This window comes from Polaromonas sp. CF318, from assembly GCF_000282655.1.
Classification (GTDB): Bacteria; Pseudomonadota; Gammaproteobacteria; order Burkholderiales; family Burkholderiaceae_C; genus Polaromonas.
This window is the reverse complement of record NZ_AKIV01000046.1, coordinates 54,521-110,027: the sequence shown is the minus strand read 5'-3', so window position 1 is coordinate 110,027 and position 55,507 is coordinate 54,521. Positions and strand designations below refer to the sequence as shown.

55 protein-coding genes and 3 tRNA genes (2 of these 58 cut by a window edge) are annotated in these 55,507 nt (G+C 65.5%); 38 read left to right on the top strand and 20 right to left on the bottom strand.

Annotation, left to right across the window (positions count from 1 at the left end; all coding sequences use genetic code 11):
• Positions 1 to 199 carry the 5' end (the start) of a glycine zipper 2TM domain-containing protein gene (locus PMI15_RS07500; protein WP_007866064.1) on the bottom strand. Its footprint begins 497 nt before the window's first position, so 199 of the gene's 696 nt are visible here — the first part of the coding sequence; it begins with the start codon at positions 197 to 199; the stop codon falls past the left edge of the window.
• A gap of 245 nt (positions 200 to 444) precedes the next feature.
• Positions 445 to 789: an ArsC family reductase gene (locus PMI15_RS07495; RefSeq protein ID WP_007866061.1), complete on the bottom strand. Its 345-nt coding sequence runs from the start codon at positions 787 to 789 to the stop codon at positions 445 to 447.
• A 126-nt stretch (positions 790 to 915) separates the two neighbouring features.
• Between PMI15_RS07495 and pip the strand changes: the two genes are divergently transcribed.
• The 22 genes from pip to PMI15_RS07385 all read left to right on the top strand — a co-directional run bounded on the left by pip (position 916) and on the right by PMI15_RS07385 (position 23,513).
• Entirely contained in the window at positions 916 to 1,905 is a 990-nt protein-coding gene (gene pip, locus PMI15_RS07490; RefSeq protein ID WP_007866059.1) for a prolyl aminopeptidase, read from the top strand.
• A 48-nt stretch (positions 1,906 to 1,953) separates the two neighbouring features.
• Positions 1,954 to 3,264 (top strand): bifunctional tetrahydrofolate synthase/dihydrofolate synthase, encoded by a 1,311-nt coding sequence (gene folC / locus PMI15_RS07485; protein WP_007866055.1) that lies wholly within the window; start codon positions 1,954 to 1,956, stop codon positions 3,262 to 3,264.
• Between the two features lie 69 nt (positions 3,265 to 3,333).
• Positions 3,334 to 4,125, top strand: a complete 792-nt coding sequence (locus tag PMI15_RS07480) for an SPOR domain-containing protein (RefSeq protein ID WP_007866052.1) — start codon at positions 3,334 to 3,336, stop codon at positions 4,123 to 4,125.
• A gap of 6 nt (positions 4,126 to 4,131) precedes the next feature.
• The gene (locus PMI15_RS07475) at positions 4,132 to 4,617 is read left to right on the top strand and encodes a CvpA family protein (RefSeq protein ID WP_036837899.1); all 486 of its coding nucleotides are present in this window, start codon (positions 4,132 to 4,134) and stop codon (positions 4,615 to 4,617) included.
• Between the two features lie 34 nt (positions 4,618 to 4,651).
• Entirely contained in the window at positions 4,652 to 6,181 is a 1,530-nt protein-coding gene (purF, locus tag PMI15_RS07470) for an amidophosphoribosyltransferase (protein ID WP_007866048.1), read from the top strand.
• A gap of 2 nt (positions 6,182 to 6,183) precedes the next feature.
• The gene (locus PMI15_RS07465; RefSeq protein ID WP_007866047.1) at positions 6,184 to 7,401 is read left to right on the top strand and encodes an O-succinylhomoserine sulfhydrylase; all 1,218 of its coding nucleotides are present in this window, start codon (positions 6,184 to 6,186) and stop codon (positions 7,399 to 7,401) included.
• A gap of 8 nt (positions 7,402 to 7,409) precedes the next feature.
• Positions 7,410 to 8,804 carry a glutamate--tRNA ligase gene (gene gltX / locus PMI15_RS07460; protein WP_081499572.1) on the top strand — a complete coding sequence of 465 codons (1,395 nt, stop codon included), beginning with the start codon at positions 7,410 to 7,412 and terminating at the stop codon, positions 8,802 to 8,804.
• A 78-nt stretch (positions 8,805 to 8,882) separates the two neighbouring features.
• A tRNA-Ala gene (locus PMI15_RS07455) sits at positions 8,883 to 8,958 on the top strand.
• A gap of 77 nt (positions 8,959 to 9,035) precedes the next feature.
• Positions 9,036 to 9,111: transfer RNA gene (locus tag PMI15_RS07450), tRNA-Glu, on the top strand.
• A 103-nt stretch (positions 9,112 to 9,214) separates the two neighbouring features.
• Positions 9,215 to 9,291: transfer RNA gene (locus PMI15_RS07445), tRNA-Asp, on the top strand.
• 241 nt (positions 9,292 to 9,532) lie between these two features.
• Positions 9,533 to 10,090, top strand: coding sequence for a sigma-70 family RNA polymerase sigma factor (locus tag PMI15_RS07440; protein WP_007866043.1), 558 nt, complete (start codon positions 9,533 to 9,535; stop codon positions 10,088 to 10,090).
• A gap of 93 nt (positions 10,091 to 10,183) precedes the next feature.
• Positions 10,184 to 11,263, top strand: a complete 1,080-nt coding sequence (locus tag PMI15_RS07435; protein WP_007866041.1) for a FecR domain-containing protein — start codon at positions 10,184 to 10,186, stop codon at positions 11,261 to 11,263.
• Between the two features lie 123 nt (positions 11,264 to 11,386).
• The gene (locus PMI15_RS07430; protein ID WP_007866039.1) at positions 11,387 to 13,774 is read left to right on the top strand and encodes a TonB-dependent siderophore receptor; all 2,388 of its coding nucleotides are present in this window, start codon (positions 11,387 to 11,389) and stop codon (positions 13,772 to 13,774) included.
• A 105-nt stretch (positions 13,775 to 13,879) separates the two neighbouring features.
• Positions 13,880 to 15,193 carry a lysine N(6)-hydroxylase/L-ornithine N(5)-oxygenase family protein gene (locus PMI15_RS07425; protein WP_007866036.1) on the top strand — a complete coding sequence of 438 codons (1,314 nt, stop codon included), beginning with the start codon at positions 13,880 to 13,882 and terminating at the stop codon, positions 15,191 to 15,193.
• Between the two features lie 17 nt (positions 15,194 to 15,210).
• On the top strand, positions 15,211 to 16,449 hold the full coding sequence (locus PMI15_RS07420) for an MFS transporter (RefSeq protein ID WP_007866033.1): 1,239 nt from the start codon (positions 15,211 to 15,213) through the stop codon (positions 16,447 to 16,449).
• Complete coding sequence (locus PMI15_RS07415) at positions 16,439 to 17,062, top strand: GNAT family N-acetyltransferase (RefSeq protein WP_007866030.1); 624 nt, start codon at positions 16,439 to 16,441, stop codon at positions 17,060 to 17,062. The genes PMI15_RS07420 and PMI15_RS07415 overlap by 11 nt, the downstream gene beginning before the upstream one ends.
• Positions 17,059 to 18,942: an IucA/IucC family siderophore biosynthesis protein gene (locus PMI15_RS07410; RefSeq protein ID WP_007866026.1), complete on the top strand. Its 1,884-nt coding sequence runs from the start codon at positions 17,059 to 17,061 to the stop codon at positions 18,940 to 18,942. Before PMI15_RS07415 ends, PMI15_RS07410 begins: the two co-directional genes overlap by 4 nt.
• A complete protein-coding gene (locus PMI15_RS07405; protein WP_007866024.1) occupies positions 18,939 to 19,763 on the top strand; it encodes a siderophore ferric iron reductase in 825 nt (274 codons plus the stop codon). Before PMI15_RS07410 ends, PMI15_RS07405 begins: the two co-directional genes overlap by 4 nt.
• Before the next feature lie 72 nt (positions 19,764 to 19,835).
• Positions 19,836 to 20,990, top strand: a complete 1,155-nt coding sequence (locus tag PMI15_RS07400; RefSeq protein WP_007866019.1) for an aromatic ring-hydroxylating dioxygenase subunit alpha — start codon at positions 19,836 to 19,838, stop codon at positions 20,988 to 20,990.
• Between the two features lie 46 nt (positions 20,991 to 21,036).
• Positions 21,037 to 21,696 carry a DUF1345 domain-containing protein gene (locus PMI15_RS07395; protein WP_007866017.1) on the top strand — a complete coding sequence of 220 codons (660 nt, stop codon included), beginning with the start codon at positions 21,037 to 21,039 and terminating at the stop codon, positions 21,694 to 21,696.
• A gap of 265 nt (positions 21,697 to 21,961) precedes the next feature.
• Positions 21,962 to 23,101, top strand: coding sequence for a S41 family peptidase (locus tag PMI15_RS07390; RefSeq protein ID WP_007866005.1), 1,140 nt, complete (start codon positions 21,962 to 21,964; stop codon positions 23,099 to 23,101).
• An 82-nt stretch (positions 23,102 to 23,183) separates the two neighbouring features.
• Positions 23,184 to 23,513 (top strand): hypothetical protein, encoded by a 330-nt coding sequence (locus PMI15_RS07385; protein ID WP_157214563.1) that lies wholly within the window; start codon positions 23,184 to 23,186, stop codon positions 23,511 to 23,513.
• A 322-nt stretch (positions 23,514 to 23,835) separates the two neighbouring features.
• Here PMI15_RS07385 and PMI15_RS07380 read toward each other — a convergent pair whose 3' ends face one another.
• From PMI15_RS07380 to PMI15_RS07350, 8 genes are all read right to left on the bottom strand, one after another.
• Entirely contained in the window at positions 23,836 to 24,210 is a 375-nt protein-coding gene (locus tag PMI15_RS07380) for a VOC family protein (RefSeq protein ID WP_007865997.1), read from the bottom strand.
• Between the two features lie 56 nt (positions 24,211 to 24,266).
• The gene (locus tag PMI15_RS07375; RefSeq protein WP_007865992.1) at positions 24,267 to 24,794 is read right to left on the bottom strand and encodes a hypothetical protein; all 528 of its coding nucleotides are present in this window, start codon (positions 24,792 to 24,794) and stop codon (positions 24,267 to 24,269) included.
• A gap of 15 nt (positions 24,795 to 24,809) precedes the next feature.
• A complete protein-coding gene (locus PMI15_RS07370; protein ID WP_007865988.1) occupies positions 24,810 to 25,217 on the bottom strand; it encodes a hypothetical protein in 408 nt (135 codons plus the stop codon).
• Positions 25,218 to 25,270: 53 nt separating this feature from the next.
• On the bottom strand, positions 25,271 to 26,500 hold the full coding sequence (locus tag PMI15_RS07365; protein WP_007865985.1) for a serine hydrolase: 1,230 nt from the start codon (positions 26,498 to 26,500) through the stop codon (positions 25,271 to 25,273).
• A gap of 81 nt (positions 26,501 to 26,581) precedes the next feature.
• On the bottom strand, positions 26,582 to 26,752 hold the full coding sequence (locus PMI15_RS25075) for a hypothetical protein (protein ID WP_007865982.1): 171 nt from the start codon (positions 26,750 to 26,752) through the stop codon (positions 26,582 to 26,584).
• A complete protein-coding gene (locus tag PMI15_RS07360) occupies positions 26,749 to 27,699 on the bottom strand; it encodes a DMT family transporter (RefSeq protein ID WP_007865979.1) in 951 nt (316 codons plus the stop codon). Before PMI15_RS07360 ends, PMI15_RS25075 begins: the two co-directional genes overlap by 4 nt.
• The gene (locus PMI15_RS07355) at positions 27,696 to 28,217 is read right to left on the bottom strand and encodes a methylated-DNA--[protein]-cysteine S-methyltransferase (protein WP_007865976.1); all 522 of its coding nucleotides are present in this window, start codon (positions 28,215 to 28,217) and stop codon (positions 27,696 to 27,698) included. Before PMI15_RS07355 ends, PMI15_RS07360 begins: the two co-directional genes overlap by 4 nt.
• Positions 28,218 to 28,422: 205 nt before the next feature.
• Positions 28,423 to 29,931, bottom strand: coding sequence for a DNA-3-methyladenine glycosylase 2 family protein (locus PMI15_RS07350; RefSeq protein ID WP_007865973.1), 1,509 nt, complete (start codon positions 29,929 to 29,931; stop codon positions 28,423 to 28,425).
• Positions 29,932 to 30,134: 203 nt separating this feature from the next.
• On the opposite strand from PMI15_RS07350, the gene PMI15_RS07345 reads away from it, so the two are divergent.
• The 3 genes from PMI15_RS07345 to PMI15_RS07335 all read left to right on the top strand — a co-directional run bounded on the left by PMI15_RS07345 (position 30,135) and on the right by PMI15_RS07335 (position 34,087).
• The gene (locus tag PMI15_RS07345; RefSeq protein ID WP_007865965.1) at positions 30,135 to 31,520 is read left to right on the top strand and encodes a phosphomannomutase/phosphoglucomutase; all 1,386 of its coding nucleotides are present in this window, start codon (positions 30,135 to 30,137) and stop codon (positions 31,518 to 31,520) included.
• A 210-nt stretch (positions 31,521 to 31,730) separates the two neighbouring features.
• Complete coding sequence (gene waaC / locus PMI15_RS07340) at positions 31,731 to 32,741, top strand: lipopolysaccharide heptosyltransferase I (protein ID WP_007865962.1); 1,011 nt, start codon at positions 31,731 to 31,733, stop codon at positions 32,739 to 32,741.
• On the top strand, positions 32,738 to 34,087 hold the full coding sequence (locus PMI15_RS07335; protein WP_007865959.1) for a 3-deoxy-D-manno-octulosonic acid transferase: 1,350 nt from the start codon (positions 32,738 to 32,740) through the stop codon (positions 34,085 to 34,087). The genes waaC and PMI15_RS07335 overlap by 4 nt, the downstream gene beginning before the upstream one ends.
• Before the next feature lie 131 nt (positions 34,088 to 34,218).
• Here the strand turns inward: PMI15_RS07335 and PMI15_RS07330 are convergent, their stop codons facing one another.
• From PMI15_RS07330 to PMI15_RS07290, 9 genes are all read right to left on the bottom strand, one after another.
• Positions 34,219 to 35,226: a cupin-like domain-containing protein gene (locus PMI15_RS07330; protein WP_157214562.1), complete on the bottom strand. Its 1,008-nt coding sequence runs from the start codon at positions 35,224 to 35,226 to the stop codon at positions 34,219 to 34,221.
• A gap of 61 nt (positions 35,227 to 35,287) precedes the next feature.
• Positions 35,288 to 36,646, bottom strand: a complete 1,359-nt coding sequence (locus PMI15_RS07325) for a TolC family outer membrane protein (RefSeq protein ID WP_007865954.1) — start codon at positions 36,644 to 36,646, stop codon at positions 35,288 to 35,290.
• A gap of 45 nt (positions 36,647 to 36,691) precedes the next feature.
• Positions 36,692 to 37,048, bottom strand: a complete 357-nt coding sequence (locus tag PMI15_RS07320) for a rhodanese-like domain-containing protein (RefSeq protein ID WP_007865951.1) — start codon at positions 37,046 to 37,048, stop codon at positions 36,692 to 36,694.
• A 56-nt stretch (positions 37,049 to 37,104) separates the two neighbouring features.
• On the bottom strand, positions 37,105 to 37,794 hold the full coding sequence (locus PMI15_RS07315) for a protein-L-isoaspartate O-methyltransferase (RefSeq protein WP_007865949.1): 690 nt from the start codon (positions 37,792 to 37,794) through the stop codon (positions 37,105 to 37,107).
• Positions 37,795 to 37,868: 74 nt separating this feature from the next.
• Positions 37,869 to 41,117 carry an efflux RND transporter permease subunit gene (locus PMI15_RS07310; protein WP_007865948.1) on the bottom strand — a complete coding sequence of 1,083 codons (3,249 nt, stop codon included), beginning with the start codon at positions 41,115 to 41,117 and terminating at the stop codon, positions 37,869 to 37,871.
• Positions 41,118 to 41,129: 12 nt separating this feature from the next.
• Positions 41,130 to 42,332: an efflux RND transporter periplasmic adaptor subunit gene (locus tag PMI15_RS07305; protein ID WP_007865946.1), complete on the bottom strand. Its 1,203-nt coding sequence runs from the start codon at positions 42,330 to 42,332 to the stop codon at positions 41,130 to 41,132.
• A complete protein-coding gene (locus PMI15_RS07300; RefSeq protein WP_007865944.1) occupies positions 42,329 to 43,027 on the bottom strand; it encodes a TetR/AcrR family transcriptional regulator in 699 nt (232 codons plus the stop codon). The genes PMI15_RS07305 and PMI15_RS07300 overlap by 4 nt, the downstream gene beginning before the upstream one ends.
• Positions 43,028 to 43,175: 148 nt before the next feature.
• Positions 43,176 to 43,955, bottom strand: a complete 780-nt coding sequence (locus PMI15_RS07295; protein ID WP_007865941.1) for a YdcF family protein — start codon at positions 43,953 to 43,955, stop codon at positions 43,176 to 43,178.
• 28 nt (positions 43,956 to 43,983) lie between these two features.
• Positions 43,984 to 45,180, bottom strand: coding sequence for an acyl-CoA dehydrogenase (locus PMI15_RS07290; protein WP_007865938.1), 1,197 nt, complete (start codon positions 45,178 to 45,180; stop codon positions 43,984 to 43,986).
• Positions 45,181 to 45,333: 153 nt separating this feature from the next.
• Here PMI15_RS07290 and PMI15_RS07285 point away from each other — a divergent pair, with 153 nt between their 5' ends.
• The 3 genes from PMI15_RS07285 to msrA all read left to right on the top strand — a co-directional run bounded on the left by PMI15_RS07285 (position 45,334) and on the right by msrA (position 47,258).
• The gene (locus PMI15_RS07285; RefSeq protein ID WP_007865935.1) at positions 45,334 to 46,227 is read left to right on the top strand and encodes a LysR family transcriptional regulator; all 894 of its coding nucleotides are present in this window, start codon (positions 45,334 to 45,336) and stop codon (positions 46,225 to 46,227) included.
• 135 nt (positions 46,228 to 46,362) lie between these two features.
• The gene (locus PMI15_RS07280) at positions 46,363 to 46,611 is read left to right on the top strand and encodes a hypothetical protein (protein WP_238541088.1); all 249 of its coding nucleotides are present in this window, start codon (positions 46,363 to 46,365) and stop codon (positions 46,609 to 46,611) included.
• A 104-nt stretch (positions 46,612 to 46,715) separates the two neighbouring features.
• On the top strand, positions 46,716 to 47,258 hold the full coding sequence (gene msrA, locus PMI15_RS07275) for a peptide-methionine (S)-S-oxide reductase MsrA (protein WP_007865929.1): 543 nt from the start codon (positions 46,716 to 46,718) through the stop codon (positions 47,256 to 47,258).
• Positions 47,259 to 47,449: 191 nt separating this feature from the next.
• Here msrA and PMI15_RS07270 read toward each other — a convergent pair whose 3' ends face one another.
• Positions 47,450 to 48,421 (bottom strand): succinylglutamate desuccinylase/aspartoacylase family protein, encoded by a 972-nt coding sequence (locus tag PMI15_RS07270; RefSeq protein ID WP_007865926.1) that lies wholly within the window; start codon positions 48,419 to 48,421, stop codon positions 47,450 to 47,452.
• Positions 48,422 to 48,594: 173 nt separating this feature from the next.
• On the opposite strand from PMI15_RS07270, the gene PMI15_RS23975 reads away from it, so the two are divergent.
• The 10 genes from PMI15_RS23975 to PMI15_RS07220 form a co-directional block, all read left to right on the top strand.
• Positions 48,595 to 48,975 carry a hypothetical protein gene (locus PMI15_RS23975; protein WP_157214561.1) on the top strand — a complete coding sequence of 127 codons (381 nt, stop codon included), beginning with the start codon at positions 48,595 to 48,597 and terminating at the stop codon, positions 48,973 to 48,975.
• A gap of 105 nt (positions 48,976 to 49,080) precedes the next feature.
• On the top strand, positions 49,081 to 49,350 hold the full coding sequence (locus PMI15_RS07260) for a hypothetical protein (RefSeq protein ID WP_007865921.1): 270 nt from the start codon (positions 49,081 to 49,083) through the stop codon (positions 49,348 to 49,350).
• 108 nt (positions 49,351 to 49,458) lie between these two features.
• A complete protein-coding gene (locus PMI15_RS07255) occupies positions 49,459 to 49,962 on the top strand; it encodes a Fur family transcriptional regulator (RefSeq protein WP_007865918.1) in 504 nt (167 codons plus the stop codon).
• Positions 49,959 to 50,615 (top strand): ABC transporter ATP-binding protein, encoded by a 657-nt coding sequence (locus tag PMI15_RS07250; RefSeq protein WP_007865914.1) that lies wholly within the window; start codon positions 49,959 to 49,961, stop codon positions 50,613 to 50,615. The genes PMI15_RS07255 and PMI15_RS07250 overlap by 4 nt, the downstream gene beginning before the upstream one ends.
• Positions 50,612 to 51,814 (top strand): ABC transporter permease, encoded by a 1,203-nt coding sequence (locus PMI15_RS07245; RefSeq protein WP_007865911.1) that lies wholly within the window; start codon positions 50,612 to 50,614, stop codon positions 51,812 to 51,814. Before PMI15_RS07250 ends, PMI15_RS07245 begins: the two co-directional genes overlap by 4 nt.
• A 5-nt stretch (positions 51,815 to 51,819) precedes the next feature.
• Entirely contained in the window at positions 51,820 to 52,113 is a 294-nt protein-coding gene (locus tag PMI15_RS07240; protein WP_007865909.1) for a hypothetical protein, read from the top strand.
• 52 nt (positions 52,114 to 52,165) lie between these two features.
• On the top strand, positions 52,166 to 52,732 hold the full coding sequence (locus tag PMI15_RS07235; RefSeq protein WP_007865900.1) for a DUF3299 domain-containing protein: 567 nt from the start codon (positions 52,166 to 52,168) through the stop codon (positions 52,730 to 52,732).
• Positions 52,713 to 53,138, top strand: coding sequence for a hypothetical protein (locus tag PMI15_RS07230; RefSeq protein WP_007865897.1), 426 nt, complete (start codon positions 52,713 to 52,715; stop codon positions 53,136 to 53,138). Before PMI15_RS07235 ends, PMI15_RS07230 begins: the two co-directional genes overlap by 20 nt.
• Positions 53,139 to 53,219: 81 nt before the next feature.
• The gene (locus tag PMI15_RS07225) at positions 53,220 to 55,316 is read left to right on the top strand and encodes a TonB-dependent receptor (protein WP_007865890.1); all 2,097 of its coding nucleotides are present in this window, start codon (positions 53,220 to 53,222) and stop codon (positions 55,314 to 55,316) included.
• 49 nt (positions 55,317 to 55,365) lie between these two features.
• Positions 55,366 to 55,507: the 5' portion of an AEC family transporter gene (locus tag PMI15_RS07220; RefSeq protein ID WP_007865888.1), read on the top strand. It continues 821 nt past the right edge of the window; the window shows 142 of its 963 coding nt (coding positions 1–142); it begins with the start codon at positions 55,366 to 55,368; its stop codon lies beyond the right edge, outside the window.

Genomic DNA, 55,507 nt, shown 5'->3' with positions numbered 1-55,507 from the left:
CGCCCATCAAGGCGCCTGCGCCGGAATTGGGGCTTTGCGTGACGACCGGCTGGTTGGTGCACACCTGGCGCGGCACGGCGACCTGCTGCACCACCGGCGTGCTGGAGATCACCCGCGCCAGAATGTCCATGGCGGAGGCGGGCACGGCGGCAAGGCCTGCGGCCGCGGTGATGGTGGAAAGGACGAGTGCTTTTTTCATGGTTTGAACCCCTTTTCAGCAAATCGCTGAAGTTGCGCGCCGGGTAGTGCTGCCCGTGGTGTGGGTGGCGGCTCCGGCGACTGGAACGATTTTAGTAAGTCAGAGCCGTTTTGGGGCCTGGAGTTCGGTAAATCGGCTGTAAAGCTCGCCGAAGCAGGTAAAACATGCTCCCGGCGTACCAAAAACGTGAAAAAACACCTATTTGTGAGGCGTGCAACGTACGGTCACCACTCAACGCACGCTTGCTAAATCCGCGCCGCCCACCCTGCGGCATCAAAGCCGACGGTGATGCCCTGGCCCCAGTCCACCACGGGCCGCTTGATGACGCTGGGGTTGGCCAGCATCAGGGCCTGGGCGCCGGCGCTGTCGGCCGCGCCGGCTTGCGTCGCCGCGTCCAGCTTGCGCCAGGTCGTGCCTTTGCGGTTCAGCAGGGTTTCCCAGCCGGCGGCCTGGGCCCAGCGCTTGAGCTGCTCGGGCGGCACGCCCTGTTTTTTGAAATCATGGAACTGGTATTCGACGCCGTTCTCGTCGAGCCAGGTCCTGGCTTTTTTGACGGTGTCGCAATTCGGGATGCCGTAAAGAATGATCATGCGAAGATTCTGGCAGATGTCGAAAAGAGGGCGCGCCAGCAGGCCAATTGCAGGGCTGGAATAATCAAACGGCGCCGGGTCCCCCCGGCCCGCCTTCTGTTCGTACCTACACTTCACGGAACATTCATGACCGCTGCTTCGGCCAAGCCCACCGCATCCGTTTCTCCTTCCCCGTCTCCCGTGCTGTACCCGCCCATAGAGCCCTTTCGCACCGGCGTCCTGGAAACCGGCGACGGCCATTCGATCTACTGGGAGCTGTGCGGCAACCCCAAGGGCAAGCCGGCGGTGTTCCTGCACGGCGGTCCGGGCGCGGGCTGCTCGCCCGAGCACCGGCGCCTGTTCGACCCCGAGCGTTACTGCGTGCTGCTGTTCGATCAGCGCGGCTGCGGCCGCTCGCGCCCGGCCGCCTCGCTGGACAACAACACGACCTGGCACCTGGTGGCAGACATCGAACGGCTGCGCAGCCTGCTGGGCGTGGAGCGCTGGCTGGTGTTCGGCGGCTCCTGGGGCAGTACGCTGGCGCTGGCTTATGCCGAGGCGCATCCGGCCCGGGTGTCGGAACTCATACTGCGCGGCATCTTCGCGCTGCGGCGCGCCGAGGTGCTGTGGTACTACCAGGAGGGCGCCTCGTGGCTGTTTCCCGACCTGTGGGAGGCTTTTCTCGCGCCCATCCCCGAGGCCGAGCGCGGCGACCTGATGGCCGCCTACCGCAAACGCCTGGTGGGCAGCGACAGGGCTGCGCAGTTGGCGGCCGCTCGCGCCTGGAGCCTCTGGGAGGGCCAGACCATCACGCTGCTGCCGGACCCGGCCTTCACCGCGCTGCACGGCGGCGACGACTTCGCGCTGGCTTTCGCGCGCATCGAAAACCATTATTTTGTGCACGCCGGCTGGCTGGAAGAAGGCCAGCTGATACGCGACGCGCACAAGCTGGAGGACATCCCCGGCGTGATCGTGCAGGGCCGCTACGACGTGGCCACGCCGGCGAAAACCGCATGGGATCTGCACCGTGCGTGGCCCGAGGCGGATTTCCAACTGGTGCCCGACGCGGGCCATGCTTTTAACGAGCCTGGAATCCTGCAACGCCTCGTCGCCGCGACGGACCGTTTTGCCCGCTGACTCCGCCCGGTGCAGGGGTTTTGACCCCTGCGCGACAATGCGGGTTGTATGCAAAACCTGAAAACACTCGACGACTGGCTGGCCTACTGCGAGCGCCTGCACCCCGTGGGCATAGACATGGGCCTGACGCGCATCAGCGCTGTCGCCAAACGCATGGGCCTGGCCTTTGACTGCCCCATCATCACGGTGGCCGGCACCAACGGCAAGGGCTCGACCTGCGCCATGCTCGAAGCCATCCTGCTGCAGGCCGGCTACCGCGCAGGCGTCTTTACCTCGCCGCACCTGGTGCATTTTGAAGAGCGTTGCCGCGTGCGCGGCGACATCGTGAGCGCTGCCGACCTGGTCACGCAGTTCGCGCGCGTCGAGGCGGCCCGTACACAGGGCGGCGAGCCGATCTCGCTGACCTATTTTGAGTTCACCACCCTGGCCATCCTGCAGCTGCTGGCCGACGCGAAGCTGGACGTCGTCATCCTCGAAGTCGGCCTGGGCGGGCGGCTGGACGCGGTCAACATGCTGGACGCCGACTGCGCGGTGATCACCAGCATAGACCTGGACCACATGGAATACCTGGGGCCGGACCGCGAAAGCATAGGCCGCGAAAAAGCCGGCATCATGCGCGCCGGCAAGCCGGTCATCGTGAGCGATCCCATGCCGCCGCAAAGCATTGTTGACCACGCCGCCAAAGTAGGCGCTGACTTGTGGCGCTTCGGCACGGATTTCAATTTTTCGGGCGACAAGCAGCAATGGGGCTGGGCCGGGCGCGGGCGCAGGTATGCCGGGCTGGCCTATCCGGCGCTGCGCGGCGCCAACCAGCTGGTCAATGCCTCGGGCGTGCTCGCGGCGCTGACCGCCTTGCGCGATCGCCTGCCGGTGACGGCCCAGGCGGTGCGCAACGGCCTGTCCATGGTCGAGCTGCCCGGGCGCTTCCAGATCGTGCCCGGTCAGCCCACGCTGGTGCTGGACGTCGCGCACAACCCGCATTCGGTGGCCGCGCTGGCCGAAAACCTCGACGCCATGGGTTTTTACCCCTGCACCCACGCGGTGTTCGGCGCCATGGCTGACAAGGACCTGGCCCCCATGCTGGCGCGGGTCGCGCCGCTGATCGACAAGTGGTATTTCACCGATTTGCCGACGTCGCGGGCCGCCACGGCGGCCGATTTGCAGGCCCGCTGGATGGCCGCCAATACCCGGCCCGATGCCATGGCCGGCAGCTATCCGTCCCCCGAAGCGGCGCTGCAGGCGGCAGTCAAGGCCGCGACCCCCGCTGATAGAATTGTCGTGTTCGGCTCGTTCTACACGGTGGGCGGCATTTTGAAGGACGGCGTGCCGCGTCTTTCGGCCCCGCACCTGGCCCCCTGAAGCGGTTTTTGGAGGGCTTTCAGCCCACGTTCACCGTTAACGTCACCCTTATCGGATTCAAGCCACACCATGCCGTTTTTCAACTTCCGCCGGGGCGGCGCCAACACTGCCCCCAATGCCGGGCCAGCCGCTCAACCGGAAAGCGTGGAAGTGATGCGCAAGCGCGCCAAGCACCGGCTGATCGGCTCGGCCGTGCTGGTGCTCATAGGCGTGGTGGGTTTCCCGCTGCTGTTCGACACCCAGCCCCGGCCCATCCCGGTCGACATCCCCATCGAAATCCCCGGCAAGGGCACGGTCAAGCCGCTGGCCGTGCCGGCTGCGCCGAGCGCCGCGGCCCCCGCGCCGGCGGCAACGCCTGCGCCCGCCCCTGCGCCGGCCGACAAAGTGGCCGCCGCAGCCAGCCTGGCGCCCAAGGAAGAAATCCTGCCGTCCAAGCCTGCCGCCGCCGCTTCCGCGCCGGCTGCCGTCAAGCCCGAAGCCAAACCCGAGGCGAAGCCGGCGCCCAAACCTGAGCCCAAACCGGCCGCCAAACCCGAACCCAAGCCCGTCGCCAATGCCGATGCCGCTCGCGCCAGCGCGCTGCTCAACGGCAGCACGCCGCCCGCCGCCAAGCCGGCCGCCGCCGAGGCCGAAGGCCGGCTGGTGGTGCAGGTGGGCGCTTTTGCCGACGTCGCCAAGGCGCGCGAGGCGCGCCTGAAACTCGAAAAAGCCGGGCTGAAAACCTATACGCAGGTCGCGGAGACCAAGGACGGCAAGCGCATACGGGTCCGCGTGGGGCCGTTTGCCACCAAGGCCGAGGCGGAAAAAGCCGCCGGAAAAATCAAGAGCCTTGATTTACCCGCCGCCATCCTGACCTTGTAATGATCCGTGGCGGCTGTTGACTGGATTTTGCTGGGGGTGCTGGTTTTTTCCATGCTGCTGGGCGCATGGCGCGGCTTGGTGTACGAGGTGTTGTCGGTGCTGGGCTGGGTGGTGTCGTTTTTTGTGGCGCAATGGTTTGCGCCCGACCTGGCCGCCCGATTGCCCGTGCAGTCGGCTGCCGACCCGGTGCGGTATGCGGCGGCCTTTGTGCTGATCTTCATCGCCGCGGTGTTCGCGGCGGGGCTGCTGGCGTTTTTGCTCAAGAAGCTGGTGGCCGCGGTCGGCCTGGCGCCGGTGGACCGTGTGCTGGGCGCCGCGTTCGGCGTGCTGCGCGGTGTGGTGTTGTTGCTGGCCGCGACCGTCGTGATCGACATGACGGCGCTGAAAACCAGCGGCTGGTGGCGGGAATCGAAAGGCGCGCCGGTGCTGGCGGCCACGCTCAAGGCCCTGAAACCGGTGTTGCCCGAACAGTTTGCGAAATATTTAACCTAACTTTGAAGAGTCAACTCATCATGATCGGAACACCATGTGCGGGATAGTCGGCGTCGTCAGCAAAGCCCCCGTCAACCAGCTCATCTATGACGGCCTGCTGCTGCTGCAGCACCGCGGCCAGGATGCGGCGGGCATCGTCACGCAGCAGGGGCGCAAGTTCTACATGCACAAGGCCAAGGGCATGGTGCGCGACGTGTTCCGCACGCGCAACATGCGCGCGCTGCCGGGCACGGTGGGCCTGGGCCAGGTGCGCTACCCCACGGCCGGCAACGCTTACAGCGAGGACGAGGCCCAGCCGTTTTACGTCAATGCGCCCTTCGGCCTGGTGCTGTCGCACAACGGCAACCTGACCAACGCGGCCGAGCTCAAGGCCGAGCTCTTCAACACCGACCACCGCCACATCAACACCGACAGCGACTCCGAAGTCCTGCTCAACGTGTTGGCGCATGAACTCGAAAAAACCACGCGCGGCCTGCCGCTCAAGCCCGTCGACGTGTTCGCCGCGGTGCGCGGCGTGCACAAGCGCGTCAAAGGCTCCTACGCCGTCGTCGCGCTGATCGCCGGCCACGGCCTGCTGGCCTTCCGCGACCCCTTCGGCATTCGCCCGCTGTGCATAGGCCGCGGCCAGAATGAAGGCGGCGACACCGTCATGGTGGCCAGCGAATCGGTGGCGCTGGAAGGCACCTCGCACCAGTTCGAGCGCGACATCGCGCCGGGCGAGGCCGTCTATGTGGACATGGAAGGCGTGGTGCATGCCGAGCAGTGCGCGCCCAATGCAAAACTCAATCCCTGCATTTTTGAATTCGTCTACCTGGCACGCCCCGACTCGGTGCTGGACGGCATCTCGGTCTACCAGGCCCGCCTGAACCTCGGCGAGACGCTGGCCAAGCGTGTGGTCTCCACCGTGCCGCCCAGCGAGATCGACGTGATCATCCCGATTCCCGAATCCAGCCGCCCCAGCGCCACGCAGCTGGCGCACCTGCTGGGCATTCCCTACCGCGAAGGCTTCGTCAAGAACCGCTACGTGGGCCGCACCTTCATCATGCCGGGGCAGGGCGTGCGCAAGAAGTCCGTGCGCCAGAAGCTCAACGTGATCGCCAGCGAGTTCAAGGGCCGCAATGTGCTGCTGGTCGACGATTCCATCGTGCGCGGCACCACCAGCCGCGAGATCGTGCAGATGGCGCGCGACGCCGGCGCGCGCAAGGTCTACCTGGCCAGCGCCGCGCCGCCTGTGCGTTTTCCCAATGTCTACGGCATCGACATGCCCACGCCGGGCGAACTCGTCGCCCACGGCCGCAGCATCGAGGAGATCCGTGAAGTCATAGGCTGCGACGCGCTGATCTACCAGGACGTGGACGGCATGAAACGCGCCATCGGCTCGCTCAACGCCAAGCTCGACGGCTTTGACGCCTCCTGCTTCGACGGCGTCTACATCACGGGCGACGTCACGGCCGAAACCATTGCCGCGATGAACTCGCAGCGCGCCGACACGGCCGAAAAAATCGGCGAAGACGGCGACGTGGACGCCTCCCGCCTGGCGCTGCCCAACCCGCAGGAAGCCTGAGCATGACCGGCAAAAGAAAACTGCCCGACAACCTGCACCGCGACACGCTGGCCGTGCGCGTGGCGCTGGAGCCCAGCCAGCACGGCGAAAACTCCGAGGCGCTGTACCTGACCAGCGGCTTTGTGCAGCCCGATGCCGAGACCTCGGCGCGGCGTTTTGCCGATCCGACGGAAGGCTATACCTACGGCCGCACCTCCAACCCCACGGTCACGAGTTTTGAGCGCCGCCTCGCCGCGCTCGAAGGCACGGAAGCGGCCATAGGCGCTTCGACCGGCATGGGCGCCATCCTCATGATGTGCATGGGCCTGCTCAAGGCCGGCGACCACGTGATCTGCTCGCGCTCCATGTTCGGCTCGACCATCGCCCTGATAGGCCGGGAGTTCGGCAAGTTCGGCGTGGAAACCACCTTCGTCTCGCAGACCGACATCAGCGAGTGGAAGGCCGCCCTGCGTCCCGGCACCAAGCTGCTGTTCGCCGAGACGCCGACCAATCCGCTGACCGAGGTCTGCGACATCCGCGCGCTGGCCGACCTGGCGCACAGCGTGGGCGCGCTGCTCGCGGTCGACAACTGCTTCTGCTCGCCCGCGCTGCAGCGCCCGGTGGAGTTCGGTGCCGACCTGATCATGCATTCCGGCACCAAGTACCTGGACGGCCAGGGCCGCGTGATGGCGGGCGCCCTGTGCGGCCCGTCCAAACTGATCGTCGACGTGTTCGGCCCTATCGTGCGTACCGCCGGCATGACGCTGGCGCCCTTTAACGCCTGGGTCGTGCTCAAGGGGCTGGAGACCCTGGGCATACGCATGCAGGCCCAGAGCGCCAACGCGCTGGCCGTCGCGCAGTGGCTGGAAACCCAGCCCGCCGTCAAGCGTGTCTACTACCCGGGCCTGGCCTCGCACCCGCAGCACGAACTGGCCATGCGCCAGCAGTCGGGGCTGGGCGGCGCGGTGCTGTCCTTCGACGTGCGCGGCGACACGCCCGAAGCGGCGCGCGCCAACGCCTTCCAGGTCATCAACAGCACGCAGGTGCTCAGCATCGCCACCAACCTGGGCGACACCAAGACCATCATCAGCCACTCGGCCACCACTTCGCACGGGCGCCTGAGCGAAGAGCAGCGCCAGGCCGCCGGCATAGGCCAGGGCCTGCTGCGCGTGGCCGTCGGGCTGGACCACGTGGACGACATCAAGGCCGACCTTTCCCGCGGCCTGGACCGCATCGCATGACAGCTCCCATGACGCAAAAGACCCGCACCCGCTTCGCACCTTCACCGACCGGCTTCATCCACCTCGGCAACATCCGCTCCGCGCTGTACCCGTGGGCTTTTGCCCGCGCCACCGGCGGCGACTTCATCCTGCGCATCGAAGACACCGATGTGGAGCGCTCCAGCCAGGAGGCCGTCGACGTGATCATCGAAGGCATGCGCTGGCTGGGCCTGAACCACGACGAGGGCCCCTTCTTCCAGATGCAGCGCATGGACCGCTACAAGGCCGTGCTCGCGCAGATGCGCGCGGACGGCCTGGTCTACCCCTGCTACATGAGCGTGGCCGAGCTTGACGCCCTGCGCGAAAAGCAGATGGCCGCCAAGGAGAAACCCCGCTACGACGGCACCTGGCGCCCCGCGCCCGGCAAGACTTTGCCGCCCGTGCCAGAAGGCGTGCAGCCGGTGCTGCGCTTCATGAACCCGCAGGGCGGCAGCGTGGTCTGGGACGACAAGGTCAAGGGCCGCATCGAGATCAGCAACGACGAACTCGACGACCTGGTCATCGCGCGCCCCGACGGCACGCCGACGTACAACTTCTGCGTGGTGGTCGACGACATCGACATGGGCATGACCCATGTGATACGCGGCGACGACCACGTCAACAACACGCCGCGCCAGATCAACATCTTCAGGGCCCTGGGCAAGGAGCCGCCGGTCTACGCCCATTTGCCGACCGTGCTCAACGAGCAGGGCGAAAAACTCAGCAAGCGCAACGGCGCCAAGCCGGTCACGCAGTACGCCGCCGAAGGCTATCTGCCCGACGCCATGGTCAACTACCTGGCGCGCCTGGGCTGGAGCCACGGCGACGACGAAATCTTCAGCCGCGAACAGTTCATCGCCTGGTTCAACCTGGACCACCTGGGCAAGAGCGCCGCACAGTTCGACGAAGCCAAGCTGCGCTGGGTCAATGCCCAGCACCTCAAGGCCATGGCCGACGACAAACTCGCCGAAGCGGTCCTGCCCTTTCTCGCGGCGCAGGGCGTCACGGGCCAGGACCCGGCCTGGATCGCGCGCGGCTGCGGCCTGTTCAAGGACCGCTGCAGCACGCTGGTGGAACTGGCCGGCTGGTTGCAGCGCCTGGTCACCGGTGGCCAGCCCGCCGCCGAAGACCTGGCCACGCATGTGACCGAGGCTGTGCGCCTCGCGCTGGCCAAACTCGCCGACGCCCTGGGCAGCGCCGAGTGGAACAAGGCCGCGATTTCCGCGGCCATCAAACAGGTGCTGGCCGACACCGGCCTCAAGATGCCGCAGCTGGCCATGCCGGTGCGCGTGCTGGTGCTGGGCACGCCGCAAACCCCTTCGCTGGACGCGATTCTGGAGCTCATGAAACGCGAAGATGTGGTGTCCCGGCTCAAGCATGTTTGAGAGATTTGAAAAAGCCCAAAATTTCGGGCTATAATTCAAGGCTCGACACAATTGCAGGGCAACTTGCAATGGCTTGAAGGGGGTATAGCTCAGCTGGGAGAGCGCTTGCATGGCATGCAAGAGGTCAGCGGTTCGATCCCGCTTACCTCCACCAAAGTCAGTCGCGAAGAATTTGAGAGTTTGTACGGTCCTTGTGTCACAGCAAGGCCGTTCCGGAAGTTCCAAGGTTTTGACCCCATCGTCTAGAGGCCTAGGACATCACCCTTTCACGGTGAGTACCGGGGTTCGAATCCCCGTGGGGTCGCCAGCATTCATCACGCCTCGCGCGTGATGCCCAAGGCGCAAGTTGACAACCGCCGTCCCGCAAGGGCAGGCGACTTGGCTCGGAAGAGCGAATGTTGTCACTACCAGGAGTGGTAGTTCAGTTGGTTAGAATACCGGCCTGTCACGCCGGGGGTCGCGGGTTCGAGTCCCGTCCACTCCGCCAGATCCGAAAAGGGCCTGCAAGATTTCTTGCAGGCCCTTTTTCTTTGGGCCTCGCGCGTGTCTTGCCGTGCAGCTGGATGCTGGTATCAAAGGTAACGGTGCTTCCCCGGCATGGAGCCCGCGGCGCGCTTCGGTCATAATGAGAATAATTCCCATCTACGACGCGCGCGCCTGGTCAGCCACCGCCACATCTCGTCTGCCGCTTGGAGGGGTTCGTCTTTTCCCATGGCATTGACTGACCTGTGCTTGAGCGCTATTACCAAGAACTGCTGAACTTCTGTTCCCGCACGGTGCGCAACCGCGATGCCGCGGCCGATATCGTGCAGGAGAGCTATGCGCGTGTGCTGGCGGTGCAGCATTCGGGCCAGGCCGTGCCCGAGCCGCGCGCGTTGCTCTACCGCACGGCGCGTAACCTGCAGGTCGACCAGTACCGCCGCAGCGAGGTGCGCGGTGAGGCGCTGCAGCCGGATGCCGAGGCCTCGGCGGCCGAGCTCGACAATCTCGCGGCGCCGCAAGCTTGCGAGCCCGACGCGGCCGCTTCTTCCGCGCAGGGTGTGGATGCCCTGCTGGCCACCATAGACGCCCTGCCTTTGCGTTGCCGCGAGGCCTTTATCCTGCACAAATTTGACGGCCTGCCGCATTCCGAAGTGGCGCAGCTGATGGGCATCTCGCGAAAAATGGTCGAGCAGCACATCAAGCTGGCCATGGACGCCTGCAGGCGCTGCCGCGATGCGCTGGACGGAGAACCCGCCGCAGCCCCGCTCCCCAAACTCCGAAGAAGAAAACCCGCTCGCAAATGAGCAGTTGCCAGCATTCCTGTTTCCCCGGCCTAGGGTTTTGGCGGGCTCGTGCGTCTACATCCAAGAGCCAATCAAAGAGCCGATAAGCACGCCATGAACACCCCGCCGCCAGCCCACCCGCCAGCCGCACCGTCCACAGAAGCCGACGACGCAGCGCTGGACTGGTTCGTCCGGCGTTCCGGCGGGCTCTTCGAAGCGGAGGACGAGGCCGAGTTCCAGGCCTGGCGCGCGGCGGACGGCGCCCACCGCGCGGCCTTCGCGCGCCACCAGGACGACTGGCGCGCACTCGACGCGCTGCCGGCCGACGGCCTGCGCACGCTGAGGCAGAACCTCGCCGACGACAAGGCAGCGGCCGCCGCATGCACGGCACAAGCCGCGCCACGACCGCGCGCCCGGTGGCGTGAACTCGCCGCCTGGACGCCGCAAGCCGCGCTGGCCGCCGTGGCGCTCATGGTGTCCTGCGGCGGCTACCTGGCCTGGAACCTCTGGCAGCAGCAAGCCCTGTACACGCAGAGTTTTGCCACCACGCGCGGCCAACAGCTCGAGGTGACCTTGCCCGAAGGCAGCCGCCTGCGGCTGGACACCTTGAGCACCGCCGAGGTGGCGATTTACCGCGGGCGCCGCGAGGTCCGCCTGCCGCAGGGCCAGGCGATGTTCCAGGTCGCGGGCGATGCGGGGCGTCCCTTCGACGTGCTGGCCGGACCCCTGCGCATCACGGTGGTCGGCACGCGCTTTTCGGTGCGCTACACGCCGGGGGTGCCGGGCAGGGCGGGCGTGCAGGTCGCCGTGGAAGAAGGGCGGGTGCGCGTGGCGCAAGCCGGGCATTCCACCGCGAACGATGCGGCCGTCGAACTCGTCGCCGGCCAGCAGATCGCCAGCGACATGACAGGGCTGCTCGGCACCGTGTCGGCCGTTCCCGCTGCGGGCATCGCACCCTGGCGTGAAAGCCGTGTGAGTTTTGACGACACGCCGCTGGCCCAGGCCCTGGCCGAGTTCGAGCGCTACGGCCCGGCGCACCTGAGCGTAGCGGACCCGGCCGTCGCCGCGCTGCGCGTGACCGGCACCTTCGACCCGCGCAGGCCGGGCAACTTTGCCCGCCTCTTGCCGCAGGTCTTGCCGGTACGGCTGCGCGAGCAGGGCGGCGAGGCCGAGATCGTCTCCGCCGGCCGTTAAGCGGCCACCAGCCCGGGGTCATTCCGCGGCAAAAAAAACTTTGCGCACGACCTAGGGTTTCCCAAAGCCCATGCGTCTACTTGAGAAGGATTCTTATTTACCCCTTCTCCGGAGATTGCACGCATGCCTCGTTCCCGCTTCCACCTGCCCCCTTTGGCCCTGGCCTTGGCCCTCGGCAGCCCGGTGGTTTATTCCCAGGGGGCCGCCAGCGCGCGGGCCGCCACTCCCATGCAGATCAGCCTCGCGGCGCAGCCCCTGGCCCAGGCGCTCAACAACCTGGCGCAGCAAGCCGGGCTGGAGCTGATGGTCCAGCCCGCGCTGGTGGCCGGCAAGACGGCGCCCGCGGTCTCCGGCCAGATGACGCCGCAGCAGGCGCTGGACCGGCTGCTCGCCGGCAGCGGGCTGGCGGCGAGCATAGACGGCAATGTGTTTGTCGTGAAGGCCGCTTCGGCCACGCCGGGGGCGCAGACCCTGCCGGTGGTCACCGTGACGGCCGGCGCGGAGACCGCCACCAGCGGCGGCAACGGCTATGTCGCCAAACGCAGCGCCGCCGGCTCCAAGACCGACACGCCTATCCTCGAAACGCCGCAGTCCATCTCGGTGATCACCAAACAGCAGCTCGAAGACCAGAAGCCGCGCAGCGTTCCCGAGGCGCTGAACTATTCGCCCGGCGTTTTCACCGGGCTGGTGGGCTCTTCCAACCGCTACGACTACGTGGCCCTGCGCGGCTTCAAGGACAGCAGCGTGGACAGCACCCTGCTCGACGGCCTGCGCATGCTCAGCGACCAGGGCAGCTACACCTCCATGCAGGTCGACCCGTATTTCCTCGAGCGCATCGACGTGGTGCGCGGCCCGGCCTCCGTGCTCTACGGCCGCGCATCGCCCGGCGGCCTGGTGGCGCTGACCAGCATGACACCGCAGTACCAGCCCTACCGCGAAGTGCAGCTCACGCTCGGCAACCGCAACCGCCGCGAAGCCGCCGTCGATCTTTCCGGCCCCATCGACAAGGACGGCGTGATGGCGTTTCGCCTGACGGCGCTGTCGCGTTCGCTGGACTCGCAGTTCAACACCGTCAAGGAAGAGCGCCAGGCGCTGGCCGCGTCCCTGGCGATCAACCCGTCCAAGGACACGCGCTTGCTGCTGCAGGCCTACCTGCAGGACGACCCCGATGGCAGCTACCACAGCGGCGTCCCGGCCGACGCCAGCCTCAATGCGGGCCACAACGGCCGGCTGATCTCGCGCTATTTTTTTGACGGCGACCCGAGCGTCGAGAAATACCAGCGCAACCAGCGCTTTCTCGGCTACCAGTTCGAGCATGCCTTCAACGACAGCTGGAAGTTCCGCCAGAATTTCCGCCACGTGCGGGCCGACACCACGCTGCGCCAGATCTACGGCTTCGGCTGGGCCAGCGCCAACGAACTGACGCGCTTTTATTCCGGCGCCAACGAGTCGACGCGCGGCAACACCATAGACAACCAGCTTGAAGGCCACTACCAGACCGGCACACTCAAGCACACCGTGCTGGCCGGGCTGGACTACCAGAAGCGCCGCGTCAGCGGCAGCTGGGAGTCGGGCAGCGCGCTGCCCATCAATGTCTTCACACCGAGCTACGGCGCACCGGGCCTGACTGGCGTGACCAGCGACCCCATAGACCGCAAGCTGGAGCAGACCGGCCTCTACTTGCAAAACCAGACCGAGCTGGACCGCTGGCGCTTCACGCTGGGCGGCCGCATGGACTGGGCCAAGGCCTCCAACCAGTACGGCACCGGCAACCCGGCGCAGTGGAGCGGCTCCAGGTTCACCAAGCGCGCTGGCGTCGTCTACCTGTTCGACAACGGCGTCGCGCCCTATGCGGGTTATTCCGACGGCTTCAACCCCAGCCTGCGTAACGACCGGCTGGGCAACAACCTGCAACCCGCCGAGACCAAGCAGCTGGAGGTGGGCGTTCGCTACCAGCCCAAGGATTCCAACACCTTGTTGTCAGCGGCGGTCTACGAGCTGTCGCAAAAAAATGTCGCCACGCGCCCCGTGGGCGTCTTCTACTATGAGCCCACCGGCAAGGTGCGCTCGCGCGGCCTGGAGCTGGAGGCCCGCTCGCAGCTGAGCCGAAGCGTCTCGGTGATCGCGAGCTACAGCTACACGGACATGAAGTTCACCGAATCCTCGGACGGCTTCACCGGCAACACGCCCTACCAGGCGCCGCGCCACATGGCCGCGCTCTGGGGTGACTGGAACTTCTCGCCGGGCTACACCGCGGGTGCGGGTGTGCGCTATGTGGGCTCCAGCTGGGCCGACAACGCCAACAGCCTCAAGGTGCCGCCCTACACGCTGGTGGACCTGATGCTGCGCGTCGACCTGGCCCAGCTGAACCCCTCGTTCAAGGGCGCCAACCTGCGCCTCGCCGTGAACAACCTTTTCGACAAGAGCTATGTGGCCTCCTGCCTGAGCCAGCAGTACTGCTACTGGGGCGACGCGCGCAGCATGACCGCGACCGTGACCTACCAGTGGTAATGCAGTGGTAGCAAGGCGGCCGGCGCCACCGCCGGCCGCGGGAATTCTTTTCGACCAACATGGCGCGCCGCCCCGGCGTGCCAGTCCATCAGGGAGTTGAGTGCCATGAACAAGAATATCTATGACTTTGTTGCGATAGGGCTGGGGCCTTTCAACCTGAGCCTGGCCTGCCTCGCCGAGCCCATCGCCGGCCTGAACGCGGTCTTTCTGGAACGCAACGCGGAGTTCAACTGGCATCCCGGGATGCTGATCGACAACACCACGCTGCAAAACCCCTTCCTGGCCGACCTGGTCAGCCTGGCGGACCCGACCAGCCACTTCAGCTTCCTCAACTACTGCAAGGAAGAGGGGAAGATCTACTCCTACTACTTCCGCGAAAGTTTTTACCTGACGCGCGCCGAGTACAACGCCTACTGCCGCTGGGCGGCGGCGCGGCTGGGCAAGGCGCGCTTCGAGCATGAGGTGCAGGAGATCGTGCACGACGCCGAGGCCGGCTGTTATGTGGTCACCGGCGTGCAGGGGCCGCAGCGCGAGCCCTTCATCATGCGCTGCCGCAAGCTGGTACTGGGCGTGGGCTCCAAACCGATGTTCCCCCAATGCTGCGCGCCGGGCGGGCACCGCTACCTGCACACCGCCGACTACATCACCCGCAAGGCCGAGCTGCAGAAGAAAAACTCCATCACCATCGTCGGCAGCGGCCAGAGCGCGGCCGAGGTCTACCACGACCTGCTCAAAGAGGCCGAGGCGCACGATTACAGTCTGACCTGGATCACCCGCTCCTCGCGCTTCTTCCAGATGGAGACCACCAAGCTCACGCTGGAGATGTTCTCGCCGGACTACATCGACTACTTCTACAACCTCGACGACCGCAAGAAAGAGCGCGTCATCCGCGCGCAGGACAGCCTCTACAAGGGCGTCAACGCCAGCCTGATCAACCAGATCTACGACCTGCTGGACGACAGGCGCAAGCAGGGGCCGCTGCGCACCCACCTGATCACCAACTGCGAGCTGCAGGGCTGCCGCTACGACGCGGGGCAGGGCTGCTACGAGATCGAATTCCGCCAGCTCGACAACGAGGCGCGCTACGCGCACCGCAGCGAGGGCCTGGTCTTTGCCACCGGCTACCGCGAGAACATCCCGTCCTTTGTCGACGGCATACGCCACCGCCTGCGCTGGGACGAGCAGGGGCGCTACCGGCTGGCGCGCAACTATGCCGCCGATTTCAACGGCAACGAGATCTTTGTGCAGAACGCCGGCCAGCACACCCACGGCATGACCAACCAGGACCTGGGCATGAGCTGCTACCGCAACTCCTACATCCTGCGCGAGCTGACCGGCGTGGAGCACTACAAGATAGAGCGGCGCGTCGCGATCCAGGATTTCAGCATCCCGTCCACCGCGGACTTTGTCCTGCTCTGAAGCTTGAGGCGACCGGCATGAAGCTCAGATTCCACATCATCACCATGACGGTGCTCGCCGTCATCAGCGACGCCATCCTGATTCCGTTCTATCCGCAGTTCTTCAGCGCGCGCTATGGCATCGACAGCCCCGTGCATGTGGGCGCCTACGTGGCGGCGATTTCCATCGCCGTGATGTGCACGCTGCCCTTCTGGGCGCGCGTGGCGCGCCGCGTCGAGCCGCTGCACCTGCTGGTCTACACCCAGTTCGCCGCCGGCACCTTCAGCCTGTTGAGCGACCGGGCGCCCACCGTCGAAATCTACTGGGTGCTGTCCATGCTGATGTTCATGTGCAAAAGCAGCTATTTGCTGATGTACCCCTACATGATGCGGCTGACCCCCAAGGAAGAGCATGCGGCCACCATAGGCATCCTCTCGGTGGTGGTGCACTTCGGCGCCATTTTCGGCGCGGTGGTGGGCGGTTTTGTGCTGCAGACCTGGGGGCCGCGCGCCAGCATTTTTGCCATGGCCGCCGGCGACTACTTCCAGATGGCCGTCTGCTTCTACCTGATACGCAGCGGCAAAATCATCCGCGTCAACAGCGGCGCGCAGGCGCTGGCCGAGGCCAGCGAAGCGCGCCGCGTCGGCCTGCTGGCCCGCCTGCCCGTATTGCGGCTGGCGCTGGTGATGCTGATGTTCGACTTCAGCGCCTACCTGATACGCCCCTTCTTCGCGCTGTACTGGCAGAAGATCACCGGCAACGACAGCGAGCTGCTGTCCGGCATGGCCTTCGCCATCCCCGGTGTGGTGGCCATCGCCGCGCTGCGCCTGCATGCCTGGCTGCGCGCGCGCGGCGGCGAGCTGCCCGACCACACGGTGGGCAACCTGCTGCTGGGCGCCGTTGGCCTGCTGCTGCATGCCGCGCCCGATCCGCTGCTGGTGGTACTGGGGCGCGTGCTCTACGGCTGGGCCTTCTTCCAGATCATCGTCAAGCTCGAAGTCAACCTGTTCCGCCTGTCCACACCCCAGCGTTATGCGCAGGACTACAGCATCACCAACTTCTTCCAGAACATGGGCGTGCTGCTGTCCTCCTTCGCGGCCGGCGCCATCGTCAATCGCTACGGCCTGCATCTGCCCTTTCTGCTGGCGGCCGGGGGCTTTGTGCTCACCGCGCTGCTGGACCGGCTGATCCTCAAGGTGCCCAGTGCCGGGCACCTGGAGGAGGGCGGCAATGCGGCCAATACCACCACCCTCAAGGAGCCCGCCCATGCCAATTGACATGATCGACACGATTGACACCCTCCACCGCCGCGCCGATGCCGAGACGCGGCCCTACCGCGACGAAGCCGGTTTTGCGTTCCGCCCCCTGCGCATACCCGACGACATCCCCACGTTGCACCGCTGGTTTGTCCAGGAGCGCGCCGCCTTCTGGCTGATGCAGGACAAGACCGAAGCCGAAGTTCGCGAGGCCTACCAGCGCATGCTGGACTCCGGCACGGCCACGCCCTACATCGGCTGGGAAGGCGGCCGGCCGGCTTTCCTCGCCGAATGCTACGACCCCGCGCAGGACCGCATCCGCGCCTTTTACGAGGTGCGGCCCGGTGACCTGGGCATGCACATCTTCATCGCGCCGCCCGAGCGGCGCATCGCCGGTTATTCGCGCAGCGTGTTCCATGCGCTGATGCGCTTCATGTTTTTTCACCTGGGCGCGCGGCGCATCGTCGTCGAGCCCGACGCCAGCAATCACAAGGTCCATGCCTTGAACCGGTCGGCGGGCTTCGCCTACGACCGTGATGTGGTCTTCCCCGAGAAGATCGCCAGCCTCGCCTTTTGCACACGGCGGGATTTTGAACAGGCTACGGCCGCCACCCTAGAGGAAGTCCATTCATGAACGTCACCATCGCCAATCAGACCGCGCACGACCCGGCCCGCTTCGCCGCCCACCTGACACCCGAAGCCTGGGCCCAGGCCAACCGTCTGCTGCTGCGCAAGGCCATTGCCGAATATGCCCATGAGCTCATCGTCGAGCCCGAACAGCTGCGCCCGCGCGAAGGCGGTTTCGCGCTCTACCAGCTGTTCTCCGACGACGGCGCCGCCTGCTACCAGTTCGAGGCCAGGCGCTTGGCGCTGCGCCACTGGTTCATCAAGCCCGAATCCATCCACAAATACCTCAAGGGCGCCGAACAGCCGCTGGACGCGCTGCAGTTCATCATCGAATGCCGCCAGCGCCTCGGCATACGCGAGGAACTGCTGCCCATCTACCTCGACGAGATCAGCAGCACGCTGTTCGGCAGCGCCTACAAACGCATGAAGGCCGACGCGCCCAGCAGCGCCCAGCTGGCCGACGCCACCGACTTCCAGACGATTGAAGTCGCCATGACCGAAGGCCACCCGGGTTTTGTCGCCAACAACGGGCGGCTGGGTTTCACCGCGGCCGACTACCAGGCCTACGCGCCCGAGGCCGGCTCGGCGATACGCGTGATCTGGCTGGCCGTGCACAAGGACCATGCGGCTTTCTCCAGCATTTCCACGCTCAGCTACGAACAGCTGCTGGCCGAGGAACTCGGCCAGGAAACCGTGGACGGCTTTACCCGCGAAGTCGCCGCGCTGGGTGTCGACCCGGCCGACTACCACTTCATGCCGGCCCATCCCTGGCAGTGGTTCAACAAGCTGTCCATCGCCTTTGCCGGCTATGTGGCCCAGCGCAAGATCATCTGCCTGGCCTACGGCCGCGACAGCTACATCGCCCAGCAGTCGATCCGCACCTTCTTCAACACCAGCGACCGCAGCAAGCGTTATGTCAAGACCTCGCTGTCCATCCTGAACATGGGTTTTATGCGCGGCCTGTCGCCGTATTACATGTCGGGCACGCCGGCCATCAACGAATTCATCAAGAACCTGGTGGACGGTGATACCTTCCTGCGCGCCAACGGTTTCACCATCCTGCGCGAGGTCGCCTCCATAGGCTTTCGTAACCATTACTACGAGGCGGCCATACCGGTGGATACACCTTACAAAAAAATGTTCTCGGCGCTCTGGCGCGAAAGCCCGCTGCCCCTGCTCAAGCCCGGCGAGCGCCTGATGACCATGGCCGCGCTGCTGCATGTCGACAAGCACGGCCATGCGCTGCTGCCCGAATTGATACGCCGCTCCGGCCTGGGTACCAAGGCCTGGTTGCAGCGCTACCTTGCGTCCTATCTGACGCCGCTGCTGCACTGCTTTTACAAACACGACCTGACCTTTATGCCGCACGGCGAGAACCTGATCCTGGTACTCGACAAACACGTGCCGGTGCGCGCCATCATGAAGGACATCGCCGAGGAATGCGCCATCCTCAACATTGAGGCGAAAGCCGGCCTGCCTGAGCGCGTGGAGCGCCTGGCGGTCGACGTGCCCGACCACTTCAAGCTGCTGGGCATCTTCATCGACGTCTTTGACGGCGTGCTGCGCCACATCAACCAGGTGCTGGTCGAAAACGCCTGCTGCAGCGAGGACGACTTCTGGCGCGCGGTGGCCGACTGCGTCTCTGACTACGAGGACGCCCATCCCGGGATGGCCGCCAGGTTCGCGCACTACGACATGTTCGTCCCCGAGTTCCTGCATTCCTGCCTGAACCGCCTGCAGCTGGGCAACAACGTGCAGATGGTCAACCTGGCCGATCCCGCGTCCAGCCTCAAGATGGCCGGCAAGCTGGTGAACCCCATTGCCGGCATGCGCCGCCGCGCCGCGAGCCGACCCGTGGCGGAACCCTTGGTGGAAAGCGTCGCATGAGTTTTGACATGCGGCCAGGGGATTCGGTGCACGACGGCGCGCCGATGCCGGCCTGGGCCTGCGCGCCCGACGCCGACCTTGCCCGCGTGTTGCAACTGGCTGCGGGCCTCGCACCCGCGCTGCGCGCGGAGCAGGGTGGCGCGCCGCCGCCCGGCGCGCTGCGCCATGACGGCTCGGCCGCGGCCACAGCCTCTTTGCGGGCACTGTGCCACCACTGGGCAGAGGCCTATCCCGAAGCCGGTGCGCACTATGTGGCGCTGCGCTGCTGGGGCCTGGCCATCTGGCAACCGGTCTACCTCAGCGTGATCGCCGCACACCTTGATAGCCATGTGCCGCGGCTGGCCGGCCTGGCGCAGCCCGTGGTGGATGGCTTTCCCAGCGGTTTTCAACTGCCGCTGCATGCGCCCCTGAAAGCCGCGTCGCTGGCTTCACGCATGCGCCTTGCGGCAGCCGAACTGCGCGGCCTCTGCGATGCCACGCGCGCCGCCCTCATGCCGCTGGTGGCCCTGCATGCCCGCGCCGCCGACCGGCTGCAGGCCGAGTGCGTGCTGGGCGCGCTGCTGCTGGTGCATCGCAGCAGCCCTGGGTTTTTTGAGGACGCCAAGGTCGCCGCGCTGGGAGAAGCGTGGCTGGCGCAGCTGGGCATTGCCGGCGGCTGCGGCATGTTTGCCTACCGGGCACGCGACGGGACGCCTGCGCTGGCTTTAGACCGCAAGGTGTGCTGCCACTACTTTCGCCGTCATGACGGCGAGAAATGCAGCACCTGTCCCAAGCTCCCGCTCGACAAGCGTATCGCCCGACTGCTGGCCGATCCTTCGTAGTCCGGGTCATTGATTCCGCGATACCACCCCGCCTTTGCGGCCGGTGTGCGTCGCCACGCCCTGGAGAGTTCCATGAACGATATCGCACGCCTGGTGCATCTCATGCCGGCGGCCCCGCAATTGCCCGTCAGCGCCTATTTCGACGAAGCCCTGTTTGCGCGTGAACAGGCCTTGATCTTCAACAAGGCCGCGCGCTACATCGGCCACGAAAAAGCCGTGCCGCAGGTCGGCGACTGGCATCGCCTCGCGCAGGAAGGCGGCGGCCGCGTGCTGGTGCGCAACCCCCAGGGTGTGGAGTTGCTATCCAACGTCTGCCGGCATCGGCAGGCCCTGATCCTGGGCGGTGAGACCGGCAACGTGAGCGGACCGGCCAATCCCAAGGGCAACCTGGCGGCGGCCGGCGGCCACATCGTCTGCCCCTTGCACCGCTGGACCTACAACAGCAGCGGCGAGCTGCTGGGCGCGCCGCAGTTCGAACAAAAACCCTGCAAGAACCTGCAGCGCTTTCCCCTGCGCAACTGCCACGGCCTGCTGTTTGAAGGCCCGCGCGACCCGGCGCGGGACATGGCGCCCCTGTTCGAAAGGCCGGAATTCGATTTCTCGGACTATGTGCTGGCCCACGTCGAAGTGCACCCCTGCCACTACAACTGGAAGACCTTTATCGAGGTCTACCTCGAGGACTACCACGTCGCGCCCTTCCACCCCGGCCTGGGTAGCTTCGTGAGCTGCGACCAACTGAGCTGGGACTTTGCCGACTGGTACAGCATGCAGCGCGTCGGCGTGCACGAGTCGCTGAACGCGCCCGGCTCCGACATCTACAGCACATGGCACGACCGCCTGCTGCAATACCGCACCGGCACGCCGCCCGATTTCGGCGCGGTGTGGGTGACTTATTTCCCCACCCACATGATTGAGCTCTACCCGCATGTGTTGGTGCTGTCCACGCTTTATCCCAAGGGGCCGCAGGAGACGGTCAACGTCGTCGAGTTCTACTACCCCGAAGAAATCGCCGCCTTCGAGCCCGAGTTCATGGAAGCGCACCGCGCCGCCTACATGGAGACCGCCAGGGAGGACGACGAGATTGGTGAACGCATGGACGCCGGCCGGCGCGCGCTGCTGGCGCGCGGCGTCTCCGACACCGGGCCCTACCAGTCGCCGCTGGAGGACGGCATGCGGCATTTCCATGAGTGGTACCGGCGCACCATGGGTGCCGACTGCCCGGCTTGACACCGCGGGCTTGAAGCCGGGGGGGCGCCGGCCCCACAATGCGGCCATGCGCAAACATTTCTCCGAAACCACGGGCGTGCAACGGCTCACCCTGGGCCTGGTGACCGGATTGATCGTGGCGGCCTTGCCGCTGCCCCTGGGCTGGCAGTTCTGCGGCCTGCTGGGCTGGTGCGCCGGCATAGGCGTTTACCTGGGCCTGGCCTGGTGGCTGTGCGTGCGCTTTGACGCCAAACGCACACGTGAACGCGCGCAGGCGCAGGACGAGCCCAGCGTCGTGCTGTTTTTTCTGATGCTGCTGGCCACCATGGCCTGCGTCGCGGCCATCACGCTCGTGATGCAGCAGGCCAAAAACCTCTCGGGCATGGAGCGCACTTTCCAGATCGTGCTGTCCGTCGCGGCGCTGGCCGCCTCCTGGCTGTTCATGCAGACGATTTATGCGTTTCGTTATGCGCACCGCTATTACCACGAAGAAAAGCTCAACGAACCCGACGGCCCCGGCCTGTGTTTCCCCGGCGGGCTGGACCCGGACTATTTCGACTTCCTCTACTACGCCCACGTGGTCGGCATGACCTCACAGGTCTCCGACGTGCAGGTCACCTCGCGCGAGATGCGCCGGCTCACGCTGGTGCACAGTGTGCTGTCGTTCGGCTTCAACATGGTGATTCTGGCGCTCAGCATCAATGTGGTGGCGGGGGCGTTGCAGTAGGGGCGTTCAGGCTGCAGGAAGCCCCAAGGTCCAGGGACAAAACTCGTATGGGTAGCGATGGTCAGGCATGAGGGAGTCAGCTGCCTGCCTCTGAGCTAGTCCATATTGAGGAGGCGGCAGGCATGCTGTCCACCTAGAATCGCCCTGCGGGCCGGTCCTTTTGCACACCTTTCGCGGAGTCGTTAAGAAGATGTTTTTTTCTCACTACGGTAGAGCAGCATTGCTTCTGGTTATTGGTCTTTTGGGGGGCTCGATAAATCTCGCCATGGCGCAGGCGCAGAAGCTCAGTCCAGAAGTGCTGGATGAACTGAAAAAAGTCGCCAGCATCTATGGAATGATCCAGACAGATTACGTGACGCCCGTAGACGGCACGGTAGTGCTGGCCTCCTGCATGAAGGGCATGCTGAATAAGCTGGACTTGCAGTCCGCCTATATGGAGAAAGACGAGTTCGAGGACTTCATGCGGGGGCCTCCAAAAGACCTTGTCGGCATCGGTGTCGAGATAGTCATTCGTGCGGGTTTGCCAACGGTGGTCTCGGCCATTGAAGGCTCGCCGGCCTCTCGATCCGGGCTCCGCCCCAAGGACTACATCATGGAGATCGATGGTCATTCAATGGAAGAGAGCGAGGCCCGGGACGCTGTAAAGAGGTTACGGGGAAAACCCGGGACAACGGTCAACCTGACCATCAGACGCCCAGGCGAGATGGAGAACCGCTCGCTTACGCTGATCAGAGAGCCAAGCTATCTCAGGCGAGTGTCTTCACGACGAGCCCCGTTTGACATCGGGTATTTGCGCATTCCCAGCGTCAACGAGAGCACGGCCCCTGATGTGCGCGCGGAGTTTCGCAAGCTTCAAGCTACCGGCCCCCTGCGTGGTCTCGTGCTCGACTTGAGAAACTCCCCCGGCGGGCTGCTGCTGTCATCGATCGAACTGGCGGCGATGTTCTTGCCCCCGGATGCGCCGATCGTGAGCACTGAGGGCCGCTTGTCCGAATCGAACCGGGCCTGGACGGCAAACAGGGACGAGATTCTGAAAGGCGGATATGCCAAGCGTGACGATTGGCCTGATGCCATGAAGTCCGTACCGCTGGTGGTTCTTGTCAATGCAGGTACCGCGTCCGGCGTAGAGATCATCGCCGCGGCATTGAGAGACAACAACCGGGCCAAATTGATGGGAAGCAAGACCTTTGGCCGGGGAACGATTCAGACGCTCAGGCCATTGTCGAAAGACTCGGCGGTCAAGCTGACCACTGCGTTTTACAAAACGCCAAGTGGACGGCAGTTGCAAGGGAATGGACTGGAGCCGGACGTGCAGGCCCCGGACCTTCAGCGGATGGAAGATGCGGGGACGGACCAGGATGCTGGTTTAATCAAGGCGATCAACCTGCTTCGCGCGCCATCGTGAGATGCAGAGGTGCTTTTACGTAGTGCCACCCGGCGCAGCGAACTAGAGTTCTCACTCACGGATGGAGGGTGTCGAAATGTGGATGCGCAATGAAGTCGACGAGAAGAAGACGTACCGGGTGGCGCTATGCCAGAACTCCAACGGAAGGCGCAACTTTGCCCTTTGTCCGATGGGGTCCAAGCTGCCGCCGACCGCTGTCTTGATAACCGAGGTCGCTCCGATGGACCTCCTCCTTCGCAGAGACTTCATAGGCCTTTCAGAGGTCGCCAAATTAACGACCGGTACCCCATTCTTCGTCGATGCCCACGGCACATGGCTCTCCGGAGAAGAATGCGAGGCCATAAACGAGGGCATGCCCTTCAGTGAGGTTCCATGGCTCAACGGTTTGATGCCCGATTTCGCGCCAAGGTGAGTCAACGGCCCAACCCTTTCACCGAGAAGATGCCGACCGGCGAGCCGGTCAGCGCCTCTCATGTCAAACTTTAGGCGGCGATGAGTGACTGGGAATGCAAAACGTGCGGAGCTTTCAATAGTTTGGGCGCTTCTGCTTGCCATACGTGCAACAGGGCACGTCACGCGTCTCGCGATCCGAAACACAAAGAGCAGAGTTTTTCCGCTTCGGGGGCCACCGGGTGCCTCTTCGTAATCGCTGTCGCTGTATTTCTAGGGCTCTGGTTTGTCTACCGTGTGCTCGCAAGTGTTTGCTGGATATGCAAGTAGCATGTGGCCGGCGTTCAGGCATCGGGTTCGTGGCAAACCACTTCGATGTTGTGCCCGTCCGGACCAATCACAAAAGCCGCATAGTAGTTCGCGTGGTAGTGCGGACGCAGGCCAGGCGCGCCATTGTCTTTGCCGCCCGCCTCCAAAGCCGCGCGGTAGAAAGCGTCGACTTGCTGGCGATTCTCGGCCGCGAATGCCAAATGAAGATGCGCCGGCTTCTCCCCGGTTTGAAGCAGGCACAAAGAAGCCTTGGCCTTTGAACTGAGCTCGACGCCGTAGGCCGGCGGCCCCTCCGAGGCAACCCTTACGCCGAGCGGCTCAAGTGCCTTGAGGAAGAAGGCTTTGCTCGTTGCATAGTCGCTGACGCCGAATTTGACGTGGTCAAACATGGGTTCTCCTGAAGAGTAGGGGTCTGAGCGAAGCCTGGCGCTGCCCGATGGAGGGCTCAGGGCTGCTTCCCTGCCTGCCAAAGCCCCGCATTCCCGCGAAAAAATCGCAGCAGCTCCTCGAACTTGGCCTCATCGTCCGCATACGGGTTCGGCATGGACTTGTACGCCCGCTCCGCTGCGGCTTCATCGGCAGGCGCCTGGCGGACCGACACCAGTGCCTTGGCAAGGGCCTGGGCTTCGGAATGCATGCCAATGCGGTCGTAGGCATCGACGGCAAGCTGAAGCAGCTCCTCGCCCGCGTTGGTCAGCGCCGTCCAGCCGTTGAATTCGTAGTCGTCTTCAAGCCAGAAGATCGGAAATGCGAGTTGGAAGGCGACGGGCCACTCAGCGATCCTGGCCTGCGCTTCTTCGCTGATGTGCAGGGGCATGTAACTCAGGATTTCGAGGAACAGGTCGTCGTCGGCGACCGACCAGAAGTCCAGGGGGATGGGGTCGATCTCGGCGCGGTCCGGGTAGAAGCGATGCATGTAGTCCTGCAGGGCGCGCAGGGACGGCTCAAGCAGGGGCGGGGGTGTGTACGGCATTGACGGGCCAGGGCCTCACATCACCAGGCAGAAGTGGAACTGGTCCGCCTCTTTCTCGGCTTCGGCCACTTTGACCAGGCAGTCTTCCAGTTCCTCAATGAGTTCGGGACGCAGCTTTTCCTTGATGCCTTTGACTTCGCCTGATTTCAGGCGCTCGACGATCCTGGTGAGCGAGGGTAGAGCATCTGCGGGCGCAAACCACTTTTCGTTCTCGGCAATCCAGGACTCGGGAAGATCGTCCTCGGAAAAGTTGTACTGCATGTCGGTGGTGTCGATGAAGTCTGAAAGTACACGCACCCCCAGGCTTTTGGCGAGTTCGTCCAGTTCTTCAGAGGCCTTGCAAAAAAGCGAGTGGTCGTAGTCGTCGCCTGAATCATCGGTGCCGACGCGAGACTTCCTGCGTACCCAGATGGTGTCGCTCATGCTTGCTCCTTGGTTGGGGTGGTATCGAATATAGCTTTCTTCGCCCGAGGTTTTTATTTCGCCGAACTCAGGTAGCGGCCGTAGAGCTTGCCGCCCAGCTTGAGCATGACTTCGTCGGTGCTGGGAATCGCCACATTGGTCATGACGACGATGGACGCGTCACGCCGGGTGTCGATCCAGATATAGGCCTTGTTCATGCCGTTGGAGCCGCCATGAAAAGCCAGCGGATAGCTTGTCCACGGCATGTCTTTGGTGGCCCAGCCCAATGCGTATTCCGCGGCGCCCGCGACAGTGGTTGACGCTGTGGCCGTGGCGGCCATGGAGATCACCGGCGTCACCAGTTTTTTCATGGTTTCGGGTTTGACCAGGTGCGGCGGGCGTTTGCCCTGGCCGGCCATCCAGCCGCCCCAGCGGGCAAAATCCTGCACCGACATGTGCACGGTACCGGCCGGGCTGATGACGAGCGGGTTGTCGGCCTGCGGGCTGCTCAGCATGGCTTTGAGTTTGCCGCCCTCCAGTGTGTGGCCCAGCGGCGCATCCACCCGGCCGACGGAGGCCTGCGGGCCTATGCCGGCGGTCTTCAAGCCCAGGGGCGTGAAGACGCGCTGGACGATCATCTCTTCCCAGGATGTGCCGCTGGCGCGCTCAATCACGGCGCCGGCCAGGGTGTAGCCCAGGTTGGAATACGCAAAGCTGGTGCCGGGCTCGCTCGCCAGGGCTTTGCCGGCGACTTGCTGCACCATCCAGTAACGCTGGTCGCTGAGGTTGCCGGGCTGGGCGGGAATCTTGGCCAGCAGCGTGTCGAAGTCGGCGTTGTCGGAAGGGAAGCCGCTGGTATGCGACAGCAACTGCTTGACTGTCACGCGGCGCACGCCGGCGTCCATACCGGCGGCGAGTTCGGGGAAGATCTCGGCCAGCGTGCTGTCCCAACGCAGCTTGCCTTCCTCGATCATCATGGCGGCCATCAATGCCGTCATGGCCTTGGTGTCCGAGCCTATGTGAAAACGGTCAGCGTGCGTGACCGGAATGTGGGTTCCGACACGGCGCGTACCGCCCGTGCCCACAGCCATCAGCTGGCCCTTGCTGACTACCGCGGCGGCCATTGCGGGGAAGCCGGCTTGCTGTGCCTCTTCCATGACCATCGCATCGAGTGATGCCTGGGCCTGTGCGCCACCGGTGGACGCCAGAAGGCAAAGGCCGGTGAGCAGGGCGCGCAAGGCCGTTGTGGGTGAGGTGGAGGTGGTAGTGCGTCCGGCCTGGCCGGAAGCATGGAGCTGCAGCATGTGAGTCGCCCTTGTTGTGTGAACCAGATGGATGGAGCCCTGATTCTCACCCAGCCTGGGCGACACGCGCATGACGGCGTATTACAGCTGAAACAGCTGCTTTTTGAGCGCCATTTTTTCCTTCTTGCGCAGGCTCGCTTCGGACTTGCGGTGCGAACCGGCCTTGCGCTGGGCCGCGGGTGCGACCAGCGGGTTGCGCGGCTTGGGCACGGCCAGCTTGATCTTGAGCTTGGCCTTTCGGGCCGACGTCATGCTTGCTGGGGGGCTTTGCGCCCCAGCTTGAGCAGCCCAGTCGACAGCGCCGTGCCAAGCACAATCACCACGGCGCAGATCACCATCCAGGCGGTCACATGCTCGCCGAGGAAGATCACGCCGTAAATCACGGCAAACACCGGCACCAGGAAGGTGACCGAGAGCGCGCGCGGCGGGCCGGCGTTTTCGATCAGGCGAAAGAACAGGATGTAGGCCACCCCGGTGCAGACCACGCCCACGGCCAGCAGCGCCAGCCAGGCATGCGCGCCCGGCATCTGTGCCGGCCACAGCCAGGCGGCGGGCAGGGCCAGGCCCAAGGTCGCGCCCATCTGGCTGCCGGCCGCCGTCACCAGGGGCGGCATGCCGGAGAGGTAGCGCTTGGTGTAGCTGGCCGAAATGCCGTAGCACAGGCAGGCAAACAGGCAGGCCAGCACGGCCCAGCCGGGCGCCACGCCCGAGGCATCGGGCTTGAAGGTGGCTTTGTCCCAGGCCAGCATGGCCACGCCGGCAAAACCGACGACCAGGCCCAGGATGCGCGAGGCATTGGGTTTGTCCTTGAGCCACAGCCAGGCGATCAGCGCGCCGAACATGGGCACGGTGGCGTTGAGGATGGCCGACAGGCCGGTGGTGATGGACAGCAGCGCGAAGGAAAAACACGCAAAGGGAATGCCCGAATTGAGCACGCCGATGAAAAAAATCTTTTTCCAGTTTTGCCTGAGCTCGGGCAGCAGTCCGCGCAGCCACACGATGGGCAGAAGGAACAGCGCGGCGATGGCCACACGCATGGCGGCGGTCGGCAGCGGGCCGAACTCCACCGTGCTGATGCGCATGAACAGAAAGGATGAGCCCCAGATGGCGGCCAGCATCACGAAGTCGGCAACCCAGCTTTTGGGTTGGGTGGCGGCCGCGCCCAGGGGCGCGGCGATGCCGGAAGGACTGGAACTCACTGCATGCTCTCCTGAAGTGCGCCTTCGAGTTTAAGCAAGGCGGTCTTGCGGTGCAGCCCGCCGGCATAACCGGTGAGTGAACCGTCGGAGCCCAGCACGCGGTGGCAGGGCACGATCACGCTGACCGGGTTGCGGCCGACGGCGGCGCCCACGGCGCGCACCGCCTCGGGTTTGCCTATGCGCTGGCTCACCTGGCCGTAGCTCAGGGTGTCGCCCTGCGGGATGGCCAGCAAGGCCTGCCACACCGATTGCTGGAAGGCCGTGCCATGGCCCAGGTCCAGCGGCAGGTCGAAGGTCGTGCGTGTGCCGGCATAGTATTCAGTCAGCTGTGCAATGGTTTGCCTGAGCACCGGGTGCTCCGGGTCTTCGCGCCAGACATAGGGCTTCACGAGCTGGGGCGGCAAATGCCGCTGGCCGGCAAACCAGACGCCGGCCAGGCCTTTGTCGGTGGCGGCGATGATCATTTCCCCCAGGGGGCTGTGAAAAGTCGTCTGGACGATGGAGTTGTCGAATTTCATCTTGTTCACCTTTTGAATGGTTTCGAGTGTCTGCCTTATCAGGTCTTTTTGAGTCCTAATGAGGCGGCTTTGGCTGTCTTGTCGTCTTGTCTCTTCGCGGGGCAAAGGCCGGCCCGATCATTCAGCGGCGATGTTCGCGCCTGGGCGCTGTACCGTCCAATGAAATCGAGGCCTGGCATTCATTCCGCTCGCGCATGAATCGCCGTCAGCCGGGGCGCTCCAGCGTGCCGCTCCAGGCGCGTATTACGGCGTAGCTACGCCAGGGTTTCCAGGCCGCCGAGGCCAGCTCGGCCTCGCGCGCCGGGTTCTTCTGGCCCTGCACGCCCAGGGCCTTGTGCAGCGCCACGTCGCCCGCCGGGAAGGCGTCGGGCCAGCGCAGCGCGCGCATGGCGATGTACTGCGCGGTCCAGTCGCCTATGCCGGGCAACTCTTTCAGCGTGGCCAGCGTGGCGTTCACGTCGGCGCCGCTGTGCAGCTGCAGGCGCTTGTCGGCCACCGCCTGGGCGATGCCCACAATCGCGGCCTGGCGCTGCTTGACGATGCCCAGCTGGCCCAGCGCGTCGCCGCTGGCGGCCGCCAGCACGGCGGGGGCGGGGAAGAGCCGCGTGAGTTTTGGCCACGGCGTTTCCACCGGTTCGCCGAAGCGGTCCACCATGCGCTGGGCCAGGGTGCGCGCGGCGGCCACCGTGATCTGCTGGCCCAGCACGGCGCGCACCGCGAGCTCATAGCCGTCCAGCGCGCCCGGCACGCGCAGGCCGTCGCCGTCGGGGAAGGCGGCATGCAGCACGCTGTTGATGGCCGTCGGGTCGGCGTCCAGGTCGAAGGTGGTGCGCACGCGGCGTATCACCAGGGGCAGCACCTCGCGCAGCGAGTCGCTCACGCGCAGCACCAGGCGCGAACGCTCTTCCTCGAAACTTGCCAGCAGCCAGCCCGTGTGCTGCTTGCCGCCCGATTCGATGCTCAGGGTCCGGCCCAGGCAGGGCTGGGCCGCTTCGCTGTCGATGAACTCGATGGCGCTGATGCAGCGCTTGCTGAAAAAAGCCAGCATGGCCTGCACGTCATAGGGCGGGCGGTAGCCCAGCCGTATGGTCGCGCCTTCGCCGACCTTGCCGCTGCGCTCGGGCCCCTGGCGCCGCAGCTGGGTGGGGTTGAGCTTGTAGTGCTCGACAAAAGCCGCGTTGAAACGGCGCACGCTGGCAAAGCCGCTGATCAGCGCGATCTGCGTGACCGGCAGGTCGGTGTCGGCCAGCAACTGCTTGGCGGTGTGCAGCCTGTGCGTCTGCAGGTACTGCATGGGCGAGACGCCGAACTGCGCCTCGAAGATGCGGCGCACATGGCGGTCACTCACGCCCAGCCGGGCGGCGAGCTTTTCGACCGAGGGTGCTTCACCGGCCCAGACCTCGGGCTCGTCGAGCAGGCGGGCCGCCTGGTGCGCGAGGATGTAAGAGGCGTCCTGGATGGACCAGACCACCGAATGCGGCGCCAGCTCGGGCCGGCAGCGCAGGCAGGGGCGAAAGCCGGCGTTCTCGGCCTGCGCCGCATGGTGGAAGAAACGGCAGTTCTCGCGCTTGGGTGTTTTCACGCTGCAGACCGGCCGGCAATAAATGCCGGTGGAAGTCACGCCGGTGAAAAAGCTGCCGTCAAAACGCGCGTCGCGCGCCTTCAGGGCGAGGTAGCAGTCGTTGTCGGCTAGAGGGGTGTTGTCGCGGTCCATGGAAGAAATGATACGCCGCGGGGCGGTTTTGACTGGCCGTTTTCGGACATGTCCCTTGACCCTGCGCTGACCGGTTTTTGGGGCCCCGCAATAGTCTGAACGGACTGGCCGGAAACGGCTGCCGCCTACAGGAAGCGGCGGGGCCGCCACCTACAATGAATCCGCTTGCGAACCCATCCCGCACCCTACAGGAATCGCCCCCGATGCAAATCAACCCGTCCATCTTCAAGGCCTATGACATACGCGGCGTTGTGCCGTCCACCATCCATGAAACGATGGCCGAGGCCCTGGGCAAGGCTTTTGGCATGGCGGCGCTGGCGGAGGGCGAAAAAGCCGTGGCCGTGGGCCGCGACGGCCGGCTCAGCGGGCCTTCGCTGAGTGCGGCGCTGATGCGCGGCCTGGCCGCCACCGGCATCGACGTGATCGATGTGGGCATGGTGACCACGCCCATGCTCTACTTTGCCGCCAGCACGCTGGCCGGCTCCGGCATACAGGTCACCGGCAGCCACAACCCCAAGGACTACAACGGCTTCAAGATGGTGCTGGCCGGCCGCGCGATCTACGGCGAGGACATCCAGGCGCTGCGCCGGGTCATCGAAGGCGAGGACTGGGTGCTGCCCGCGCAGGGCGGCAGCATCCGCCAGGTCGACGTGGGCACGGCCTACCGCGAGCGCATCGTTTCCGGCATCAAGCTGGAACGCCCGATGAAAATCGTCGTCGATTCGGGCAACGGCATTGCCGGCGCTTCGGCGCCCGCCATCTTTCGCGCGCTGGGTTGTGAAGTGACAGAGCTGTTCAGCGAAGTGGACGGCAACTTTCCCAACCACCACCCGGACCCGAGCAAGCCTGAAAACCTGCAGGACCTGATCAAGGCCCTGCAAAGCGGCGACGCCGAACTGGGCCTGGCCTTTGACGGCGACGGCGACCGCCTGGGCATCGTCACCAAGGACGGCCAGAACATTTACCCCGACCGGCAGATGATGCTGTTCGCGCGCGACGTGCTTTCGCGTGAGCCGGGCGCCACGATTTTGTTCGACGTGAAATGCTCGCAGCGCCTGGCGCCCGAGATCGAGGCCGCCGGCGGCGTGGCCATGATGTACAAGACCGGCCATTCGCTGATCAAGGCCAGGATGAAGGAAGTCGATTCGCCCTTGGGCGGCGAAATGAGCGGCCACATCTTCTTCAAGGAGCGCTGGTACGGCTTTGACGACGGCACTTATGCCGGCGCCCGCCTGCTCGAGATCCTGAGCCGCGTGCCCGATGCCGGCATCGTTCTCAACGCCTTGCCGACCAGCTTCAGCACGCCCGAACTCAATGTGGCCTGCAAGGAAGGGGAGCCGCATGCGGTGGTGGAGGCGCTGATCAAATCGGCGAAATTCGCGGCACCGGCGAAAATTTCCACGATCGACGGCGTACGCGTCGATTGGCCCGACGGCTTTGGCCTGATACGCGCGTCCAACACCACGCCGGTGCTGGTGCTGCGCTTTGAAGGCCACACCCAGCAGGCGCTGGAGCGCATTGAGGCCGATATGTTGGCGCTGCTGCGTAGCGTGAAGCCGGACGCGAGTTTTGCCGCCGCGGCTCATTAGGCCAACCTCTGCTCGGCCTCACTACCGTTCGGGCTGAGGCATCGAAACTCTCTTTGAGGGTCTCTTTATCTGCGTAAATCTGCGAAATCTGTGGATATAAATTCATCCGCAGATTTCGCAGATTTACGCAGATTGAAAACCCGGCGAAGCAGACGGAGGGCGAAGGTGGGTCCTGCACCTAAAATCAGCGTTTTCCGCTTTCACGCCCCAATGAAAATTCTTTTGGTCAAGCTGTCCTCCCTCGGTGACGTGGTGCATACCCTGCCGGTGGTCCAGGACATCCTTGCTGCCATGCCGGATGCACAGATTGACTGGGTGGTGGAGAAAGCATTTGCGCCCTTGCTGGCGCGCGCAAGCGGCTTGCAGCGCGTGATCCCTTGCGAGATCCGGCGCTGGCGAAAGTCCTTCTGGACGACGGCCACCCGTCAGGAATGGCGTGCGTTCAAACGTGACCTGCAGCAGGAAGCCTACGATGCCGTCATCGACCTGCAGGGCTTGACCAAGTCCGCCCTGGTGGCGCGTCTGGCCCGGCTGGCTCCTGGCGGCAAACGATATGCTCTGGCCAACCAAACTGACGGCTCGGGCTATGAGGCGCCGACGCGCTGGGTGGCCGATGTGGCGATCACCATAGAGCCGCACATCCATGCAGTGAAGCGCTCGCGTGAATTGGCGGCGCGCGCGCTGGGCTATGCTCCTGCAGCTGCGACGCGCTTTGGTCTGAAAGTGCCTGCAAAGCCCACAATGACCCATGACCACTTCCCCGCAGGCCGCATCGCCTTTGTCCACGGCACTTCGCGCGCCGACAAGGAATGGCCGGCCAGCCACTGGGTCGCGCTGGGCCGGCGCCTGAACACGGCCGGCTACCAGTTATTGCTGCCGCACGGCAATGCCGCGGAGCTGGCTACCAGCGAGGCGATTGCCACGGCGCTGAACGGCGCGGCGGCGGATTCGGCCCTGGTGCCGCCCGCGCTGGCGCTGGATGCGCTGGCCGGAGAACTCGCGCAATGTGCCGGCGTGATCGGCGTAGACAGCGGTGTGAGCCACATCGCCGTCGCGCTGGACCTGCCGCATGTGCAGATCTACAACTTCGATACCGCCTGGCGCACCGGGCCCGATACCCGGGGCGGCCGGCAGCTCAGCGTGTATGCGCAGCCCGCGCCAGGCATGGAAGACGTCTGGCAGGCCTGGCTGGCCTGCAGCACGGCCGGGGCCGCCGCATGAGCGCCTTCGTCCTCAAGCTTTATTCACTGCTGATGTGGCTGGGGCAGCCGCTGCTGCGCCGCAAGCTGGCGCGCCGCGCGAAGCAGGAGCCCGGTTACCTCGAGGCGGTCGAAGAACGCTTCGGCCGCTACACCCAGCCGGCCGAAACCCGTTCCGAGCTGGTCTGGGTGCATGCGGTCTCGCTGGGCGAGACCCGCGCGGCGGCCGTGCTGCTCAAGGCCCTGCGTGAGCGCCACCCCGGCGTGCGCATTCTGCTCACGCACGGCACGGCCACCGGCCGCGCCGAGGGCGTGGCCCTGCTGCAGCCGGGCGACGTGCAGGTATGGCAGCCCTGGGACAGCCCGGGCGTGGTCGCCCGGTTCTTTGCGCACTTCAAGCCGCGGCTGGGGCTGTTGATGGAAACCGAGATCTGGCCCAACCTGGTGGCCGCCGCGAAAGCGCGCGCCATGCCGCTGGCGCTGGTCAACGGCAGGCTGTCCGAAAAATCGCTGAAGCAGGCGCTCAGGATGTCGCCGCTCTCGGTGCCGGCCTATGCCGCGTTGTCGGCGGTGTACGCGCAGACGGACGATGACGCGCGCCGCTTTCGCCAGGCCGGCGCGACCGTCGGCGGCGTGTTCGGCAACCTCAAATTTGATGCCTCTCTCGATGAAGCCCAGCAGGAAAAAGGCAAGTCCTGGCGCCGCGCGCTGGCGCTGCCGGTGATGATGTTCGCGAGTTCGCGCGAGGGCGAGGAAGAGCAGTTCCTGAGCCAGCTCAATGCCATGGCCCAGTCGGAGCACGTGTCCCCAATGGATACTCCCCCGCAGGAAACGGGAAGCCGCTTCAGGATTTTGCTGGTGCCGCGCCACCCGCAGCGTTTTAACGAGGTGGAGGCGCTGGTGCGCCAGCACGGCCTGCGCGTGTCGCGCCGATCCGGCTGGGATGACGCGGCGGCAGGCCTGGCCGATGAGGCGCTGCAGGCCGACGTCTGGCTCGGTGATTCGCTCGGGGAAATGGCCCTGTATTACGCCATGAGCGACGTCGCCCTGCTGGGCGGCAGCTTCGCACCCCTGGGGGGCCAGAACCTGATCGAGGCCGCGGCCTGCGGCTGCCCGGTGGTGATGGGCCCGCATACCTTTAACTTCACCGAAGCTGCCGAACTCGCCGTGGAAGCCGGTGCGGCCCGGCGCGTGGTCGACATGGAGCAGGGCGTGCGCACCGCGCGCAAATGGATGGACAGGCCCGACGCGCATGCCGCGGCGGTCGCGGCGGGGCTGGCCTTCGCCGACCGCAACCGCGGCGCCACGGCCAGAACCCTCGAAGCGCTAGAGGGCTTTGTAGCGGCCGGCGAAAAAACTAAGCCATAGGCGCCGTAACCTCTTCAACTCAGCCGGGGCCGCGGGACTGGCTTTGCCAGACCGCAGGCGCAGCGGCCCCCTCGGGGGGCAGGGAGCTACACGCAGTGAGCGACCGTGGGGGCCATATCTCAGCGTGGGGGCTAACGTTTTTGATGGCAGGTGCAGTTATTGTGGGCGTAGAGGCCCAGGTGATGCGCCCAGTCGCGCAGCGTGGCCCAGGCGCCGCCGGTGGCGACTTCGTAAGGCGTGAGGCCGAACATGCCCAGGCTGATGGAGGGTTCCACTGAAACGACCGAGTGCCAGGTGCGCTTGGGAATGAACAGCGCATCGCCGGCTTCCACGCGGGCATGGTAGCCATGGGCTTTTTCGAAGGACGCGAGTTCGCGGACCTGTTCGGGCAGGCGCGAGACGTTGATGTCGCTGAGCGTGGCGCCCCAGTCGTACTTGGCGGCCGGGCACATGTGCTGGCGCTGGTCGGGCGAGAAAAGAATGAACTCCTTGACGCCCTGCAACTGCACAAACCAGTTGTGCGGGAAGTCGTTGTGCAGGCCGGTCACGGTATTGGCCGGGCCCATGAAGACGTATTCCCAGGTCATGCGGCCGGGCCACAGGCTCTTGATGAGCAGGTCGCGGCGCAGCTCGGGGTATTTCTCGAGGATGTCCCACTGCGCCAGGTACAGGGTCGTCGGCTTGAACGACTGCATGTGGGCCCAGTTCAGGTGAAAGCGCTCGCCGGGTTTGTAGCCGTCGCGCACCGGCTTGGGCAAGAGGCCTGCCATGGGGTCGGGCGCGCGCTGCGCGGCCTTGCCGAGTTCGCGCAGGTAGGGTGCGACCGGAAGAAAGGGGCGGCCCTTGGTCACGCCCTGCTCGACCAGGCCGTCGGTGAACTTGACCGGCACCTCGGCGCCCTTGCCGGCGCAGACGTCGGCGAGGAATTCAAACGACCATTTTTTCCAGGCCGGCCAGTGGTGGATGCCGCCCTTGACCAGCACGGGTTTGTCAAACGGCTGGCGGCGGCCCGTGCGCTTGAGTTCTTCCCAGGTGGTTTCCTCGATCAGCTCAAAGCTGGGGCCTTTGGGAACGTGCACCGGTGCGACGTGCACGCGTTCGGCCTCTATCGGCAGGGGCAGGGGACTGTGTGCGGGCATCAACATGGAAATTCTGGCCCGGGGCCGGGCCTTTGTTGGAGTGTGGTGAAGCGGGCAGCGATTATTTGGCCAGCAGCGCGTTGATCTTCTGCAGGTCTTCGGGCGTCAGCGTGCCGTTGGCCTGGCGCAGCTTCAGGTCGCCCAGCAGCACGTCGTAGCGCGCCTTGGCCAGGTCGCGTTTGGTCTGGAACAGCTGGCTTTGCGAATTGAGCACGTCGATGTTGATGCGCACGCCGACCTGGTAGCCCAGCTTGTTGGCGTCCAGCGCGCTCTGGCTGGAGAGCTCGGCCGCCTCCAGCGCCTTGACCTGGCCCTGGCCCGACTGCACACCGAAGTAGGCGGTGCGTGTGGCCTGCGCCACGCTGCGCCGCGCGCCTTCGAGGTCGCTTTTGGCCTTGTCGCGCAATGACAGGGTTTCGCGCACGCGGTTTTGCGTGGCGAAGCCCGCGAACAGCGGCACGTTGAGCACCACGCCGACGGTGGTGGTGTTGGTGCGGAAGGCAAACGGCGGGATGGTGGTTGCCGTGCCCGAGGGGTTGCGCGTGACGTTGTAGCTGGCCGTGGCGTCCAGCGTGGGCTTGTGGCCGGCCTCGGCCTTGTTCACTTCAAGCTCGGCGATCTCCACATTGCTTTGCGCCTGGCGGATGCTGGGGTGCACCAGCTCGGATTGTTCCACCCAGGTGTTGACGTCGGCGGGCGTCACGACCGGAAGGCCGACGGGGCTGGTCAGCGGCTTGGGCTGGGTTTCGGTTTTGCCGACCAGGGTGTCCAGCGCAATCTTCTTGACGCGCAGGTCGTTCTCGGCGGCGAGTTCCTGGGCGATGACCAGGTCGTAGCGGGCCTGTGCCTCGCGGGTGTCGGTGATGGTGGAGGTGCCGACCTCGAAGTTGCGCTTGGCCGAGGCGAGCTGCTCGGCCACGGCGGCTTTCTGGGCCCGCACAAAGGTCAGGGTGTCCTGCGCGGCCAGCACGTCGAAGTAGGCCTGGCTGGTGCGCACGATCAGGTCCTGGTCGGCGGTTTCCAGCTGGGCCTTGGCCAGGTCCACCTGCCGTGACGCCTGCTGGTAGGTGGCCCAGTTGGCCGGGCGGTACAGCGGCTGCGAGAGGTTGAGCGTGGCGTTTTGCGTGTTGAAGCTGCGGTCTATCACCGGGGCCGTGTTTTCAAACGCGGTGCGCGACACGCCGGCCGAGATGCCCGCCGTCGGCAGGATGCCGGCCTTGGCCTGGTCGGCTTTGGCAAGGTTGGCATCGTATTGCAGCTTGGCCGACTGGTAGGCCGCGTCGAAGGCGCGGGCCGATTCATACAGCTCGACGAGACTCTGGGCTTGCGCCAGGGGGGCCATGGCCAGCAATGCCACGGCGGCCGCAATCGACAGGGGCAACATCGCCGGGCGAGCCGGCGGTTTCTTGGGCGTGGTCATAAGAGTCCTGAAGAAATGAATGAGTCGGCGAATAAAAAAACTGGATCAGTACACAGGCACGGAGCGGTCCACCTGCTGCGACCAGGCATTGATGCCGCCCTGCAGGTTGACGACTTCGGTGAAGCCGCTTTGCGTCAGGTAGTTGGCCACCTGCAGGCTGCGCATGCCGTGGTGGCACAGGCAGGCGATAGGCTGGCCGGCGCCGGCCTCCTGCAGCTCCGGCAGGCGCGCCGGGATCTCGCGCATCGGGATATGCACCAGCCTGAAACCGTCTTCCTTGACCGAGGCGGTCTGCAGTTCCCAGGGTTCGCGCACGTCGAGCACCACGGGCAGGGCGGGCGCGCCGGCGCCGGCGTTGTCGCGCCAGGCGCTGAAGTCGGCGGGATTGAGCTGGGGAACCATGGGTGGCACTTTCAGGTGTGTCGTGATCGGTGGTGATTGGGTATCGCCGCCGGCTTTCAGAAGCTGAAGGCCGAGGGTTCGGGGAAGTTCAAGAGGCGCGGCGCCACGGTGTCCCAGGCCTGGGTGGTGCGCCAGGCGTCTTCGGCCACGCGGGTGACCAGGGTGGCGCGCATCACGGGCTCAAAACCCACGATGGCGCTCAGGCGCCCGCCGACCTTGAGCAGGGACAGCAGCGAAGCCGGCACCTCGGCGACCGAGCCGCTGAGCACGATGACGTCGAAGGGGCCGCGCAACGGGTCGTTGCCGGCGACGGCTTGCGCGAGTTTGGCGGCGCCGTCGCCGGTGCGCACCTCGGCGTTGTAGATGCCGGCGCGCTGCAGGTTGTCGCGCGCGGTCTGCGCCAGCGTGGGATCGATTTCCAGCGTGATCACCTGCTGGGCGCGGTGCGCCAGCAGGGCGGCCATGTAGCCGGAGCCGGCGCCGATCTCGAGGACTTTTTCGTGCTTCTGCACGGCCAGCTCCTGCAGGATGCGGGCTTCGACCTTGGGCGCGAGCATGCACTGGCTGGGGTTGGCGTGGGGCGGCAGCGGGATTTCCATGTCGACAAAGGCCAGGGCCTTGTGGGCAGCCGGCACGAAGTCTTCGCGCTTGACCACGGCGAGCAGGGAAAGGACCTGGTTGTCCAGCACTTCCCAGGGGCGGATTTGCTGCTCAATCATGTTGAATCGGGCTTGTTCGTAGTTCATGGCGGACCTGTGGTTGGGCGAAATAGGGGAGGAAAGGGGTGTGAAGAGGGTGTTCACGAGATAAACCTTTGATTTTAGCGGTCGGCCATGACAGGCGCAGGGTGGACGGGCCGTGCTTCGGCAGGGGTGGCGGCCCGGGTTTTGGGGCCGAATTTGCGCTTGAACCACTGGCCCAGGTCGTCCAGGTAGCAATAGGTTACGGGCACCACCACCAGGGTCAGCAGCGAAGAGGTGATCACGCCGCCTATCACGGCCTGGCCCATGGGGGCGCGCTGCTCCGAGCCTTCCGTCAGGGCAAAGGCCAGCGGCACCATGCCGAAGATCATGGCCAGCGTGGTCATCAGGATGGGGCGCAGCCGGACCTTGGCGGCATGCAGCAGGGCCTCCCCGCGCTCCATGCCGGGGAGGCGGTGGCCGTCCACGTCCAGCCGGTCGGCGCGCATGCGGATGGCGAAGTCGACCAGCAGGATGGCGTTCTTGGTGACCAGGCCCATCAGCATCACCACGCCGATGATGGAGAACATCGACAGCGTGGAGCGGAACAGCAGCAGCGCCAGCACCACGCCGATCAGGGTCAGCGGCAGCGAGGTCATCAGCGCCATGGGCTGCAGAAAGCTCTTGAACTGGCTGGCCAGGATCATGTAGATGAAGAGGATGGCCATGACCAGCGCGGACACCGCGTAGCCGAAGGACTCGGCCATGTTTTTGGTGGAGCCGCTGAACTGGTAGCGGTAGCCGGGCGGGAAGCTGAAGTTGTCGAGCACGGCCTTGATGTCGTTGGAGACCTCGCCGGCCGAGCGGTTGTAGACGTTGGCGTTGATGGCGACTTCGCGCGCCATGTCGCGGCGGTTGATCTGGTTGGGCCCGGTGGACTCCTTCACGGTCGCCACCTGGTTGAGGCGCACCACGCGCGAGGAGCCGTCGGCATTGCTGCCCATGGTGCTGCTCATGAAGGGCAGGCGCTCCAGGTCTTGCGGCGCGGTGCGGGCGCCGGGCGCCAGGCGCACATTGACGTCGTAGGTCTGGTCGTCGGGCGCGCGCCAGTTGCCGACCGTCTGTCCGGCTACCAGGGTGCGCAGCGAGGCGGCGATCTGCGACACCGACAGGCCCAGGTCGGAGGCGGCATCGCGCCGCACGTCGACCTCGATCACCGGCTTGTCGGCCTTGACGCTGGAGTCCAGGTCCACCAGGCCGGGGATGCCCCGTATCTTGTCGCTGATGGCACGTGTGAGCCGTTCGAGCTCCTTGAGGTCGCTGCCCTGCAGGGAAAACTCCACCTGCTTGTTGCCGCCCACCGCGTCAAGCAGGCCGACGTGCGTGACGGTGATGCCCGGCACCTGCTTGAGCCGCTCGCGCAGCACGCCCGACATTTCGTCGACGCTGCGCGTGCGCGCCTTGCGGTCCACCAGGCGCACATAGACACTGGCGTACATCTTGCCCTGGGCGTTGCCGGTGTTGAGCGTGGCCAGCGTGTATTTCACTTCCGGGAACTCGCGCACGATGGCCTCGACCTGGCGCGCCTTGGCTTCGGTGTTTTCCAGCGAGGAGCCCACGGGTGTGTAGAAGTTCAGCGTGGTCTCCGAGAAGTCGGCCTTGGGCACGAACTCGGTGCCCAGCAGCGGCACCATGAAGATGCTGGTGACAAAAATCAGCACCGCCAGCGCCAGCGTGGCCAGCTTGTGGCCCAGCGACCAGCGCAAGATGCCCTGGTAGCTGTCGCTCAGGGATTCGGTGGCACGGTCGAACCAGCCGGTGACGCGGCCTATGGTCTTGTCGTAGAAGGTGACGGGCGCGCCCTGCCGGCCGTGCGCTTCAATCGCCGGGTCGTGCCAGACGCTGGAGAGCATGGGGTCCAGCGTGAAGCTCACAAACATGGAGATCAGCACCGCAGCCACGATGGTCACGCCGAACTCGTGGAAGAACTTGCCGATGATGCCGCCCATAAACCCGATGGGCAGGAACACCGCCACGATGGAGAAGGTGGTGGCCAGCACGGCCAGGCCGATTTCCTGGGTGCCGTCCAGCGAGGCGCGGTAGGGATCCTTGCCCATCTGCACGTGGCGCACGATGTTCTCGCGCACCACGATGGCGTCGTCGATCAGCAGGCCCACGCACAGCGACAGCGCCATCAGCGTGATCATGTTGATGGTGAAGCCGAACAGGTTCATGAACAAAAAGGTGCCGATGATGGAGATCGGCAGCGTCAACCCGGTGATCACGGTGGAACGCCAGGAATTGAGGAACAGGAAGACGATGAACACCGTCAGCAGCGCGCCTTCGATCAGCGTGCGGCGCACGTTCTCGACGGCCACGCGTATGGGCCGCGAGCCGTCGGTAATGAGTTCCAGCCGCGCGCCGGGGGGCAGCAGCGGCTGCAGTTCGGCCACGGCCTTGTTCAGGCCGTCAACCACGGCAATGGTGTTTTCGTCCTGGGCTTTTTGCACCGTCAGCAGCAGGGTGCGCTGGCCGTTGTAGAGCGCCAGGCTGTCGAGTTCCTGCGCACCGTCGGCGATGCGGGCCACCTGGTCGACGGTGACCGCCGCGGCCGCGCCACTGCCGGTGTTTTTGCGCGCCACGATGATCTTGCCGAAGTCCTCGGGGCGCTTCATGCGCGCGTCGATCTTGACGACGCGCTCCTGCTGCAGCGAGCGGATGGCGCCCACGGGCAGGTCCTGGTTTTCGTTGCGCACGGCGTTGACCACCTGGTCGGCGGTGATGCCCAGCGACTCCATGGCCTGCGGATTCAGGTAGACATTGATCTCGCGCTTGGTGCCGCCCACCAGGGTGACCGAGCCCGCGCCGCGCACGTTCTCCAGGCGTTTTTTCAGCACCTGGTCGGCCCAGTTGGTCAGCTCGACCGCATCCATGGCCTTGCCCTTGCCGGCCTGCGGCAACACGGCGACCGACCAGATGGCGCGGCTGGCCGGATCGAAGCGCAGCACGCGCGGCTCTTTCACTTCATCGCGGAAGCTGGGGCGTATCGCCGCGATTTTTTCGCGCACGTCCTCGGCGGCGCGGCGCCCGTCAATATAGAGCTGGAACTCCATGATGACGACGGACTGGCCTTCGTAGCTGCGCGAGGTCAGCGCATTGATGCCGGCAATCGAGTTGACGCCTTCCTCGATCTTCTTGGTGACTTCGCTCTCAACGATCTCGGGCGAAGCGCCGGGGTATTCGGCGGTGATCACCACCACCGGGAAGTCGATGTTGGGAAACTGGTCGACCTGCATGCGCTGGTAGGAGAACAGCCCCAGCACCACGATGGCCAGCATGACCATGGTGGCGAACACGGGATTCTTGAGGCTGACCTGCGTGAACCACATGCGCGTGAAGCCTCAGGGCGCCGGTTTGGCGGGCGCGCTGGCGGCGGGCTGCGCGGAGGGCGGTTGCGTGAAGCGCACCTTGGTGCCTTCGCGCAGCGCGCCTATCTCGCCGCGAACGACGAGCGCGCCTTCTTCCAGGCCTTTGACCGCCACCACGCTGTCGCCGCCGGCGGCGCCGCGCGTGCCCAGCTCGACAGTCTTGTGCACGACCACGCCGTTCTCCACGGCCTGCACATAGGGCGCGGGCTTGTCGGTGCGCACGGCGCTGACGGGCAGCGCCAGCAGCGAGGCGCGCGCCGTGCCCAGCGTGCCCTGGGCGAACAGGCCCTGGCGCAGCGGCGGAGCGCCGGCTTCGCCTGCAGTCCCGGTAACGCCGGGGTTGTCGATGTTCAGGTAGGCCAGCACGCTGCGGCTGCCGGCCTGCGCGCTGGGGTTGATGCGCGCGACCACGGCCGTCACGGGCTGGCGGCTGCCTTCAATCTGCAGCTGGGCGCTCTGGCCCACGCGCACTTCCATGGAGTCGCTGGCGCTCAGCGTGGCCTCGAGTTCGAGCCGGCTCAGGTCCACGATTTCGACGATTTTGGTGTCTATGCCCACACGCTCGCCGGGCTGCGCCAGGCGCTGTGACACCTGGCCGGAAATCGGCGCCTTGAGCACCGTGTCGTCCAGCGATTTGGCGGCCACGTCGGTCGCGGCCAGCGCGGCCTTGTAGGTGGACTGCGCGGCGTTGAGGTTGGCCAGCGAGGTGTCCAGCGCGGTCTTGGAAATAAAGCCCTGGTCCACCAGCGCCTTGTTGTTGTCGTACTGGCGCTGCACCACGTCGACCTGGGCTTTGGCGGATTCGGCCTGCTCGCGGGCCTGGCGCACGCGCGACTGGTATTCGGCGGCGTCTATGCGTGCGATCACCTGGCCGGCCTTGACCACGTCGCCCTCGCGCACCGCCAGCCCCTGCAGCTCGCCCGCAACCCTGGCTTTGATGACGGCGGAGTTGACGGCCTTGAGCGAACCGGAGACGGGCAGGCCCTGCACCAGCTCGCGCACCTGGGCCTTGACCACATCGGTGGCGGCCAGCTCCACCAGGCCCATGTCCTTGACAGCGCTGCTGGCGGCCAGCGCCTGCTGCTGGGCCTTGCGCGCGCCCAGCGCACGCAGCACGCCGCCCGCGATGAGCAGCACGACGACTGCGGCGATCGCCCACTTGGCCCAGCGCTTCATGCGGCAGCCTTCTTGCCGGCGCGGGCTGCGGTGGCGACGGGCGCGGAAATGCCGTTCAGGATGGTCTCCACCTGGTGGGCGATGAATTTTTGGGGGTCCAGATCTTTCTCGCTGTTCAAGCACACGCCGCCGGAGTGCCTGGACAGGATCAGGAAGATCATGGGCGCGATCACGACGTAGACGGCGTAGTCCAGGTCCATGGCGTGGAACTCGCCGCGGTCCATGCCGCGCTGCAGGATGCTGCGGATCAGGTCATGGCCCGGCATGATGACTTCCTGATGATAGAAAGCCGCGAGCTCGGGAAAGTTCTTGGCCTCGCTCATCATCAGCTTGGTCAGGCCCGAGGCGCGCGTCATGCCCACGCGTTCCCACCAGACGTTCATGCAATAGGCCAGCAATTCGGGGCTGCTGCCTTCAAAGCTTTCCAGTTCGGCGCGCCACTCGGTGAAGCGGCCCGAGATGTTTTCACGCACCACGGCTTTGAAGAGTTCTTCCTTGCTCTGGAAGTAAAGGAACAAGGTGCCCTTGGAGACACCGGCGCGGGCGGCGACTTCCTCGGCGCGGGTCGCGGCAAAGCCTTTTTCCACAAAAAGGTCGAGCGCGGCATCCAGGAGTTCGCCCGGGCGGGCTTCCTTGCGGCGCTCGCGCTTGGCGGCGACCGCGGTGTTGGGGCTGAAAAGTTTGGAAAGCGACATAGTTACTGACTGACTGGTTAGTAATATATCTGCTTAGTTTCCGACCGTCAACCCAAAGCGTTAAGGCCGGGCGCCTGGACCCATAAGGTAAATCCACGGTAAAGCCTTGGCGGGCGCGGCTTTGGCGCCACAGGGGGAAGTGCCGGCTTTAGGCCGGCAGCCAGCGCCCGACGGCCAGCGCCAGCCACTCCCGCAGCACCTGCCGTGAAGCTTGCAGGCCCTGCGCCGAGGGCAGCCATTCCAGCAGCTCGCCCTGGGCCGGCAGCACATAGCCCAGCGGGGCGGGCGTGACGGCCAGGCCGGCCTGTTCAAAGGCCAGGACGGCGCGCGGCATGTGCCAGGCGTGGGTCACCAGCGCGATGCGCTGGACGCCGCTTTGCCGCAGCAGCGGCGCCATCAGGCGCGCATTGCCCGCCGTGTCGCGCGATTGGGATTCACGCCAGCGCAGCGCCAGGCCGTAGTCCTGCCGCAGCACACGCGCGGCGACCTCGGCCTCCGATTCGGTTTGTGTGCTGTGGGCCGCCCAGCCCAGGCCGCCGGTAAAAGCCAGCGGCAGGCCGGACTGCCGGGCCAGCCAGGCGCCGTAGCGCAGCCGCGCGGCGGTGGCCGCGGCCGGCTGGCTGTAGCCGTATTCAGGCGCCACGGGCAGCACGTCGCCGCCCAGGATGACGATGGCCTGGACCTGGCGGGGCTTGAGCTCGGCAAGGTCCAGCGGCGCGAATTGCGGCAAGGCCGTGCGCGCCAGCCACACCGCCGTGCCGTGGCAGCTGAGCAGCGCCAGCAGCAGCACGGAAACGGTTGCCAGCGTGAGCCCGCTTTTCTTTCGATTGCACCAGGCCAGCACCAGGCCCAGCAAGGCCAGCAGGAGCAGCGAGACCGGTGGCAGCGCCAGGCCGGCCAGCACGGGCTTGAGCGCGCCTGGGTCCATGGCCGGCTACGGAAAGAAAAAGCGCTTCTTAATAGAAGGCCTGCAGGCCGGTCTGCGCGCGGCCCAGGATCAGGGCATGCACGTCGTGCGTGCCTTCGTAGGTGTTGACGGTTTCCAGGTTGATCATGTGGCGGATCACGTGGTACTCGTCATGGATGCCGTTGCCGCCGTGCATGTCGCGCGCCATGCGGGCGATGTCCAGCGACTTGCCGCAGCTGTTGCGCTTGATCAGCGAAATCATCTCGGGCACGGCCTTGTCTTCGTCCATCAGCCGGCCCACGCGCAGGCAGGCCTGCAGGCCCAGGGTGATTTCGGTCTGCATGTCGGCCAGCTTTTTCTGGATCAACTGGTTCTGCGCCAGCGGACGGCCGAACTGCTGGCGGTCCAGGGTGTACTGGCGCGCGCGGAACCAGCAGTCCTCGGCCGCGCCCAGGGCGCCCCAGGCGATGCCGTAACGCGCCTTGTTGAGGCAACCGAAGGGGCCCTTCAAGCCGCTCACATTGGGCAGCAGGTTGGCCTCGGGCACAAACACGTCGTCCATCACGATCTCGCCGGTGATCGACGCGCGCAAGCTCATCTTGCCTTCGATCTTGGGTGCGCTGAGGCCCTTCATGCCTTTTTCCAGCACAAAACCGCGAATGCTTTCCTGGCCGCCCACCTTGCCGTCGGGGTCCTGCAGCTTGGCCCAGACGATGAAGACGTCGGCGATGGGGCTGTTGGTGATCCACATCTTGGCGCCCTTGAGGATGAAGCCGCCGTCCACCGGCCTGGCGCGCGTCAGCATGCTGGCCGGGTCGGAGCCGTGGTTGGGCTCGGTCAGGCCGAAGCAGCCGACCCATTCGCCGGTGGCCAGCTTGGGCAGGTATTTCTGCTTTTGCGCCTCGCTGCCGTAGGCGTTGATCGGGTGCATGACCAGAGAGCTCTGCACGCTGATGGCGCTGCGGTAGCCGCTGTCCACGCGCTCCACCTCGCGCGCCACCAGGCCGTAGCTCACGTAATTAAGGCCGGCGCAGCCATAGCCTTCAATCGTGGAGCCCAGGAAGCCCATGGCGCCCGCCTCATTCATGATCTCGCGGTCGAATTTTTCGTGGCGCGCCGCCATCAGCACGCGGGGCTGCAGCTTTTCCTGGCAAAAAGCGTGGGCCGCGTCGGCGATGGCGCGTTCGTCCTCGCTGAGCTGCTCCATGAAGAAAAACGGGTCCTGCCAGTTGAAGGTGGTTTTCATGGGTCTGTGTCTCCGAAAGAAGGGGAAGCTTGGTTTGCAGTGTAGGGGGCGGCCTGAACCTGCCGACTATCCGGGATTGTTGGATAAGCATGAATAGTTGTCTAATATCAAATATCGATTCAACGATATAAAAAACATATTCATGGTGCCTTCATGGAATTCCGTCACCTCCGCTATTTCCTGGTCCTGGCCGAGGAGCTGCATTTCGGCCGCGCCGCCCGGCGCCTGTCGATTTCGCAGCCGCCGCTGTCGCTGAACATCCAGCAGCTGGAGGCCTCCATAGGCGCGAAGCTGTTCACCCGCAGCAGCAAGCAGGTCGCCCTGACGGCCGCGGGCCAGGCTTTTGTGCCGGCGGCGCGCGCCCTGCTGGACCAGGCCGCGCAAGCGGCCGGCCATGCGCGCGACGTGGGCCAGGGCATGGCCGGCAGCCTGGCCATAGGCTTTTCGGGCACCATGCTGTACAGCGGCCTGCCCGCCATCCTGGAGCGCTTCCAGGCCGAGCACCCCTTGCTGCGGCTGACGCTCAAGGAGCTCAGCTCCAGCGAGCAGCTGGTGGAACTGGCGCACGACCGGCTGGATCTGGGTTTTGTGCACACCACGCGCGTGCCCCCCGAGCTCTCGCAAATCCTGGTGTCGAGCCAGGCTTTGGTCTGCTGCCTGCCTGCCGGCCATGCGCTGGCGCGCAAGCGTTCGTTGTCGCTTTCGGCTCTGCAGGGCGAGCCCTTTGCGGTGGTATCGCGCGCGGTCTCACCCGATTACCACGAGCGCATCCTGGCGATCTGCACCGAAGCCGGCTTTTACCCCGAGATGCGCTACGAATTGCGGCATTGGCTCAGCGTGGTCTCGCTGGTGTCGCAGGGAATGGGGGTGGCCCTGGTGCCGGCCGCGCTGCGGCAGTCGGCCATGGCCGGCGCGGCCTTTGTGCCGCTGGATGCGGCCACCACGCCTTACGACACGCACTGTCTCTGGAAAACCGCGCGCGACCACCAGGCGCTGGCGGCTTTTGTGAAGGCGGTGCGGGCAATGGCGCCGGCGGTTCCCCGGTGAAAGACCTTGCGGAAAGTATGTCCACCGCCGGAGGCCTAAAGCTGCGACCATGGGGCAGTTCATAGTCTTCAGGAGAACGGCATCAACCCGTATATCTGGTGTGTGGTGGGTGCGCTCTTCGGTGGCGCTGCCTGCTTGCTCGCGGGCACCCGCGAAAAAATCCTCATTCTCGAAAACCTCGGTGTCGGCGTGTTCGGCGCCTACATAGGCGGCGACTTCGTGGCCGCCATCCTGAGCCGCGGCAAGACCAACGACACGGTGTTCAGCATGGGCTCGCTGGGCCTGGCCGTTGCCGGTGCCGTCACGGCGCTGGTGCTGCTGCGGCTGATGCGCCGCGCCGTCGGCCCCATGCACCGCAGCAGGGGCCCGCGCCGCCGCGATTGAGCCCCGGCCGGGCAAGGGTAAGCGGGCCTGCCACGGCATGCGCGCGGCCCGCGGCGTAAGATTTCCGCTCATTTCACGACCAACGGTTTTCAGCGGAGATAGCCATGTCCTCATCCCTTCAAACCATCACCCTGGGCGGCGGCTGCTTCTGGTGCACGGAGGCGGTCTACGTCAAGGTACGCGGCGTGACCGACGTCGAGTCCGGCTACAGCAACGGCCAGGCCGCGCGGCCCAGCTATGAGGAAGTCTGCACCGGCCGCACCGGCAGCAACGAGGTGGTCAAGCTGACGTACGACCCGGCCGAGATCACGCTCAAGGAAATTCTCGAGATCTTTTTTGTGATCCACGACCCGACCAGCCTGAATCGCCAGGGCAATGACGCCGGCACGCAGTACCGCAGCGGCATTTATTACTCGACGCCCGAGCAGAAGGACGTCATCGACGACTTCATCCGCCAGGCCAGCCAGGACAAGCTTTTCGGCAAGCCCATCGTCACCGAGGTGCTGCCGGTGGAAAACTACTGGCCGGCCGAGGCCTACCACCAGGACTATTTCGAGAACAACCCCAACCAGGGTTATTGCGCCTTTGTGGTAGGCCCCAAGGTCGAGAAATTCCGCAAGACCTTTGCCTCACGCGTGAAGGACTGAGACCGGGGAGTTATCCGCAGATTACGCAGATTTCCGCAGATTTTAAAAACCGGAAAGTTGTAGTCAGGCTGAAACTGATCTTCATCCGCCGCCCTACGCGGCACAAGCGATTCAAATCATCATTTCTTTCATCTGCGGAAATCTGCGTAATCTGCGGATAAAGATTCTTCAGCGTGCGTGCCGAACCCGCCTCAAGCCCGCCGCTGCGCGAAGTAAAACCACTCCTGGCCCACTTCGCCGCGCGGGTTGGGGAACACCACAAAGCCGTCGGCCGGCGCGGTGACGGCTTGGCCGCCGTGCCGCGTGCCTATGGCCTCGCCGGCCTTCACCGCGTCAAAGCTGCGCCATTCGCGGGTGAAGCTGTCGCCCGCATGCTCGCGGTCCATCACGTCGACCAGGCGCAGGATTTCGCGCTCCATGGGAACGGGCGCCGCGGGCTGCGCCACCAGGCCCAGCAAGCCCAGCGTCTGCAGGATCGCATAACGCGCCACCAGCACCGCCTGCGGGTCTTCATGCTGGCCGCATTCCAGCGTCACGCCGTAGCCGCCGCGCGAGCGCATGTACTCGGTCGTGCCCACGCCGTAGTTCGGGTCGGTCACCAGGCTTTGCGCGCGGCTGGCCCCAGCTGCTTCGGCCGCTGCCGTGCGCCGCTTCACCCCGCGCGCGTAGGTTTCCAGCCAGCCTTCAACGATGCGGTGCGGACCGGTGTGCAGCGCCAGCTGCATTTCCTCGGCCGCATGGGAAAAGGGCTCCAGCGCGCCGTGGTTGTTCTGCGGGCCGATCATGACAAAGGGCGCGCCGCCGGTGTGAAAGGAGTGCAGGTCCAGCAGCACGTCGTGCGCATCGAGCAGCGGGCACAGCACGTTGGCGATGCGGTCCTCGAAATCCTGCGGGATGGCACTGGGCGCCATGTTGCGGTTGAGGTTGCGCTCGCCCATGCGCTGCTTGAGGCTGTAGGCCAGCGGGTTGGTCACCGGCACAAAAGTCACGGTGCCGCGTTCTATGGCCAGCGCGCCGCCGTCGATTTCCTCCAGCAGCTGCGTGATGGCCCGCGTGCCGCAGGTTTCGTTGCCGTGGACCGCGCCGGTGACCAGCAGCCGCGGGCCGGGGGCCAGGCCGTGGTAGGTGTGGGCGCGCAGGTGGGTGGGGTGTTTGGGGGACATGGGTGTTACCGTGAGATGAAAGGGTGGAGCGCCGGGCATGCCGCGTTCATATGAGGTTATAGCGCAGCGCCGGCTCGCGCTGCCGTTCGCGGTATACATTAGCCTCCATCGTGGTCAGGCATCGCGCGATGCGGCACAACAATCCGGCGAAAAGCATTTTTCAAAAAAACCGCATGCACGCTGTTTGCAAAACCCTTTTCCTGGCGCTGCTCGTCAGCCTGGTGCTTTTTGCCATTGCTTTCGGCACACCGGTGCTGAGCATGTTCACTTCGGCCAAGGTCTTGCAGTGGGTGGGCTGCACATCGGCCGGCTTTGACAACCCGGCCATACGCTGCGGCTACGGCGGGGGCGGGGTGGTCGGCGAGCGCTTCGGCCCGCTGAGCTACTGGTTCACCACCTTGCTGGCGCCTTATTTCCTGGTCAGGCATTTCTGGGATGTGATGCTGGGCTGGCTGGCACTGATTCTGCTGTTTGGCGGGCTGGCCACGGTCAGCGGCAAGGGCAAGCCCGCGTTGAAGCGACCTGCATGGCCGGATACACGTCCTGAAACCTGAGCCCGTGTTTCGCCTGCCTGACAATTGAACCCGCGCGTGGTTTTGGCGTGGCGGCATGGGCTTCATGCCTATGATGGATGCGTCGTTTGCAAAGACGGAGGCATCATGGACGCTGACCTTGAAGGCTTGTCGCGTGAACAGCTCATCGCTGAAGTGAAAAGGCTGCGGCAGGGCATTCGCGAACATCGCGACAGCACGGGGCACGCGTTGTGCTGGCACCATCCCGCGCTGTGGTCGCTGCTGCCGGAGAAGACGGACCCGCTTCCCGTGGTGCCCGACTGGCCACAGTTTCTGCGCGGCTGCCTGCGCTACCGCCAGTCGCTCGACGAACAACTGCCGCTGGCCCCCAGGAGCCACGAGCCCTATCGGGACTGACTTTACAAAGCCGGGCTGGAAAAAGGGACAATTGCGGTAATAATGCAACTCGATTGCGTTAATTCAAATCCGCAGGACTTCAGCACTGCGTCCAGCTTGCCTTCCTCCATGACCGACCGTCCAGCCGACCCGATAGACACCCTGCTTTCCGCCCACGGCCTGCGCCGCACCGCGGCGGCGCGCCGGGTGCTGGGCTGGCTGCTGGCGCACCCCGACACCAGCTACACCCATGCGCAGCTGCAGGCGGCGCTGGCCGGCGATGCCGAGGAGGCTCTGGATCGCGTCACCTTGTACCGCCTGATAGACCGGCTCACGCAGGTGGGGCTGTTGCTGTGCCGGGTTGATGCCAAGCGTGTACGCCGTTACCAGGCCATGCCCAGCAGCGTGCATGCGATTCCGCACTTTGAGTGCCAGAGCTGCCACCGCGACAGCCCGCTGGACGGGGCGTTCTCCGGGGCGCTGAAAGCCAATGCCAGCGACCTGGAGCGCGCCGCGCAGACCGCGCTGGAAGCGCTCAAGGCCCTGGGCTACCAGGGCACGAGCATGGACTTCGCGGTGCGCGGCGTGTGCGCCGACTGCGCGAGCAGCGCACCGGGCGCGGCCTCTTCATGATCGGCACGCGCGAGCTTGTTTACCGCTACGCCGGCGGCCCCGAACTGCGCTTCGAGGACGTGGACGTGGCGCAGGGCGGTGTGCTGCTGCTGCGCGGCGCCTCGGGTTCGGGCAAGTCGACCTGGCTGGCGCTGGCCGCCGGTTTGCTGGCGCCCGCTGACGGCGAGATCACGGTGGCGGGCCAGGCCATGCAGGCGCTGGGCAAGGTGGCCGGCGATGCCTGGCGGGCCGCCACCATAGGCTTTCTGCCGCAAAAGCTGCATTTGAGCGCGGCGCTCACGGTGCATGGCAACCTGGCCATGGCGCAGTGGGCCGCGGGCCGGCCGGCCGACGAGGCCCGCATTGCCGAGGCGCTGGCCGCGCTGGATGTAGAGGCGCTGGCCCAGCGCAGGCCGGCACAGCTGTCGGGCGGTCAGGCGCAGCGCGTGGCGCTGGCGCGCGCGGTGCTGCTCAAGCCTCGGGTCATCCTGGCCGACGAACCCACGGCCAGCCTGGACGACGAGGCTGCCGCGGCCTCGCTGGACTTGCTGCGGGCCACGGCGCGGCGGCAGGGCGCGACACTGGTGATTGCCACGCATGATGCCCGCGTGGCGGCGTTTTTCAAGGACGAAAAAGGCCTCAAGGCCTTGCAGCTCGGACGCCGCCAGCCATGAAGACGATTGCATTCGCCTGGCGTTACCTGTGGTCGCGTCCGCTGGCCGCGGCGCTCAATCTGCTGCTGCTGACGCTGGGGCTGGCGTCCATCACTTTCCTGCTGCTGGTCGGGCACCAGATCAACCAGGCTTTTGACCGCGACCTGGCCGGCATCGACGTGGTGGTGGGCGCCAAGGGCAGCCCCATGCAGCTGATTCTTTCGGGGGTGTTCCACCTCGACGTGCCGACCGGCAATGTGCCGCTGGCGGCGGTGAAGGCGCTCGAAAAACATCCCCAGGTCGCCAGGATCATCCCCATCAGCCTGGGCGACAGCTTCCGCGGCTTTCGCATCGTGGGCACCACGCCCGATTACATCAGCCACTACGAGGCGCAGCTGGCGCAGGGCACGCTGTGGGCCAAGCCCATGCAGGCGGTGATAGGCGCGCAGGTGGCGCGGCAGACCGGCCTGAAAGTGGGCGACAGCTTCACCGGCACGCACGGCCTGGGCGGCGGGGGCGAGGAACACAAGCTCAGCCCCTATGTGGTGTCCGGCGTGCTGGCGCCCAGCCGCACGGTGCTGGACCGCCTGGTGCTGACGGCCACCGAATCGGTCTGGCAGGTGCATGAGACCGACACCGCGCTGGACGACGACGATCGCAAGGTGCTGGAGGAAGACCGTGAAATCACGCTCGCGCTGATCCAGTACAAAACGCCGCTGGCGGCGGTGACCTTCCCGCGCTACATCAACAGCAGCACCGAGATGCAGGCCGCCGCGCCGGCACTGGAAATCACGCGCCTGCTGAGCATGGTGGGCGTGGGCACCGACGTGCTGCGCGCGCTGGCCGGCGTGCTGTTGCTCACCGCCGGCCTGAGTGTGTTCATCGCGCTCTGGGGCGCGGTCCGCGAGCGCCGGACCGACCTGGCGCTGCTGCGCATGCTGGGCGCGCCGCCGGGCAAGGTGGCCGGCCTGCTGCTGTGCGAAGCCTTGTGGTTGGCCTTGCTGGCCACGGTGCTGGGCGTGCTGGCGGGCCAAGGCCTGACGGCGCTGCTGGGCTGGGCGCTGCAGCTCGAAAAATCCGTGTTGATCGGCGCGATGTCATGGCCGGTCGAACTGGTAAGCGTGCCGGTATTGGCCCTGGGGGTGGCGCTGGCGTCCGCGCTGCTGCCCGCCTGGGAGGCCTACCGGGTCAGTGTGTTTGAACTTCTCCAATCAAGGTAACTTTTATGACCAGCGTCCGTTCCCTCAAGACCTTCCTCTCCGTGTCGCCCGTGCTGGCCGCCGTCGCCGCGGTGGTGCTCAGCGCCAGCTTCTCGGTGGCCTACGCGCAGCACAACGACAAGGACAGCAAGGAAACCAAGGAAGACATCCAGCGCCACCGCGCCATGGCCGCCGCCCACGAAGGTGCGGCCAAGTGCCTGGAGTCGGGTAAAAAAGACGAGGTTTGCGAAAAAGAACTGCAAGCCGCTTGCAAAGGGCTGGCCGTCGGCAAATACTGCGGCATGAAGCACGTTCACTGAGCCCGGCGAACCGTCCAGGCCTGAACCGGTGCCACACCTGCAGGAGTCCCGCATGAACCCCATCCTTCGCCATTGCCTGGGCCGCGCCTTCGCGCTGGCCTGCTTGCCCCTCATGGCCGCAAGCCTGCAGGCACAGACCCTGTCCTCGCCGGTGGCGGGCGGCGCCAAGCCGGCCGCTGCTGCGCCGGGTTTTGACCTGCCGGCGGGCCAGGGCGCCGGTGTGCATGGCGCCAACAGCCCGTTTCCGCCGCTGGCGGCCCGTGGCGACGTGGTGCCCTGGTCGGTGCTGACCGCGGTGAAAACCAAGAACGAGAAAAACCGCATCCTGCCGGTCTTCACCCTGGACCAGATGGCGCTGAACCAGAAAACCCAGCGCATCCAGGGTTTCATGATGCCGCTGGACCCGGGCGAAAAACAGAAACATTTCCTGCTGTCCTCGGTGCCGCTGACCTGCGCTTTCTGCCTGCCGGGCGGGCCCGAGAGCATGGTCGAGGTCAAGACCAAGACGCCGGTGAAATACAGCATGGAGCCGGTGGTGGTGGAGGGGCGTTTCCTGGTCCTGAACGACGACGCCTACGGCCTTTACTACCGCATCACGGATGCCACCAGCGTCAAATAAGCGCAGGGGCTCAAGTTCCGCCGGGGCCCTGGTCTGGCTGCTGGCCGCCGCGCTTTTGCTGGCGCAACTGCTGGGGCTGATGCACGGCGTGGTGCACGGCCCGCAGGCGCATCCCCATTCACATGCGCATGCGCATCACGACGGCGATCACCACGAACACTCCGTTCTTGCGCCTGCTGAAGAACAGAATGAAGGCGGTTGGCTGGCTTCGCTGTTTGCCTCGCATGACGGCGATTCGGACTGCCGGCTGTTTGACCAGGCCAGCCACGGCCAGGCGGCGCCTGCGTTCCCCATGCTGAGTTTGCCGCTGGTGCTTTCCAGCCTGGCTTTTGACATCTCCCGCGGCGAAGCGCTCGCCCGCTGGGCGGCGCTGTTTGACGCCCGCGGCCCGCCTTTCCCTCGCTGAAATTCCCTTCCAGTTGCTTCGCGCCGGCCGCCCGGCTGGGCGCAGCTTTGCCTTTTTGTTTTCCTGATTCAGCGAGTCACCATGAAACCACCTTTTATCAACCGGGCGCTTTGCGCTGCGGCAACGCTTTCTTGCGGCCTGGCGAGCGCCCAAGCCACCGCCCCCGCACCAGCTGCCGCCCCCAGCCTCAAGGAAGTCACCGTCACCGGCAATCCGCTGGGTACGGCCGACCTGATTGCACCGGCCGCGCAGTATTCGGGCACCGGGCTGCTGCTGCGCAGCAAAACCACGCTGGGCGAAACGCTGGACGGCGTGCCCGGCGTGAGCAGCACCTATTTCGGGCCCAACGCGAGCCGGCCCATCATCCGCGGGCTGGACGGCGACCGCATCCGCATCCTGGGCAACGGCGGCGCGACGCTGGATGCGTCCAGCCTGAGCTACGACCATGCCGTCACCAGCGACCCGATCAGCATCGAACGTGTCGAGGTGCTGCGCGGCCCCGGCGCCTTGCTCTATGGCGGCAGCGCCGTGGGCGGCGTGGTCAACGTGATCGACAACCGCATCCCACGCGAACCGCTGTTCGATGAAAAAGGCGGCGTGGGCGGCAAGGTCGACCTGGGCCTGGCCAGCGGCAATCGCGAAAAAAGCAGCGGTGTGTTGCTCGAAGGCGGCAACAACCGTTATGCCCTGCATGTGGACGTCTTCAACCGCGAGACCGGCGACGTGAAAGTCCCCACCGACCTGGCCTGCGGCAAGGGCGGCGTGAACACCATCACCCATCGCATTTGCAACTCCGACAGCAAGGTGCACGGCGGCGCGGCCGGCGGCTCGGTGTTTTTTGACCACGGCTACCTGGGCGCGTCGGTCAGCACCTACCGCAGCAATTACGGCACGGTGGCCGAGGATGACGTGACGATTGACATGAAGTCGAACCGCGTGGCACTGGAAGGCGAGCTGCGCGACCTGGGCGGTTTTATCCGGAGCGTGAAGGGCCAGCTGAGCCACACCGACTACCAGCACACCGAGTTCGAAGGCCCCAACCCAGGCACGGTGTTCAAGAACAAGGGCAGTGATGTGCGGCTGGAGGCGCGCCATGCGCGCATCGGAAACCTCGATGGCCTGGTCGGCTTCCAGGCCGAGAACAACCGCTTTTCAGCCGACGGCGCCGAGGCCTTTGCGCCCTACAGCAAGACCGCGCAGAACGCCGTGTTCGCGTATGAGGAATACGCAACGAGCTGGGGCAAGCTGAGTTTTGGCGGGCGGCTGGAGTCGGTCAAGGTGGAGTCGCTGGGCAACCCGCTGGTGGCGCGCTTTGTGCCTTTGACGCGTGACTTCACCCCGCACAGCTATGCACTGGGCGCCTTGTGGAATGCGGCGCCGGGCTGGCAGCTCACCAGCAACCTGGCGTATACCGAACGCGCGCCCAAGGACTACGAACTCTTCGCCCAGGGCCCGCACGTGGCGACCAGGGCCTGGGAAACCGGCGACCCCACGCTGGGCAAGGAAAAGTCCACCAGCCTGGACCTGGGCGCCAGCTGGAAGTCGGGCGCCAACAGCTTCAGCGCCAATGCCTATGTGCACCGCTTCAAGAACTACATAGGCCTGCTGGCCACAGGCAACCAATACGGGCAGGAAGACGGCGCGCTGAACCCGGCCGACCTGGACGGCGACGGTGTGGACGACAACAACCCGGACAACCCGCTGCTGCCGGAGTTCGCCTACACCGGCGTGCGCGCGCGTTTTGTGGGCCTGGAAGCCAGCGGCAACATCCGCCTGCTCGAGGGCGCGTCCAGCGTCGACCTGGCCCTGCGCGGTGATGTGGTGCGCGCCACCAACCTCAGCAACGGCCAGCCGCTGCCGCGCATCGCGCCGGCGCGTGTGGGTGCCAGCCTGGTCTGGGCCAGCGGGCCCTGGGGCAGCAGCATAGGCTTTGACCATTCCATGGCGCAAAACCGCGTGGCTGCCGGCCAGCGCGCGACCCCTGCCTATACGCTGTGGAACCTGGCCGCCACCTACCGCATGAAGGCCGGCGCCAGCAACATCCTCTGGTACGCCAAGGTCGACAACCTGACCAACCAGCTGGCCTACAGCGCGGCCTCGGTGCTGACCACCACGGCATTCCCGAAGGCGCCGCTGCCGGGACGCAGCCTGAAGGTGGGCATGCAGCTGGCTTTTTAAGCACCTGCCGGGAGCAGGGGGCCGGGGACGGCAAGCTAAGATTGCGCCAATGAACCAGCTAGTCTTTGAGTCCCTGTTCCCGGTTGTGCTGTTGATTGCCGCGGGTTTTCTTGCCGGCCGGGCGCAGTGGATCAGGGCCGATGCCATCAAGGACCTGTCCAACCTGATCTTTCTGCTGCTTACGCCGGCGC

Coding starts and splice junctions, on each gene's coding strand:
- PMI15_RS07250 (WP_007865914.1), top strand. CDS start 49,959: ATGATCGGCACGCGCGAGCTTGTTTACCGCTACGCCGGCGGCCCCGAA.
- PMI15_RS07310 (WP_007865948.1), bottom strand. CDS start 41,117: ATGTGGTTCACGCAGGTCAGCCTCAAGAATCCCGTGTTCGCCACCATG.
- PMI15_RS23975 (WP_157214561.1), top strand. CDS start 48,595: ATGCACGCTGTTTGCAAAACCCTTTTCCTGGCGCTGCTCGTCAGCCTG.
- PMI15_RS07410 (WP_007866026.1), top strand. CDS start 17,059: ATGAACGTCACCATCGCCAATCAGACCGCGCACGACCCGGCCCGCTTC.
- PMI15_RS07330 (WP_157214562.1), bottom strand. CDS start 35,226: ATGCCCGCACACAGTCCCCTGCCCCTGCCGATAGAGGCCGAACGCGTG.
- PMI15_RS07400 (WP_007866019.1), top strand. CDS start 19,836: ATGAACGATATCGCACGCCTGGTGCATCTCATGCCGGCGGCCCCGCAA.
- PMI15_RS07260 (WP_007865921.1), top strand. CDS start 49,081: ATGGACGCTGACCTTGAAGGCTTGTCGCGTGAACAGCTCATCGCTGAA.
- PMI15_RS07365 (WP_007865985.1), bottom strand. CDS start 26,500: ATGCTGCAGCTCCATGCTTCCGGCCAGGCCGGACGCACTACCACCTCC.
- PMI15_RS07390 (WP_007866005.1), top strand. CDS start 21,962: ATGGCGCAGGCGCAGAAGCTCAGTCCAGAAGTGCTGGATGAACTGAAA.
- pip (WP_007866059.1), top strand. CDS start 916: ATGACCGCTGCTTCGGCCAAGCCCACCGCATCCGTTTCTCCTTCCCCG.
- PMI15_RS07355 (WP_007865976.1), bottom strand. CDS start 28,217: ATGAAATTCGACAACTCCATCGTCCAGACGACTTTTCACAGCCCCCTG.
- PMI15_RS07335 (WP_007865959.1), top strand. CDS start 32,738: ATGAGCGCCTTCGTCCTCAAGCTTTATTCACTGCTGATGTGGCTGGGG.
- PMI15_RS25075 (WP_007865982.1), bottom strand. CDS start 26,752: ATGACGTCGGCCCGAAAGGCCAAGCTCAAGATCAAGCTGGCCGTGCCC.
- PMI15_RS07245 (WP_007865911.1), top strand. CDS start 50,612: ATGAAGACGATTGCATTCGCCTGGCGTTACCTGTGGTCGCGTCCGCTG.
- PMI15_RS07230 (WP_007865897.1), top strand. CDS start 52,713: ATGCCACCAGCGTCAAATAAGCGCAGGGGCTCAAGTTCCGCCGGGGCC.
- PMI15_RS07465 (WP_007866047.1), top strand. CDS start 6,184: ATGACCGGCAAAAGAAAACTGCCCGACAACCTGCACCGCGACACGCTG.
- PMI15_RS07290 (WP_007865938.1), bottom strand. CDS start 45,180: ATGAAAACCACCTTCAACTGGCAGGACCCGTTTTTCTTCATGGAGCAG.
- PMI15_RS07380 (WP_007865997.1), bottom strand. CDS start 24,210: ATGTTTGACCACGTCAAATTCGGCGTCAGCGACTATGCAACGAGCAAA.
- PMI15_RS07320 (WP_007865951.1), bottom strand. CDS start 37,048: ATGGTTCCCCAGCTCAATCCCGCCGACTTCAGCGCCTGGCGCGACAAC.
- PMI15_RS07235 (WP_007865900.1), top strand. CDS start 52,166: ATGAACCCCATCCTTCGCCATTGCCTGGGCCGCGCCTTCGCGCTGGCC.
- PMI15_RS07405 (WP_007866024.1), top strand. CDS start 18,939: ATGAGTTTTGACATGCGGCCAGGGGATTCGGTGCACGACGGCGCGCCG.
- PMI15_RS07270 (WP_007865926.1), bottom strand. CDS start 48,421: ATGTCCCCCAAACACCCCACCCACCTGCGCGCCCACACCTACCACGGC.
- PMI15_RS07495 (WP_007866061.1), bottom strand. CDS start 789: ATGATCATTCTTTACGGCATCCCGAATTGCGACACCGTCAAAAAAGCC.
- PMI15_RS07225 (WP_007865890.1), top strand. CDS start 53,220: ATGAAACCACCTTTTATCAACCGGGCGCTTTGCGCTGCGGCAACGCTT.
- PMI15_RS07255 (WP_007865918.1), top strand. CDS start 49,459: ATGACCGACCGTCCAGCCGACCCGATAGACACCCTGCTTTCCGCCCAC.
- PMI15_RS07395 (WP_007866017.1), top strand. CDS start 21,037: ATGCGCAAACATTTCTCCGAAACCACGGGCGTGCAACGGCTCACCCTG.
- PMI15_RS07420 (WP_007866033.1), top strand. CDS start 15,211: ATGAAGCTCAGATTCCACATCATCACCATGACGGTGCTCGCCGTCATC.
- PMI15_RS07315 (WP_007865949.1), bottom strand. CDS start 37,794: ATGAACTACGAACAAGCCCGATTCAACATGATTGAGCAGCAAATCCGC.
- PMI15_RS07300 (WP_007865944.1), bottom strand. CDS start 43,027: ATGTCGCTTTCCAAACTTTTCAGCCCCAACACCGCGGTCGCCGCCAAG.
- PMI15_RS07370 (WP_007865988.1), bottom strand. CDS start 25,217: ATGAGCGACACCATCTGGGTACGCAGGAAGTCTCGCGTCGGCACCGAT.
- PMI15_RS07285 (WP_007865935.1), top strand. CDS start 45,334: ATGGAATTCCGTCACCTCCGCTATTTCCTGGTCCTGGCCGAGGAGCTG.
- waaC (WP_007865962.1), top strand. CDS start 31,731: ATGAAAATTCTTTTGGTCAAGCTGTCCTCCCTCGGTGACGTGGTGCAT.
- PMI15_RS07425 (WP_007866036.1), top strand. CDS start 13,880: ATGAACAAGAATATCTATGACTTTGTTGCGATAGGGCTGGGGCCTTTC.
- gltX (WP_081499572.1), top strand. CDS start 7,410: ATGACGCAAAAGACCCGCACCCGCTTCGCACCTTCACCGACCGGCTTC.
- PMI15_RS07385 (WP_157214563.1), top strand. CDS start 23,184: ATGCGCAATGAAGTCGACGAGAAGAAGACGTACCGGGTGGCGCTATGC.
- PMI15_RS07415 (WP_007866030.1), top strand. CDS start 16,439: ATGCCAATTGACATGATCGACACGATTGACACCCTCCACCGCCGCGCC.
- PMI15_RS07295 (WP_007865941.1), bottom strand. CDS start 43,955: ATGGACCCAGGCGCGCTCAAGCCCGTGCTGGCCGGCCTGGCGCTGCCA.
- PMI15_RS07240 (WP_007865909.1), top strand. CDS start 51,820: ATGACCAGCGTCCGTTCCCTCAAGACCTTCCTCTCCGTGTCGCCCGTG.
- PMI15_RS07350 (WP_007865973.1), bottom strand. CDS start 29,931: ATGGACCGCGACAACACCCCTCTAGCCGACAACGACTGCTACCTCGCC.
- folC (WP_007866055.1), top strand. CDS start 1,954: ATGCAAAACCTGAAAACACTCGACGACTGGCTGGCCTACTGCGAGCGC.
- PMI15_RS07435 (WP_007866041.1), top strand. CDS start 10,184: ATGAACACCCCGCCGCCAGCCCACCCGCCAGCCGCACCGTCCACAGAA.
- PMI15_RS07345 (WP_007865965.1), top strand. CDS start 30,135: ATGCAAATCAACCCGTCCATCTTCAAGGCCTATGACATACGCGGCGTT.
- PMI15_RS07305 (WP_007865946.1), bottom strand. CDS start 42,332: ATGAAGCGCTGGGCCAAGTGGGCGATCGCCGCAGTCGTCGTGCTGCTC.
- PMI15_RS07480 (WP_007866052.1), top strand. CDS start 3,334: ATGCCGTTTTTCAACTTCCGCCGGGGCGGCGCCAACACTGCCCCCAAT.
- msrA (WP_007865929.1), top strand. CDS start 46,716: ATGTCCTCATCCCTTCAAACCATCACCCTGGGCGGCGGCTGCTTCTGG.
- purF (WP_007866048.1), top strand. CDS start 4,652: ATGTGCGGGATAGTCGGCGTCGTCAGCAAAGCCCCCGTCAACCAGCTC.
- PMI15_RS07430 (WP_007866039.1), top strand. CDS start 11,387: ATGCCTCGTTCCCGCTTCCACCTGCCCCCTTTGGCCCTGGCCTTGGCC.
- PMI15_RS07325 (WP_007865954.1), bottom strand. CDS start 36,646: ATGACCACGCCCAAGAAACCGCCGGCTCGCCCGGCGATGTTGCCCCTG.
- PMI15_RS07375 (WP_007865992.1), bottom strand. CDS start 24,794: ATGCCGTACACACCCCCGCCCCTGCTTGAGCCGTCCCTGCGCGCCCTG.